Source organism: Streptomyces sp. NPDC050164 (genome assembly GCF_044459945.1).
Lineage (GTDB): Bacteria > Actinomycetota > Actinomycetes > Streptomycetales > Streptomycetaceae > Streptomyces > Streptomyces coeruleorubidus_A.
Map to the genome: position 1 here is coordinate 75635 of NZ_JBITJK010000014.1, position 55365 is coordinate 130999.

53 protein-coding genes and 6 pseudogenes (1 of these 59 running past the window's edge) are annotated in these 55365 nt (G+C 72.3%); 17 read left to right on the forward strand and 42 right to left on the reverse strand.

From position 1 onward, the window contains the following. The 6 genes and pseudogenes from ACIBNA_RS20320 to ACIBNA_RS20345 form a co-directional block, all read right to left on the reverse strand. Positions 1-642 (reverse strand): annotated as a pseudogene (locus ACIBNA_RS20320) (hypothetical protein); the annotation flags it as partial. A 164-nt stretch (positions 643-806) separates the two neighbouring features. After that, the gene (locus ACIBNA_RS20325) at positions 807-1235 is read right to left on the reverse strand and encodes an OsmC family peroxiredoxin (protein WP_399166557.1); all 429 of its coding nucleotides are present in this window, start codon (positions 1233-1235) and stop codon (positions 807-809) included. 69 nt (positions 1236-1304) lie between these two features. After that, complete coding sequence (locus ACIBNA_RS20330) at positions 1305-3035, reverse strand: hypothetical protein (protein ID WP_399166636.1); 1731 nt, start codon at positions 3033-3035, stop codon at positions 1305-1307. Between the two features lie 68 nt (positions 3036-3103). Next, positions 3104-4165, reverse strand: coding sequence for an ATP-binding protein (locus tag ACIBNA_RS20335; RefSeq protein WP_399166558.1), 1062 nt, complete (start codon positions 4163-4165; stop codon positions 3104-3106). A gap of 79 nt (positions 4166-4244) precedes the next feature. Then, complete coding sequence (locus tag ACIBNA_RS20340) at positions 4245-6317, reverse strand: phage holin family protein (RefSeq protein WP_399166559.1); 2073 nt, start codon at positions 6315-6317, stop codon at positions 4245-4247. A gap of 97 nt (positions 6318-6414) precedes the next feature. Further along, positions 6415-6816, reverse strand: a complete 402-nt coding sequence (locus ACIBNA_RS20345) for a hypothetical protein (protein ID WP_399166560.1) — start codon at positions 6814-6816, stop codon at positions 6415-6417. 82 nt (positions 6817-6898) lie between these two features. On the opposite strand from ACIBNA_RS20345, the gene ACIBNA_RS20350 reads away from it, so the two are divergent. Further along, positions 6899-7672, forward strand: coding sequence for an MBL fold metallo-hydrolase (locus ACIBNA_RS20350; protein WP_399166561.1), 774 nt, complete (start codon positions 6899-6901; stop codon positions 7670-7672). A gap of 29 nt (positions 7673-7701) precedes the next feature. Then, positions 7702-8322 carry a DedA family protein gene (locus ACIBNA_RS20355; protein ID WP_399166637.1) on the forward strand — a complete coding sequence of 207 codons (621 nt, stop codon included), beginning with the start codon at positions 7702-7704 and terminating at the stop codon, positions 8320-8322. 3 nt (positions 8323-8325) lie between these two features. On the opposite strand, the gene ACIBNA_RS20360 is transcribed toward ACIBNA_RS20355, so the two are convergent. The 4 genes from ACIBNA_RS20360 to ACIBNA_RS20375 form a co-directional block, all read right to left on the reverse strand. Beyond that, complete coding sequence (locus ACIBNA_RS20360; RefSeq protein ID WP_399166562.1) at positions 8326-9387, reverse strand: MBL fold metallo-hydrolase; 1062 nt, start codon at positions 9385-9387, stop codon at positions 8326-8328. Then, a complete protein-coding gene (locus ACIBNA_RS20365; RefSeq protein ID WP_399166563.1) occupies positions 9384-10631 on the reverse strand; it encodes an aminotransferase class I/II-fold pyridoxal phosphate-dependent enzyme in 1248 nt (415 codons plus the stop codon). The genes ACIBNA_RS20360 and ACIBNA_RS20365 overlap by 4 nt, the downstream gene beginning before the upstream one ends. 175 nt (positions 10632-10806) lie before the next feature. Beyond that, positions 10807-11520: a hypothetical protein gene (locus ACIBNA_RS20370; protein ID WP_399166564.1), complete on the reverse strand. Its 714-nt coding sequence runs from the start codon at positions 11518-11520 to the stop codon at positions 10807-10809. A 133-nt stretch (positions 11521-11653) separates the two neighbouring features. Further along, positions 11654-12448: an RNA polymerase sigma factor SigF gene (locus ACIBNA_RS20375; RefSeq protein WP_399166565.1), complete on the reverse strand. Its 795-nt coding sequence runs from the start codon at positions 12446-12448 to the stop codon at positions 11654-11656. A 244-nt stretch (positions 12449-12692) separates the two neighbouring features. Here ACIBNA_RS20375 and ACIBNA_RS20380 point away from each other — a divergent pair, with 244 nt between their 5' ends. Further along, on the forward strand, positions 12693-14486 hold the full coding sequence (locus tag ACIBNA_RS20380) for a thiamine pyrophosphate-requiring protein (protein WP_399166566.1): 1794 nt from the start codon (positions 12693-12695) through the stop codon (positions 14484-14486). Here ACIBNA_RS20380 and ACIBNA_RS20385 read toward each other — a convergent pair. After that, the gene (locus ACIBNA_RS20385) at positions 14440-14625 is read right to left on the reverse strand and encodes a hypothetical protein (RefSeq protein WP_399166567.1); all 186 of its coding nucleotides are present in this window, start codon (positions 14623-14625) and stop codon (positions 14440-14442) included. The genes ACIBNA_RS20380 and ACIBNA_RS20385 overlap by 47 nt on opposite strands. A gap of 159 nt (positions 14626-14784) precedes the next feature. On the opposite strand from ACIBNA_RS20385, the gene ACIBNA_RS20390 reads away from it, so the two are divergent. From ACIBNA_RS20390 to ACIBNA_RS20410, 5 genes and pseudogenes are all read left to right on the forward strand, one after another. Then, positions 14785-15186, forward strand: coding sequence for a DUF2795 domain-containing protein (locus tag ACIBNA_RS20390; RefSeq protein ID WP_399166568.1), 402 nt, complete (start codon positions 14785-14787; stop codon positions 15184-15186). Positions 15187-15269: 83 nt separating this feature from the next. Beyond that, on the forward strand, positions 15270-15701 hold the full coding sequence (locus ACIBNA_RS20395; protein WP_399166569.1) for a CBS domain-containing protein: 432 nt from the start codon (positions 15270-15272) through the stop codon (positions 15699-15701). A gap of 2 nt (positions 15702-15703) precedes the next feature. Next, positions 15704-16404, forward strand: a pseudogene (locus ACIBNA_RS20400) (diguanylate cyclase). A 5-nt stretch (positions 16405-16409) separates the two neighbouring features. After that, entirely contained in the window at positions 16410-16952 is a 543-nt protein-coding gene (locus ACIBNA_RS20405) for a type 1 glutamine amidotransferase domain-containing protein (RefSeq protein WP_399166570.1), read from the forward strand. After that, positions 16952-19054 carry a catalase gene (locus ACIBNA_RS20410; RefSeq protein ID WP_399166571.1) on the forward strand — a complete coding sequence of 701 codons (2103 nt, stop codon included), beginning with the start codon at positions 16952-16954 and terminating at the stop codon, positions 19052-19054. The genes ACIBNA_RS20405 and ACIBNA_RS20410 overlap by 1 nt, the downstream gene beginning before the upstream one ends. A 314-nt stretch (positions 19055-19368) precedes the next feature. Here ACIBNA_RS20410 and ACIBNA_RS20415 read toward each other — a convergent pair whose 3' ends face one another. Further along, positions 19369-19656, reverse strand: coding sequence for a DUF6158 family protein (locus ACIBNA_RS20415; protein ID WP_184990696.1), 288 nt, complete (start codon positions 19654-19656; stop codon positions 19369-19371). Positions 19657-19721: 65 nt separating this feature from the next. On the opposite strand from ACIBNA_RS20415, the gene ACIBNA_RS20420 reads away from it, so the two are divergent. Beyond that, positions 19722-20822 (forward strand): Vms1/Ankzf1 family peptidyl-tRNA hydrolase, encoded by a 1101-nt coding sequence (locus ACIBNA_RS20420; protein ID WP_399166572.1) that lies wholly within the window; start codon positions 19722-19724, stop codon positions 20820-20822. A gap of 28 nt (positions 20823-20850) precedes the next feature. Here ACIBNA_RS20420 and ACIBNA_RS20425 read toward each other — a convergent pair whose 3' ends face one another. Beyond that, complete coding sequence (locus ACIBNA_RS20425; RefSeq protein ID WP_399166573.1) at positions 20851-22470, reverse strand: ATP-binding cassette domain-containing protein; 1620 nt, start codon at positions 22468-22470, stop codon at positions 20851-20853. 219 nt (positions 22471-22689) lie between these two features. Then, positions 22690-23232, reverse strand: a complete 543-nt coding sequence (locus ACIBNA_RS20430) for an MOSC domain-containing protein (RefSeq protein ID WP_399166574.1) — start codon at positions 23230-23232, stop codon at positions 22690-22692. A gap of 91 nt (positions 23233-23323) precedes the next feature. On the opposite strand from ACIBNA_RS20430, the gene ACIBNA_RS20435 reads away from it, so the two are divergent. The 3 genes from ACIBNA_RS20435 to ACIBNA_RS20445 all read left to right on the forward strand — a co-directional run bounded on the left by ACIBNA_RS20435 (position 23324) and on the right by ACIBNA_RS20445 (position 25855). Then, entirely contained in the window at positions 23324-24721 is a 1398-nt protein-coding gene (locus ACIBNA_RS20435) for a diacylglycerol kinase family protein (protein WP_399166575.1), read from the forward strand. A 99-nt stretch (positions 24722-24820) separates the two neighbouring features. After that, positions 24821-25642 (forward strand): class I SAM-dependent methyltransferase, encoded by an 822-nt coding sequence (locus ACIBNA_RS20440; protein WP_399166638.1) that lies wholly within the window; start codon positions 24821-24823, stop codon positions 25640-25642. Between the two features lie 42 nt (positions 25643-25684). Beyond that, complete coding sequence (locus ACIBNA_RS20445) at positions 25685-25855, forward strand: hydrophobic protein (RefSeq protein WP_399166576.1); 171 nt, start codon at positions 25685-25687, stop codon at positions 25853-25855. 1 nt (position 25856) lies between these two features. On the opposite strand, the gene ACIBNA_RS20450 is transcribed toward ACIBNA_RS20445, so the two are convergent. From ACIBNA_RS20450 to ACIBNA_RS20510, 13 genes are all read right to left on the reverse strand, one after another. Further along, on the reverse strand, positions 25857-26177 hold the full coding sequence (locus tag ACIBNA_RS20450) for a gas vesicle protein K (protein ID WP_274820897.1): 321 nt from the start codon (positions 26175-26177) through the stop codon (positions 25857-25859). Beyond that, complete coding sequence (locus ACIBNA_RS20455; protein ID WP_003994122.1) at positions 26174-26362, reverse strand: gas vesicle protein; 189 nt, start codon at positions 26360-26362, stop codon at positions 26174-26176. The genes ACIBNA_RS20450 and ACIBNA_RS20455 overlap by 4 nt, the downstream gene beginning before the upstream one ends. A gap of 16 nt (positions 26363-26378) precedes the next feature. Continuing rightward, positions 26379-27134 (reverse strand): GvpL/GvpF family gas vesicle protein, encoded by a 756-nt coding sequence (locus tag ACIBNA_RS20460; RefSeq protein WP_399166577.1) that lies wholly within the window; start codon positions 27132-27134, stop codon positions 26379-26381. Beyond that, positions 27131-27469 (reverse strand): gas vesicle protein, encoded by a 339-nt coding sequence (locus tag ACIBNA_RS20465; RefSeq protein ID WP_399166578.1) that lies wholly within the window; start codon positions 27467-27469, stop codon positions 27131-27133. Before ACIBNA_RS20465 ends, ACIBNA_RS20460 begins: the two co-directional genes overlap by 4 nt. Next, positions 27466-28611, reverse strand: a complete 1146-nt coding sequence (locus ACIBNA_RS20470) for an SRPBCC family protein (RefSeq protein WP_399166579.1) — start codon at positions 28609-28611, stop codon at positions 27466-27468. The genes ACIBNA_RS20465 and ACIBNA_RS20470 overlap by 4 nt, the downstream gene beginning before the upstream one ends. Beyond that, a complete protein-coding gene (locus tag ACIBNA_RS20475; protein ID WP_399166580.1) occupies positions 28608-29243 on the reverse strand; it encodes a DNA primase in 636 nt (211 codons plus the stop codon). Before ACIBNA_RS20475 ends, ACIBNA_RS20470 begins: the two co-directional genes overlap by 4 nt. Beyond that, entirely contained in the window at positions 29240-29503 is a 264-nt protein-coding gene (locus ACIBNA_RS20480) for a gas vesicle protein GvpG (protein WP_399166581.1), read from the reverse strand. Before ACIBNA_RS20480 ends, ACIBNA_RS20475 begins: the two co-directional genes overlap by 4 nt. 4 nt (positions 29504-29507) lie before the next feature. Then, entirely contained in the window at positions 29508-30281 is a 774-nt protein-coding gene (locus ACIBNA_RS20485) for a GvpL/GvpF family gas vesicle protein (RefSeq protein WP_399166582.1), read from the reverse strand. Then, positions 30278-30712, reverse strand: coding sequence for a gas vesicle structural protein GvpA (locus tag ACIBNA_RS20490; RefSeq protein WP_399166583.1), 435 nt, complete (start codon positions 30710-30712; stop codon positions 30278-30280). The genes ACIBNA_RS20485 and ACIBNA_RS20490 overlap by 4 nt, the downstream gene beginning before the upstream one ends. Before the next feature lie 46 nt (positions 30713-30758). Next, on the reverse strand, positions 30759-31127 hold the full coding sequence (locus ACIBNA_RS20495; protein ID WP_399166639.1) for a gas vesicle protein: 369 nt from the start codon (positions 31125-31127) through the stop codon (positions 30759-30761). Between the two features lie 93 nt (positions 31128-31220). Next, positions 31221-32150: a non-homologous end-joining DNA ligase gene (ligD, locus tag ACIBNA_RS20500; protein WP_399166584.1), complete on the reverse strand. Its 930-nt coding sequence runs from the start codon at positions 32148-32150 to the stop codon at positions 31221-31223. Then, a complete protein-coding gene (locus ACIBNA_RS20505) occupies positions 32147-33994 on the reverse strand; it encodes a transketolase (protein ID WP_399166585.1) in 1848 nt (615 codons plus the stop codon). Before ACIBNA_RS20505 ends, ligD begins: the two co-directional genes overlap by 4 nt. Beyond that, complete coding sequence (locus tag ACIBNA_RS20510; RefSeq protein ID WP_399166586.1) at positions 33991-35946, reverse strand: FAD-dependent oxidoreductase; 1956 nt, start codon at positions 35944-35946, stop codon at positions 33991-33993. The genes ACIBNA_RS20505 and ACIBNA_RS20510 overlap by 4 nt, the downstream gene beginning before the upstream one ends. Before the next feature lie 168 nt (positions 35947-36114). On the opposite strand from ACIBNA_RS20510, the gene ACIBNA_RS20515 reads away from it, so the two are divergent. The 3 genes and pseudogenes from ACIBNA_RS20515 (at position 36115) to ACIBNA_RS20525 (ending at position 38512) form a co-directional block, all read left to right on the forward strand. Next, positions 36115-37077, forward strand: a complete 963-nt coding sequence (locus tag ACIBNA_RS20515; RefSeq protein ID WP_399166587.1) for an LLM class F420-dependent oxidoreductase — start codon at positions 36115-36117, stop codon at positions 37075-37077. A gap of 19 nt (positions 37078-37096) precedes the next feature. Further along, positions 37097-38044, forward strand: a pseudogene (locus ACIBNA_RS20520) (enolase C-terminal domain-like protein). Positions 38045-38188: 144 nt separating this feature from the next. Continuing rightward, positions 38189-38512, forward strand: a complete 324-nt coding sequence (locus ACIBNA_RS20525) for a hypothetical protein (protein WP_399166640.1) — start codon at positions 38189-38191, stop codon at positions 38510-38512. A gap of 11 nt (positions 38513-38523) precedes the next feature. Here the strand turns inward: ACIBNA_RS20525 and ACIBNA_RS20530 are convergent, their stop codons facing one another. Together ACIBNA_RS20530 and ACIBNA_RS20535 are read right to left on the reverse strand one after the other, a co-directional pair. After that, positions 38524-39552 (reverse strand): SDR family oxidoreductase, encoded by a 1029-nt coding sequence (locus ACIBNA_RS20530; protein ID WP_399166588.1) that lies wholly within the window; start codon positions 39550-39552, stop codon positions 38524-38526. A gap of 6 nt (positions 39553-39558) precedes the next feature. Then, positions 39559-40044 carry a phage holin family protein gene (locus ACIBNA_RS20535; RefSeq protein ID WP_399166589.1) on the reverse strand — a complete coding sequence of 162 codons (486 nt, stop codon included), beginning with the start codon at positions 40042-40044 and terminating at the stop codon, positions 39559-39561. 48 nt (positions 40045-40092) lie between these two features. Here ACIBNA_RS20535 and ACIBNA_RS20540 point away from each other — a divergent pair, with 48 nt between their 5' ends. Next, positions 40093-40440, forward strand: coding sequence for a VOC family protein (locus ACIBNA_RS20540; protein WP_059420053.1), 348 nt, complete (start codon positions 40093-40095; stop codon positions 40438-40440). Positions 40441-40458: 18 nt separating this feature from the next. Here ACIBNA_RS20540 and ACIBNA_RS20545 read toward each other — a convergent pair whose 3' ends face one another. Then, positions 40459-41019 (reverse strand): GNAT family N-acetyltransferase, encoded by a 561-nt coding sequence (locus tag ACIBNA_RS20545; RefSeq protein ID WP_399166590.1) that lies wholly within the window; start codon positions 41017-41019, stop codon positions 40459-40461. Between the two features lie 193 nt (positions 41020-41212). Continuing rightward, entirely contained in the window at positions 41213-42025 is an 813-nt protein-coding gene (locus ACIBNA_RS20550; RefSeq protein ID WP_399166591.1) for an MBL fold metallo-hydrolase, read from the reverse strand. 196 nt (positions 42026-42221) lie between these two features. Here ACIBNA_RS20550 and ACIBNA_RS20555 point away from each other — a divergent pair, with 196 nt between their 5' ends. Then, positions 42222-42674 carry a MerR family transcriptional regulator gene (locus ACIBNA_RS20555; RefSeq protein ID WP_399166592.1) on the forward strand — a complete coding sequence of 151 codons (453 nt, stop codon included), beginning with the start codon at positions 42222-42224 and terminating at the stop codon, positions 42672-42674. A 648-nt stretch (positions 42675-43322) separates the two neighbouring features. Here ACIBNA_RS20555 and ACIBNA_RS20560 read toward each other — a convergent pair. The 11 genes and pseudogenes from ACIBNA_RS20560 to ACIBNA_RS20610 all read right to left on the reverse strand — a co-directional run. Then, a pseudogene (locus tag ACIBNA_RS20560) lies at positions 43323-43546 on the reverse strand (hypothetical protein). 462 nt (positions 43547-44008) lie between these two features. Beyond that, positions 44009-45787 (reverse strand): CocE/NonD family hydrolase, encoded by a 1779-nt coding sequence (locus tag ACIBNA_RS20565; RefSeq protein ID WP_399166641.1) that lies wholly within the window; start codon positions 45785-45787, stop codon positions 44009-44011. Positions 45788-45934: 147 nt separating this feature from the next. After that, positions 45935-46867: an LD-carboxypeptidase gene (locus tag ACIBNA_RS20570; protein ID WP_399166593.1), complete on the reverse strand. Its 933-nt coding sequence runs from the start codon at positions 46865-46867 to the stop codon at positions 45935-45937. Next, positions 46864-48855 carry a prolyl oligopeptidase family serine peptidase gene (locus ACIBNA_RS20575; protein WP_399166594.1) on the reverse strand — a complete coding sequence of 664 codons (1992 nt, stop codon included), beginning with the start codon at positions 48853-48855 and terminating at the stop codon, positions 46864-46866. Before ACIBNA_RS20575 ends, ACIBNA_RS20570 begins: the two co-directional genes overlap by 4 nt. 17 nt (positions 48856-48872) lie before the next feature. Beyond that, the gene (locus tag ACIBNA_RS20580) at positions 48873-50186 is read right to left on the reverse strand and encodes a M20/M25/M40 family metallo-hydrolase (protein WP_399166595.1); all 1314 of its coding nucleotides are present in this window, start codon (positions 50184-50186) and stop codon (positions 48873-48875) included. Continuing rightward, positions 50179-51012, reverse strand: a complete 834-nt coding sequence (locus ACIBNA_RS20585; protein WP_399166596.1) for a M55 family metallopeptidase — start codon at positions 51010-51012, stop codon at positions 50179-50181. Before ACIBNA_RS20585 ends, ACIBNA_RS20580 begins: the two co-directional genes overlap by 8 nt. A 76-nt stretch (positions 51013-51088) precedes the next feature. Continuing rightward, positions 51089-52180 carry an SGNH/GDSL hydrolase family protein gene (locus ACIBNA_RS20590; protein ID WP_399166597.1) on the reverse strand — a complete coding sequence of 364 codons (1092 nt, stop codon included), beginning with the start codon at positions 52178-52180 and terminating at the stop codon, positions 51089-51091. Positions 52181-52278: 98 nt separating this feature from the next. Next, positions 52279-53670 (reverse strand): NAD(P)/FAD-dependent oxidoreductase, encoded by a 1392-nt coding sequence (locus ACIBNA_RS20595; protein WP_399166598.1) that lies wholly within the window; start codon positions 53668-53670, stop codon positions 52279-52281. 97 nt (positions 53671-53767) lie between these two features. Beyond that, positions 53768-54007, reverse strand: a pseudogene (locus tag ACIBNA_RS20600) (ATP-binding cassette domain-containing protein); the annotation flags it as partial. A gap of 165 nt (positions 54008-54172) precedes the next feature. Beyond that, positions 54173-54402 (reverse strand): annotated as a pseudogene (locus tag ACIBNA_RS20605) (PAS domain-containing protein); the annotation flags it as partial. Positions 54403-54547: 145 nt separating this feature from the next. Continuing rightward, a protein-coding gene (locus ACIBNA_RS20610) for an MFS transporter (protein WP_399166599.1) crosses the window boundary here: on the reverse strand, positions 54548-55365 show its 3' portion. Its footprint extends 1573 nt past the window's final position; the window shows 818 of its 2391 coding nt (coding positions 1574-2391); its start codon lies off the right edge, out of view — the gene reads right to left on this strand; its stop codon occupies positions 54548-54550.

Sequence of the window (55365 nt, forward strand, 5' to 3'; positions counted from 1 at the left end):
GGGGCGCCCCCGGCCGGGGGGTTTCCCCCCCCCCCCGGGGCGCCCCCCACCCCCCCCCCCCCCGGGGGGGCCCCCCCCCGGGTGTCGGCCCACACCCCCTGGGGCGGACAGGGTGACGCCGTGGTTCCTGCGGTGCGGCGCCAGGCTCGCGTCGTAGGGCGTGGCGGGGTTCCAGGGCATCCGGCCGCGGTAGACGATCTCGTTCAGCAGGATCGCCTTGCGGGCCTCGTCGGCGCTGAGCAGGTCGCGCTGTAAGCGGCCGCCGGGGAAGACGAGTTGGTGCACGTTCTGGCCGAGGGCGAGCGGCCGGCCGCCGAGTTGCCCGGTCAGCAGCGGGCGGTCGTCGAGTTCGATCCGCTCCCGGTCGAAGCAGGTGGCGGCCGGCCGGGCGGCGAGGTCGCCGGCCGTGGTCTCGCCCGCGAAGGCGCAGTCCACGACGAGGGTGGCGTCGCCGCGCGGCGTGGTGACGACGAGGATCCGCAGGGACGCGAGGCCGAGGCCGTGGTCGCCGTGCGGCAGCCGCAGCCGGCGTGGCGCGACCTGTTCGTCGAGCAGCGCGGCGGGGAGCACGTCCTGGCTGGTCGTCCGGTCACGGGTGGCGGAGTCGGGCACCGTCGCGCTGGTGGACGTTCCCGGCAGCATCGCGTTCCTTCCGGACCGTCGGCGTCGGAGCGTCTGGTTCATACCCCGGGCGCGGATGGCGAACCGACGCGTCGGGGGGGGGGGGGCGGGGGGGGGGGGGCCCCCCCCCGGGGGGGGGGGGGCGGGGGGGGGGGGGGGGCCCCCCGCGACGTGGGTGGGGCCGGTCAGGCGAGCTTGGCGGTCAGGGTGATGGGCGTGGCCTTGAGGGCCTGGCTGACCGGGCAGCCGACCTTGGCCTCCTCGGCGGCGGCGAGGAAGGCCGCCTCGTCCATGCCGGGGACGGTGCCCTCGACGGTGAGGTGGATGCCGGTGATGCCCTCGCCGGGCTGGAAGGTGACGTCGGCGGAGGTCACCAGCTTGGTCGGCGGGGTGCCGGCCTTGTCGAGGATGTTGGAGAAGGCCATCGAGAAGCAGCTGGAGTGGGCGGCGGCGATCAGCTCCTCCGGGCTGGTCTTCCCGCCCGGCTCCTCGGTGCGGGCCGCCCAGGTCACCGGCTGCTCGGCGAGGATGGCGGAGGAGTCGAAGGTGACGACGCCGTTGCCCTTGAAGAGGTTGCCTTCCCAAACGGTGTGTGCGGAGCGCGTGGCTGCCATGTCGCATCCTTTCGATGAGTATCCGGAAACCGTGACCGGTTCCCGGCCACCATCCGATCACACTCCGGTTCAACTCACGCGGAAGACCGGCCCTCTGGCGCTGAACGGCAGCCGCGCCCCTCGCGGGATCAGGTACGCGTGCTCGCGCCGCACGCGCAGGACGTCGCACCAGCCGTCGGTGATGATCAGGACGGGCGCGCCGGGCGGGAAGTCGTCGGCACGGTGCAGCAGGTCGATGCCGGGTTGCAGGACGGTGCCGCCCCGGCCGTGCACGCGCACCCGGCCGGCGATCTCGGTGACCGGCAGATAGCCGGCGTCGTGCGGGGCAGCGTCGCAGAACACGACCCGGGCTGCCGGTACGTCCCGGGCCTCGGCGTAGGAGGCGATGGCGCCCAGTGCCTTGCCGAGCAGGACGCGGTCCATGGAGCCGGAGGTGTCCAGGACCACGCCGAAGGTGCAGCGGGCGATCTCCTCGGGCGGGAAGTACCGCCCCGCGCGGGGGATCCCGGGGGTGGCCGCCTGGCGGCGCGAGGGGCGGGCGAAGGACCGTACGGGCTCGGGGCGGGGCACGAACTCGTCGAACCAGCGGGCGAGCCGCGCGTCCCACGGCAGCGGCGGGTGGCTGAGCGCGCGGATCTCGTCGACCAGGCCGCCGGGCAGGAAGCCGCGCTCCTGCCGCTGGTGCAGGTCGAGTCCCTGGGCGAGGCCGCGGCGGTAGAACCCGTCCAGGTCGACGTAGTCGCGGGGCGGGCCGAGCGGCGCGCCGAGGACGTCGCCGGCGCCCTTGCCGCGCGGGGTGGCCAGCCGGCGCATGCGGCGCAGGTCGCCGGCGATCCGGTCGTAGACCTCCTCCGCGGACAGGCCCGCGAGCTGCGGGTCGTGCAGCAGCCCCTCGGGCATGGTGCCGACCTGCATCTCGGTCAGCCAGCCGTTGATCACGTAGTCGCAGGCGATGTTGAACAGGTAGGGGTCGCGGGTGCCGCAGCGGTCGCCGTGGCGCAGGGCGGCGTGCAGCATCTCGTGGGCGAGGACGAACCGCCACTCCTCGTCCTCGAACTGGCGCAGCGGGTTGACGTAGATCTCGCCGGCCTCGGCGTTGACGGCGGCGATCGCGATGCCGTGCGCGCGGGCGAGTTCGGCGTCGGCGACCAGCTTGATGCCGGAGGCGATACCGCCGAGCAGCGGGTAGGAGGAGATGAACCAGCTCAGCGCCCGCTGCCAGGGCCGCAGCCGGGGCGCCTCGCCGTCCAGGCTGTCGCGGCGGCCGCCCGCCATGTCCATCGCGGCGGACACGGTCCGAGTCAGGGAGGTGGCGAAGGCCAGCTGCCAGTCGGTCGGCCGGGACCAGCCCAGCCACGGCACCAGCACCTGGTCGGGCTCGTCGCCGGCCGTACCGCAGCGCTCGTACACGGCGGGCAGTCCGTCGCGTCGCCAGCGGGCGGCGAGCTGCTCCTCGTCGCCGTCCGGGTAGGAGGCGGGCAGGTGCTCCGGGGTCTCGCCGACGGTGAAGCCGAGCAGGAAGCGGTTGACGACGACGCAGCGGGCGGCGAGGTCGTGGCGGTCGGGCTGGACGCGGTCGCCCTTGACCGCCGGGACGTGCCCGAAGCCGAGGTGGAGGACGGCGTGCGCGAGTGCCCACGCCCAGGCGGCGGGCTCGGCGAGCCGGTCCGGGTGGACGTGCAGATCGCCGTCGGAGTCGACGACCACGAGTCCGTGGCGGGGCGCGAGGCGGCACTCCTCCTGGCGGCAGACGTCGAACTCCACGGCGGCGAGGGCGGGGTTGGTCCGCATCAGCCGCATTCCCTCGGCGAAGGCCTCGCCCGCGAGGTCCCGCTTCTTCTTCCGCCGGTCCTTGCCGTGGCCACGGCTCACCGGCGTGCCTCCACCAGCCGGGGCATGTCGCGCGCCGCCTCGACGAGGAACCAGGAGGGCAGCACGGGGTTGCCGTCGCTGTCGGAGGCGATGACGGTCTGGGCGACCTCGACGGATATCTCCGCGAGCTGCACCAGGAGCGACTTGGCGCGGTAGGCGGTCTGGCGGCCGTTCGCCGACATGTGCTCCTTGCTCGCGGGCAGTTCCTTGATCAGGCGGCCGCGGAAGGAGTCGGCGAGGTAGAAGAGCAGGTCGCGGTCCTCCGGACGGTTCGGCCAGCGGGCGTCGCCCTTGAGGATCGCCTCGATGCCGAACCGGCTGCGCACGATCTTGACGTAGCCGCAGAAGGCCTGCGCGTGCGCGGGCGTCAGCGTGCCGTGCGCGAGCACCCGCAGCGTCTCCTCGTCGAGGTCGCGACCGAAGGAGTGCAGGGCGTCGGAGAGCATGTGCCAGGAACGGGGCGTGGAGAACGGCTCCTCCGTCTTCGGCGGCTTGGACCACAGGTGGTCGCGCCGGTCGGTGAGGTGGTCCACGATCCAGGGGTGGATGCCGTGCCCTGCGGCCCAGACGAGCCAGTCCGTCGCGGACGCCTCCAGGTGCACGTGGGTGAGGCGGTTGACGAGCGCGGAGGCGATGGGCCGGGCGAGCGCGTTGTCGGTGGCGCGGTTTCCGGCGCCGATGACGATCGAGCCCTTGGGCAGTTCGTAGGTGCCGATACGGCGGTCGAGGATCAGCGAGTAGAACGCCTTCTGCACGTCCGGCGTGGCCGCGTTGAGCTCGTCCAGGAACAGGCAGTACGGCTCGTCCCGGGCGATCGCCTCCGGCGGGCAGAACACCGAGCGCCCCTCGCGGATCTGCGGTACGCCGATGAGGTCCTCGGGCGCCAGCTGGGTGCCCAGCAGGCTCACGCACTCCAGGCCGAGCGACTCGGCGAACGCCCGTACCAGGGAGGACTTCCCGATGCCGGGAGCGCCCCAGATGAAGACCGGCCGGACGGTGGCGAGACCGAGCAGCAGCTCCGGGATGCGGGCGGGAGTGACGGTGACGGCGGCCTGCAACGCAGGTTCTCCTCGAAAGGGGTGTGGGAAGACGAACCGCACCAGTGTGTGCGTACGGCTTTCCGGGCGCAGCCCAATTTCAGGCGGCGCGTTCCTCGCTGCTCACCATCGGCACCTGGGGGCCGTCCGACTCACGCATCCAGCGGCGCAGTACGCGGTGGACGTGTTCGGCGCCGACAAGTTCCTCCCCCTCGTCGACCGGCGCGGAGAAGCCGAGCGGCGACAGCAGGAAGGGTCTGCCCTGTTCACCGCCGAGTCCGCCGTGGGAGCCGATCTGCTCCTCGAAGGCGAGGACTTCGCCGTCGGCCGGGTCGTGGAAGGAGTTGACCATGATGTCGGCGGTGTGCGGGAAGGAGTGCGTGCGGCGTACCGCGTCTGCGGCGCCCGGCCCGAACGCGGCGAGCGGGCCCGGGTTGTCTTCGAGGTCGGCGAGCGGTATCTCGGCGCCGTACGCGCCGAGGACGACCCCGCCGTGCTCGTCGCTGCGCACCAGCAGGAAGCCGATGCCGGGGTGGTTGGCGAGGGTCGGCAGCAGCGCGGGGTGGCGGGCGTCGATCTCCTCCTTGCTCATGCGGTGCGTGACGTCCGGGAAGGAGACCAGGCCGAGGTTGCCGGAGGCCAGCACGATCGGCTCCGAGCGGCGTGTGGGGCGGTGCTGCTCGCCGTGCTCCTCGACGGGGATGCGCAGGGCGGCGCGCACGGCGGCGCGGGCCTCGGTCCCGCTGCGGGTGCGCTCCGCGCGGCGCGGCACGGGCAGTCCGCAGCCGGCCCGCACCAGGTCGCCGAGGGTGAGCCCGTAGCGGGAGCGGAAGGTCTCGCCGGGGCTCTGGCCGTGGTCGGACAGCACGACGATCCGGTACGGGCGCGGGGCGTGCTCGGCGACCTTCTCGATCAGTGCGAGGGAGCGGTCGAGGCTTTCGAGGACCTTCTGCGCGTCGCGGCTCGCCGGGCCGGAGTGGTGGGCGACCTCGTCGTAGGCCACGAGGTCGGCGTAGACGGCGGTGCGGCCGACGAGCATGTCGCCCGTCACGGCGGCCACGACGACGTCCCGCTCGACGACGGTCGCGAAGGCCCTCACGAGCGGGTAGAGGCCGCCGCGGGAGACGCGCGGGCGCTGCTTGGCGAGGCGGGCCCGGGTGGACTGGCCGATCTCCCGGCCCACCTCGGCGGCGAAGGACAGGGCCGTGCGCACGGCGTTGGCCGGGTCGGAGAAGTAGGCGAAGTAGCCCGCCCGGGAGCGGTTCTCCCGGCTGCGGCGGCCGGCGATGGACAGCACGAGGGCCTGTTGTCCGGCGCCGCCGCTGAAGAGGTTGCCGCGGCTGGCGCCGTCGACGGCGAGCAGGCCGCCGTGCCCCGCGTATCCGGCGGCGCGGCGCTGGAGTTCGGCGGCGCTGGTCGGGCGGTTGCAGACGACCACCTCGCGGGTGTCCTTCTCGTACCAGCGGAACGCCGGGACGTCGTGGTTGCTGCCGTGCAGGATGCCGAGCTGGCTGGCGCCGGTCTGGCTGGACCAGTCGGTGCGCCAGGGGATGAGCCGGTGGGTGGGGCGCGCGCCGTCGCCGATGTCGAGCCAGCGGGCGACGGTGGGCATCAGGCCCTTGCCGACCGCGTCCAGCAGGACGTCGTGGCCGACGCCGTCGAGTTGCAGGAAGACCGTGCCGGGGCTGGCCGGGCAGGGCGGTCCGGACCTGCGACGACGGCGGTCCGAGAGGCGGTACAGCCGGCGGCGGTAGGCGTCGTCGTCGCGCACGGCCAGGGCGGCGCCGGTGGCGGACGCCACGGCGGACATGACGGCGGCGACCACGACGGCGGTCTCCGGGGCGGCGGTGCCGCGCTCCCCGGGGTCGAGGCGCAGCGCGAGCAGCAGCAGCGCGCCGTTGAGGAAGAACACCAGCAGCCCGAGCACGAGCGCCGGTACGAGGAGCAGGAGCCGAACGAGCAACGGCCAGACCACGGCCGACAGCAGACCGAAGGCGCCGGCACCGAAGGCCGCCGTGACGGCGATGTCGGTCGCGCTGTCGCCGTCGGCCGAGCGGAGCCGGAAGTCCGGCAGGATCCCGGCGAGCACGAGCATGGTGAGGGTGGAGACCGCCCACACGGCGACGCTCCGCCCCACCTGACTGGCGACCCGCCGCCACCGCACGCCCCGCACGCCCAGCCACCTCACGTCCCGGCCCGTCCCGACCACGGGCCCTCACCCACAGTGCCACAACGCCCCGGGTACGCCCGGTGTCCCCCGAACCGTCGCGTCAGCGCCCGTCGTAGCCGGCGGTCGGCATCGACAGCCGGCGGTGCACACACGCCTTCATCGCCGCGTCGTACGCCGGCTCCGCGTGCCCCACCGTCTCGACCCGCACCCCGCGCCGCACGCACTCCTCGGTGAACTCCTCGACGGAGGCGAGCGCGCTCTCCAGCACTCTCCGGCTGGGCGCCACGAACAGGTCGAGGCCGGGCCGGACGCCGTCCCACAGCGCGCAGTGGTCGGGACGCAGCCCCCGGACCAGTAACTCGCGGCTGATCACATAGCCCCGCTCGGCGGCCCAGCGGGCGCACATCGCGTGCTGGCTGCGGGAGTCGACCAGGAACGGATCGTCGTCGAGCTCCTCCAGCGGCGTCAGACTCGCGATCGCCGTGACCCGGACCGGCACCATGGCGTCCCCCTCACCTCCGGTTTCGCCGCCGACCCTACTCCTGCACGTAGGCTTCGGGGAGTCGCGCGAAGGAGGCAAAGAAGTGCCGGTGGAGATCACCTGGTGGGGTCACGCCACTTGCACGGTCGAGGACTCGAACGTACGCGTGCTCACCGATCCGCTGTTCGCACGCCGGCTCGCGCACCTGCGCCGCCGGCGCGGGGACCTGCCGCCTCCCGGCGCCCACCAGGCGGATGTCGCGCTGGTCTCGCATCTGCACGCCGACCACCTGCACGTGCCGTCGCTGATGCGGCTCGCTCCGGGCACGCACCTGCTCGTGCCCCGAGACGCGCGCCGGGCGGTGCCGGGCCTGCGCCGGCTCGCGCACCTGCGGGTCAGCGAGGTGGCACCCGGGGACGAGATCCCGGTCGGTGACATCGTCGTACGGGCCGTGCCCGCCCGGCACGACGGGCGGCGGCTGCCGCTCGGACCGCACCGCTCCCCCGCGCTCGGCTACGTCATCGCCGGCGAGGCCCGGACGTACTTCGCCGGGGACACCGGGCTGTTCGACGACATGGCCGAGGAGGTCGGGCCGGTCGAGGTGGCACTGCTGCCGGTGGGCGGCTGGGGGCCGTACCTGGGCGAGGGACACCTGGACGCGGGGCGGGCGGCACAGGCGCTGGCGCGGCTGGCACCGCGCAGTGCGGTGCCGGTGCACTACGGCACGTACTGGCCGATCGGGATGGACGCCGTGCGCCCCCACGAGTTCCATGCGCCGGGTGATGAGTTCGTGCGGCTCGCGGCGCGGCACGCGCCGGGCGTGGCGGTGCACCGGCTCGGGCACGGGGAGAGCGTGCGCCTGGAGGTCGCGCGGTGATCTCGACCGCGCCCGTGGCGCAGGCCGCGATACCTCTGCTCGCGGCGTCGGCCGTCACCCCGGCGACCGTCGTGCCGGAGTCCACGCAGCAGGCGATCGGCTATCCCTCGCTCTTCCTGCTGGTGCTGATCGGGGCGCTGGTGCCGGTGATCCCGACGGGTGCGCTGGTGAGTTCGGCGGCCGTGGTCGCCTTCCACCAGACGGCGCCGTTCTCGCTGGCGATGGTGTTCGTGACGGCGTCGCTGGCGGCGTTCCTCGGGGACACGGCGCTGTACTGGCTGGGGCGGCGCGGGATGAAGTCGAAGAACGGCTCGCGCTGGCTGGCGGCGATCCGGGCGCGGGCGCCGGAGGACCGGCTGGAGCAGGCGCAGACGAAACTCGCCGAGCACGGCGTGGCGGTGCTGGTGCTGTCCCGGTTGGTGCCGGCGGGCCGTATCCCGGTGATGCTGGCCTGCCTGATGGCGAAGTGGCCGATGCGGCGCTTCTGGCGCGGGAACCTGCCGGCCTGCCTGGCCTGGGCCGTGACGTACCAGTTGATCGGGATCCTCGGCGGGTCGCTGTTCGACGAGCCGTGGGAGGGCGTGGTCGCGGCGATCGCGCTGACCTTGGTGATCAGCGCGGTGCCGAGTGTGGTGCGGCGGGTGCGATAGAGGTCAGTCCCCGGACAGCACCCTTGAAGCGCCGACCGGCATGTCCCACAGGTTCTCCCGGGGCAGGCCTGCCTTCTGCCAGGCCGCCCGTACCCGCGTGAGGGGCTCCAGGACCGGCTCCGCCGACAGGACGAAGGCGGCCCAGTGCATGGGGGCCATCCTGGTCGCTCCCAGGTCCTGGGCGGCGCGGACCGCCTCCTCCGGGTCGCAGTGGACGTCGCTGAGCCACCAGCGCGGGTCGTAGGCGCCGATGGGGAGGAGGGCGAGGTCGATGCCCGGATAGCGGCGGCCGATGCGGGAGAACCAGTGGCCGTAGCCGGTGTCGCCCGCGAAGTAGAGGCGCTGCCCGTGCCGGTCGGTCAGGACCCAGCCGCCCCACAGGCTGCGGCAGGTGTCGGTGAGGGTGCGCTTGGACCAGTGGTGGGACGGGACGAAGTCGAAGCGGACGCCGTCGAGTTCGGCCGCCTCCCACCAGTCGAGCTCCGTGACGTGGGTGAAGCGGCGGCGGTGGAACCAGCGGGCGAGGCCGGCCGGGACGAACACGGGGGTGTCGCGCGGGAGCCTGCGCAGCGTGGGGGCGTCCAGGTGGTCGTAGTGGTTGTGGCTGATGACGACCGCGTCGACGCGCGGCAGCTCCTCCCAGGGGACGCCCACGGGGGTGATGCGGGCCGGGGTGCCGAGGATCCGGCGGGACCAGACCGGGTCGGTGAGGACCGTGAGCCCGCCGATGCGCAGGACCCAACTGGCGTGTCCCGCCCAGGTGACGGCGACCGTGCGGGCGTCGACGCGGGGCAGCGGGCCGGGGGCGTAAGGGAGCCGGGGGATGTCGGCGAGGCCTTCCGGGCTCGGTCTCAGGGTGCCCTCGCGGGCGAAGCGGGCCACGGCCCGCAAACCGGGGAGCGGGGCGGTCAGCCGGTCGTGGAACGTGCGCGGCCACACCCGGCGTTCGGCCAGTGGTCTCGGTTCGGCCAGCGGCGGGTACGGGGGCGCGAGGGGGGACGGGAGGGCCGCGTCATCGGTTTCCCCGGTGGTCGTGCTCGCGGTCGACTCGGACTGCTGCGTCATCGAGGAGGCTCCCATCGCTGAGCGTCGTCGCGGAGATCGTCGAAGGCCGACCTCAGTTGGATCAACGAGCGTTGCACGTGCGGCAGTTCCAACGGCGTGGGTGAGGTGAGGCATTCCGCGCGTTCCGTGTCGGAGCCGGCCAGCAGTGCGCCGGTCGAAAGGCGCACGCGCGGGGCTTCGAGCTCGTCGCCGAAGCGGTGCCCGCCCGGCGCGGGCATGCCGAGGCGGGCGGCTAGGAAGTCCTCCAGTTCCTGTGCGTCGCCGACGTCGTGCGCGGTCAGCGCGGGGCTCAGCGGAGCGAGGTCGACGTACAGATGGCGGCCGGCCTGCGGGGGCCGGGCGAGGGCGCCGGCGGCGACGACGGCGGCGTGCGCCTCGGCGGCCAGGCGCGCGTGCAGGCGCACGGCGGTGGCGACGCGCGCGGTGACTGCTTCCGGTTCCCGCAGGGCGTAGGCGGCCGCCGAGGCGATGGGAGCGGCGACCTGGGCATCGAGCGCGGTGAGGACGTCGAGCACGCGCGCGTGGAGGGCGTCGGCGTCCTCGCCGGCCGGGAAGCGGGCCACGGCGGCCGGCCAGCCGGGCGGGAGCAGGGCACCGGCCAGGTCGGTCACGACGGTGACCCGGTCGGGCAGCATCTCGGCGGGGCTGAGCAGCACGGTGTCGTGCGGGTCGTGCAGGGTGTCGCGCCAGGTCTCGTCGCTGACCAGGTGCAGGCCCTCCCCCTGGGCGGCCTCCACGGTCTCGTGCAGCAGCTCGGGAGGGGCGACGGTGGCCGTGGGATCGTCGGCGACCGACAGCACGAGCAGGCGCGGATCACCGCCCTCGGCGCGGAGCCGGCGCACGGTCTCCAGCAGGGCGTACGGGTCGGGCACACCGCCGCTCTCCGGCGGGATCGGCACGTGGAAGGCGGGGCGCCCCAGCAGGCGCGCGTACGGCGCCCACCAGGCGGCGCAGGGTCTCGGCACGAGGACGTCACCGCCGAGGGCCGCGGTCAGGGCGAGCAGCAGCGCGGGCGCGCCGGGCCCGGCGGCCACCCGGCCGGGGTCGCAGTGCAGTCCGCGCCGGTCCCAGTAGCCGCAGGCGGCCTCCCGCAGGGCCGCTCCCCCGCCGACCGGCTCGTGGTCCCCTCGGGACGCCGCGGCGGCGAGCACGGCGGACAGCTCCGGCAGCACGGGCAGTCCGTCCTCGGGGAGCGGCGGCCCGAAGCGGACGGGGCCGTGGCCTTCCGGGTCCGTCCGCCGCATTCGTACCTCCGCAGTGCCTGGTGCCGTGTCCTGTCGCCCTCGCCCGTGCCCTCGGCCACTGAGTACCCACGGCGCCGCCGCACCATGGGCGCCCGGCCGGGTCGTGACGGTCACAGCATGAGCGGGCCGGGCCGGGGAAGCGGGGGGCGTGCGGGGCGGTGGTGCGCGCCGTGCGTCAGCGGTACGGGTCGGTCTCCCGGTTGCGCAGCCGGTGCACGGCGGCGCCGAACGCGCCCGCGATCAGCACCCCGCCCGCGACCAGGGCGGGCAGGGAGTCGGTGAAGGCACCGCCGTCGCCGGCGCGTACCCCGCGCGGGACGACCACTCCTGCGCACTCGGTGTGGTGGTGCCGCGGTTCGCCGTGTGATGCGTCGTGCGGTTCGTCGGGGCAGGGCTTGTGGGTGGGCCGGTGAGAGGGCTTGTGAGTCGGCTTGTGAGAGGGCTGAGACGGCTTGTGGTGGCCACCGCCGTGGGCCACCGTGAACGTCGCGCTCCACTGTTTGCCCTCCCCGCCGGGAGCGGCCGGGCAGGCGCCGTCGACGGTCCACGCCGAGTCCTCGCCGAGGGCGTCCGGATCTCCCTCGAAGTTCTCCGCGGGAGCGATACGGGCCGTCCCCCGATAGACCGGGCCGGACACCTTGTCGTCGTTGCCGTTCACCTTGCGCAACGGGACCGTGCCCTCGTCGAAGGCCTGCGAGGTCGCGTCGATGCTGTCGGGCGGCGACCCCCCGGTCGGATCACAGCTGACCGAGATGGTGAGCGTCCCCCCGGGCTCCACGGTGGCCGGACTGACCTCGGCGGCGGGTTCGGCGGACACGACCGGCGCGAAGCCCACCAGGGCGGAGCCGGCCAGGACGGCGACGGAGAGTGCGTGGCGGGTGCGGCGCATGGAGCGAACTCCTTCGGGCGACGGCAGAAAAGCCCTTCTGCCATCACAGCCAGCCCCCTACTACGCCGCGCGCGGCCGGACCCCAATTGGCGGGACGGTGCCACTCAACCGGGTGAATCGGAGCACCTCAGCGCTACGCCACATCCCGCATGACCTGCTCCCGAACCCGCCCACAGCACCGACTGATCAGCCGGGACACGTGCATCTGCGAGATCCCCAGCTCCTCGGCGATCCGGCTCTGCGTCATGTCCCCGAAGAACCGCATGTACAGAATCGCCCGCTCCCGCTCCGGCAGCGCCGCCAGCCGCGACTTCACCGCCTCACGGTCCACGACCGTGTCCAGCGCCGGATCCGGCGACCCGAGCGCGTCGCTCAGGGAGTACCCGTCCTCGCTGCCGGGCAGCTCCGCGTCCAGGGACAGGGCGGTGAAGCTCTCCAGGGCCTCCAGGCCGACCTTGACGTCCTCCTCGCTCATCTTCGCGTGCTCGGCGATCTCCGCCACCGTGGGCCGCCGGCCCGAGATGGTCTGGGACAGGTCCTGGGAGGCGAACCGGACGCGGTTGCGCAGGTCCTGGACCCGGCGAGGTACGTGCAGGGTCCACATGTGGTCGCGGAAGTGCCGCTTGATCTCGCCGGTGATGGTGGGCACGGCGTAGCTCTCGAAGGCGTTGCCGAGCTCGGGGTCGTACCGGTCGACGGCCTTGACCAGACCGAGGGCCGCGACCTGGCGCAGGTCCTCGAAGCTCTCGCCGCGGCTGCGGAAGCGTCCGGCGAGGCGGTCGGCCATGGGCAGCCAGGCCTCGACGATCTCGTCGCGGAGCGCGTCGCGCTCGGGTCCGTCGGGCAGTGTGGCGAGCTTGCGGAAGGCGTCGGCGGTGTCGGGGGCGTCGTCGTGGGGGTGCTGCTTCGCGCTGGTGTGGATCGGCATGATGCGTCGCAATTCCCTTGCTGGTGCTCTGGGTTGGACGGTCACCGTGGGAGCGCGTCGACTGGGTGCGGACCAGGAGCGCCGGTGGCGGCGCGATTCGCCGCTCCCACGGACGTGCCTCCTGTCCGAAGCACTGAGATGCGCCTGCCCCCGGGTCCCACCCGCAAACCCGGAGAGGTTTTCCACCGTCGCGCAGGGTGACTCGTACAGCTGGCTCTGTCCCCATACGTCCGGGAGGTCGTACATGAGCACCAAGGTCTCCGACCACGTCCTTGAGCGGCTGCGCGAGTGGGGGGTCGAGCAGGTCTTCGGCTACCCGGGCGACGGCATCAACGGCCTGCTCGCCGCATGGGGCCGGGCCGAGAACGAGCCCCGTTTCGTGCAGTCGCGGCACGAGGAGATGTCCGCGTTCCAGGCGGTCGGATACGCCAAGTTCAGCGGCCGTCTCGGGGTGTGCACGGCGACGTCCGGGCCGGGCGCGATCCATCTCCTGAACGGCCTGTACGACGCCAAGCTGGACCATGTTCCGGTACTGGCGATCGTCGGCCAGACGCACCGCACCGCGATGGGCGGCTCCTACCAGCAGGAAGTGGATCTGCACACGCTGTACAAGGACGTCGCCTCCGAGTTCGTGGAGACGGTGACGGTGCCGGAGCAGCTGCCCAACGTGCTGGACCGGGCGATCCGCACCGCGTACGCGCGCCGCTGCCCCACCGCGATCCTCATCCCCGGTGATGTGCAGGAGCTCGACTACTCGCCGCCGACGCACGAGTTCAAGATGGTGCCCTCCAGCCTGGACCGCAGTTCGTGGACGGCGGTTCCCTCCGACGACTCGGTGCGGCGGGCCGCCGAGATCCTCAACTCCGGTGACAAGGTGGCCATCCTGGTCGGCCAGGGCGCGGCCGGCGCGCGGGCCGAGGTGGAGCGGATCGCCGAGCTGCTCGGCGCCGGTGTCGCCAAGGCGCTGCTCGGAAAGGACGTCCTCAGCGACGAACTGCCGTACGTCACCGGCTCGATCGGCCTGCTGGGCACGCGCCCGTCGTACGAGCTGATGCGGGACTGCGACACGCTGCTGACCATCGGGTCGTCGTTCCCGTACACCCAGTTCCTGCCGGAGTTCGGCAAGGCGCGGGGTGTGCAGATCGACATCGATCCGCACATGGTCGGGATGCGCTACCCGTACGAGGTGAACCTGGTCGGCGACGCGAAGGCCACGCTGGAGCGGCTGATCCCGCTGATCGAGGAGGGGCGCGGGCGCGAGTGGTACGACACGGTGTGCGCCAATGTGACGCGCTGGCGTGACGTCATGGAGCGCCGGGCGGGGCTCGACGCCGACCCGATCAATCCGGAGTACGTGGCCCGCGCCCTGGACCCGCTGCTGCCGGACAACGCGATCGTCGCCTCCGACTCGGGCTCGACGGCGAACTGGTACGCGCGGCACCTGACCATGCGGCCGGGCATGCGGGGCTCGCTCTCCGGCACGCTGGCGACGATGGGCTGCGGGGTGCCGTACGTGATCGGCGCGAAGTTCGCGCACCCGGACCGGCCGGCGATCGCGCTGGTGGGCGACGGGGCGATGCAGATGAACGGGATGGCGGAGCTGATCACGGCGGCGAAGTACCGCCACCAGTGGGAGGACCCGCGGCTGGTGGTCGCCGTGTGGAACAACCAGGATCTGAATCAGGTCACGTGGGAGATGCGGGCCATGGAGGGCGCGCCGCAGTTCCTGCCGTCGCAAGCGATCCCGGACGTGCAGTACGCCGCGTTCGCGCGTTCCCTGGGGCTGACCGGCATCCGGGTGGAGAAGCCGGAGGACGTCGAGGCGGGCTGGCGTGCCGCGCTGGAGGCGGACGGTCCCGCGGTGGTCGAGTTCCTGACCGATCCGGCCGTCCCACCGATCCCGCCGCACGCCACCTGGGAGCAGATGGAGGCGACCGCCGCGTCGATCCTGAAGGGCGACTCGGACCGGGGGTCGGTGGTCAAGCAGGGCTTCAAGGCGAAGATGCAGGAGTTCCTGCCGGGGCGTGAGAAGAAGTAGCGGTCGCGGCCGCGGGGGGCACGCCGGCCGGTTCGCGCCGGTCGGCGTCGTCCTGCGGCAGCAGCAGTTCCTCGTAACGGCCCAGCACCAGCACCACTCCGAGCATGAACAGCGGAATGAGCACAGCGAGCATCGCCATGACGTGTCCTTCCCCAGAGATGAGTGGGGGGTGTGATCCGGGTCTCCCGCAGGCCGTGGCGCAAACCAGTGCGGACGGCATCGATCCAGGGTGACGAGCCTGTGTCGGCTCGCGGTGTACGGGTACGCGGTGCGGACCCCCGAACGTCTGGAGGGAGACATGCAGCGAGGCAGCGACCGGCTGAGCGTCCACCGTGACGACGAGATGAAGCATGAACTCCAGGGGCTGCTCAGGTCCGGGCACCCCACCCGCAGCGAGGAGTGGCACGACCCGGAGCCGGCCGCAGAGGACGACCCCGAGGTCGCGTACGGGCCGGTGACGCCGAGCCGTGCGCCGACGTCCCTGGAGTCGGTGCGTCTGGAGCTGGCCCGGATCCTGGGCCGCCGGGTGTTCCCCGCGAGCGCGCGCGACCTGGCCCGCGAGCTGCGCGGCCACCAGGCGCCCGACGCCCTCGTGGAGGCCCTGGAGCGGCTGCCGCGCCAGCAGCGCTACGGCAATGTGCAGGAGCTGGCCCAGGCCCTGATCCGGGCCCGGGAGACCGGACCGGAGGAGTACGCGTAGGGACCGCACCGGGCGCACCGCGGGCGGGCCGGCCCGCCCGCGGTGCGCCCGCCGGACGGGGGACGGAGGGAGGGCCTTCAGTGATGGCCGAGTTGGTGAAGGACGTGATGACCCCGGGTGTGGTCGCCGTACGCCCGGACGCCTCGCTCGTCGAGGCGGCGCAGTTGATGCGCACCCAGAACATCGGCGACGTGGTGGTGGCCGAGGGGCAGGACGTGATCGGCGTGCTCACCGACCGTGACATCACGGTGCGGGCGGTGGCCGACGGTGCCGACCCGATGACGGTGAGCGTGCAGGCGGTGTGCACGCCGGATCCGGTGACGGTGACGCCGGACGATCCGGTGACGACCGCGGTCACGCTGATGCGCGAGAACGCCGTGCGCCGGCTGCCGGTGGTGGAGAACGGGCTGCCGGTGGGGATGGTGAGCCTCGGCGACCTGGCCGAGGCCGAGGACCCCGCGTCGGCGCTCGCGGACATCAGCCGCGCCGAGCCGGACGCCCAGGGAGGTGCGTAAGCATCGATCAGGCGAAGGAGATCAGTGCCACCGGCGTCACAGTAGATGTCGGTGACGCCACGACCCGCTACCTGCTGTACGGGCTGCTGCCCAGCTGGTTCGTGCCCAGGGTGGCCGACTGGGTGATGCACCGGCGGACTCGCATCGAGGACACGGCGGGCACCAAGGAGTCGTTGATCCTCCCCCACTGCCTTAAAGGCGTGGGAGGTGCCCCCAGCTGATGATGGCCGAGGTCGGCATCCCGATCGCGCTGACGCTGCGCTACGAGGTCAAACCGCTGCTGCTGAGCGTGCAGCTGGGCGGGGCCGCGGTGCACGAGGCGACGGCGCTGTGGGACGTCCGTACGGCCGTCGACAGCGAGCGGGAGGTCAAGCCGGTCGAGCAGCACATCCACAGCTTTCTGGAGTCGCTGCCGTTCGGGGCGCTGGCCTCCCTGATGTGCCTGCACGCCGACCAGGTGAAGTCGCTGCTGCGCGGCGGCCGCGGGGACCCCGACGCGTGGCGGCTGGTGCCGCGCCGGCGGCCGCTGTCGCGCGGCTATCTGGCGGGCATCGCCGCGGCGATCGGCACCTGTGTGCTGCTGCCGTACGGCGAGGAGTTGCTGCGGTGCGTGCGCACGGGCCGCAGGAACCGCAAGAACGAGAAGAACGCGAGGAGCGACGCGGCGCACTGGACTGCCGCACGCTCCGGGAAAGGACGTTGAGCATCATGCGTATCGCATTTCTGGTGGCACCCGAAGGCGTCGAGCAGGTCGAACTGACCGATCCGTGGCAGGCCGCGAAGGACGCCGGTCACGAGCCCGTGCTGGTGTCGACGAAGCAGGGGGAGATCCAGGCGTTCAACCACCTCGACAAGGCGGACACCTTCCCCGTGGACGAGGTCGTGGGCGAGGCCGCGCCGGGCTCGTTCGGTGCGCTGGTGCTGCCGGGCGGCGTGGCCAACCCGGACTTCCTGCGGATGGACGACAAGGCCGTCGCGTTCGTCCGGGACTTCTTCGAGCAGGGCCGCCCCGTGGCCGCGATCTGCCACGCGCCGTGGACGCTGGTCGAGGCGGACGTCGTACGCGGCCGGTCGCTGACCTCCTGGCCGAGCCTGCGGACCGACATCCGCAACGCGGGCGGCACCTGGGTCGACGAGCAGGTGAAGGTCTGTGACCACGGTGCCAACAAGCTGGTCACCAGCCGTAAGCCGGACGATCTGAAGGCGTTCTGCGAGACCTTCCTCGACGTCTTCGCCAAGGAGGCCGCCTGATGGCTTCTCCCGCCGACCGGAAACAGGAGCAGCGCGAGGCGCTCAGGGCGGACGATCCGGCCGGCGGGCCGCTCACCACCGACCAGGGCGTCGAGGTCGACCACACCGACGACTCCCTGGCGGCGGGCGAGCGCGGTCCGACGCTGATGGAGGACTTCCACTTCCGGGAGAAGCTCACCCGCTTCGACCACGAGCGGATCCCGGAGCGGGTGGTGCACGCGCGGGGCGCGGGCGCGTACGGCTATTTCGAACCGTACGAGTCCTGCGCGGAGTTCACCCGCGCGGCGTTCCTCCAGGACCCGGCCGTGCGGACGCCCGTGTTCGTACGGTTCTCGACCGTGCAGGGCCCGAAGGGCTCGGCGGACACCGTGCGGGACGTGCGCGGCTTCGCGACCAAGTTCTACACGTCGGAGGGGAACTACGACCTGGTCGGGAACAACTTCCCGGTCTTCTTCATCCAGGACGGCATCAAGTTCCCCGACTTCGTGCACGCGGTGAAGCCCGAGCCGCACAACGACATCCCGACGGGCGCGTCCGCGCACGACACCCTGTGGGACTTCGTGTCGCTCCAGCCCGAGACGCTGCACGCGATCATGTGGCTGATGTCGGACCGGGCGATCCCGCGCAGCTACCGCATGATGCAGGGCTTCGGCGTGCACACCTTCCGGTTCGTCAACTCGGACGGCAAGGGCACGTTCGTGAAGTTCCACTGGAAGCCGCGGCTCGGCGTGCACTCGCTGGTGTGGGACGAGGCGCAGGAGTGCCAGGGCCGCGATCCGGACTTCAACCGGCGTGATCTGTGGGACGCGATCGAGGCGGGCGAGTACCCCGAGTGGGAGCTGGGCGTGCAACTCGTGCCGGAGGAGGACGAGTTCGCGTTCGACTTCGATCTGCTCGACCCGACGAAGATCATCCCGGAGGAGCAGGTGCCGGTACGACCGATCGGTCGGATGGTGCTGGACCGCAACCCGGAGAACTTCTTCGCCGAGACCGAGCAGGTCGCCTTCCACACGGCGAACGTCGTCCCCGGCATCGACTTCACCAACGACCCGCTGCTCCAGGCGCGGAACTTCTCCTACCTGGACACCCAGCTGATCCGGCTCGGCGGGCCCAACTTCTCGCAGCTGCCGGTGAACCGGCCGGTCGCGCCGGTGCGCAACAACCAGCGTGACGGCTATCACCAGAGCGCGATCCACTCCGGCACGAACTACTTCCCGAACTCGCTCGGCGGGGGCTGCCCGGCCCACGCGGGCGCCGGGGGGAGTGCCTACACGCATTACGCCGAACGGGTGGACGGCCACAAGATCCGGCGCCGCAGCCCCAGTTTCCAGGACCACTACAGCCAGCCGGCGATGTTCTGGAACAGCATGGCGGACTGGGAGAAGCAGCACATCGTCGAGGCGTTCCGGTTCGAGCTCGGCAAGGTGGGCGCGATGACCGTGCGGGCGCGTACGGTCGAGCACCTGGCCAAGGTCGACGGGGAGCTGGCGGTGCAGGTGGCGCGGGGTGTCGGGGTGCCGGCGCCCTCCGGTGCGCAGGCTCCGAACAAGCAGGCCTCCCCCGCGCTCAGTCTCGAGTCACTGCGCGGGGACGGTTCGATCCGGACCCGGCAGATCGCGGTGCTCGTCAGCGACGGGGTGGACGCCGAGCAGATCGCCTCCGTGCGGGAGCGGCTGGCCGCCGAGGGGGCGATCGTCGAGGCGCTGGCCGCGACGGACGGGACGCTCACCGGTTCCGACGGTGAGACGTACGCGGTCGACCGTGCGCTGCCGACCGTGGCGTCCGTGCTGTACGACGCCGTGCTGCTGCCCGGCGGGCCCGTCGGCACCCCGCCGACGGCGGCCGACCCGGACGTGGTGCGCTTCGTGCGGGACGCCTACCGGCACGGCAAGCCGGTGGGCGCGCTCGGCTCGGGCGTGGGCGTCCTGTCGGCACTGGAGCCCGAGGGACTCAGGGTGTCCACGGAGTTCCAGCGCGTGGTCGCGGACCAGGGCGTGGTGACGGACACGTCGCCGGGTCCGGCGAGCGAGGAGTTCCTGAACGCGTTCGTGGCGGCGATCGCGGCGCATCGGCATTGGGGTCGGGGGCCGGTGCGGGGCTGAGGCCGGGAGGCGGGCTGCGGTCGTGCCGGTGCGGCGCCCTGGGGGGCTGGGCCGCGGTTGTGCCCGTGCGGCCGGGAGCCGGGCCACGGTTGTGCCCGTGCGGTCCGGCTCGCGTTGTTCTGCTGGGACCCCGTCCGCCTTGTCCGGTGCTGTCTGGTTCGCGTGGTGCCGGGCCTGACCGGCTCGCGTCGTGCCGGTACGGTCCGCTCGCGTCGCGCCGGTGTCGTCCGGCTCGCGTGGTGCCGGGCCTGACCGGCTCGCGTCGTGCCGGTGGCGTCCGGTTCTGTTTGTTCCGGTGCTGTCCTGTGCGGGGCTCAGGTGCCGGGGGTCGTGGGAGTCGTCGACTCCCCGCTGCCCCGCTCCCGGGCCCCTTCGCGTGTGCGGCCCGCGGCCACCGGGCGGCGTGGGTTGCGGCGCAGGTACTCGCCCTCGAGCTGCGCCATGCGCTCGTTGTGGGCCCGCAGCGCGTCGTTCGAGCCGTAGAGCAGCGTGTCGTGGCGCGTGCGGTGGATGGTCTCCAGCTCCTTCATCAGCTGCTGGTCGTCCAGCCGATCAGGGTCCACTCCGGTCATGGTGTTGCCCCGCTCGTCGTGTTCGTTCATGCGGTCCGGGTACCCGCCCGGGGAGCAACTGAGCACTACCCCCGAGCGGCATCCGGGAGGGAGCCATGGATCTCGCCTTTCTGCACCCACTGTACGAACACCCCGGGCCTTGGGCCTCGGTGTACGTCGACACCTCCCGGCATACGGAGGACACCCCCCACGAGCGGCAGCTCACGGCCCAGGCGATGGCCAGGCAGCTGGCCGCCCAGGGCGCGGACGAGGCGACCTGCCGGGCCGTACAGAGCGCGATCGAGGACCTGCGGCACTCCTCCGAACCGCACGGCCGGGCCCTGTTCGCCCGCGCCGGCGAGGTGGTCCTCGACCCGCCGCTGGCCCGTCCCCCACAGGGGGGCGACTGGGCCGAATGTGCCCCGCTGCCGCGTGTCACGCCGCTGCTGGAGCTGGCCGGCGAGGACCCGGTGTGCGTGGTGGCGTACGTCGACCGCAAGGGCGCGGACTTCGAGCTGCGCAGCGCACTGGGCAGCGAGGGCGCCGGAAGCGTCACCGGGCGTCAGTGGCCGGTGCACCGGACGAGCTCCGTGGACTGGTCCGAGCGGCATTTCCAGCTGCGGGTGGAGAACACCTGGGAGCACAACGCCGCGGAGATCGCCGACGCGCTGGCCGTGTGCCAGGAGGAGACCCGCGCCGACCTGCTGATCCTCGTCGGTGACGACCGTGAGCGACGGTCCGTGCACGAGCGGCTGCCCAAGCGGCTGCACGACCTCGTCGTCGAGGCGCCGCACGGCAGCGGCAGCCGGCTCCTCGACGAGGACGTGGAGCGCGCCCGCGCCGAGCATGTGGCGCGGCAGGCCCAGGCGGAGCTGGAGCGGTTCCGGGCGGCCCGGAATCCGGACGACGAGGGCCGGGCCGGGGCCGTGGAGGGCGTGCCCGCGCTGGTCGAGGCGGCGCGTGAGCACCGCATCGACGAGCTGCTGATCAGGCCGGACGGGCCGGACGCGCACCGCGAGGTGTGGATCGGCGAGGACCCGGACCAGCTGGCCGTGCGGCGTACGGACCTGAAGATCCTCGGCGAGCAGCACTCCTGGCCGGCCCGGGCGGACGATGCGTTGATCCGGTCGGCCGTGGCGACGGACGCGGCGGCACTGGCCGTTGCGGAGCGAGAGGTTCCGGCCGGCGGGCTCGGGGCGTTGCTCCGCTGGAAGTGATCAGCTGGGCGGGCTTCTGTCCGCCCGTTCACCTCGCCCGTTCCACCCGGCGTTCGTCCCAGACCGGTTCCGGGGTCTCCCGGACCCGGCCGTCACTGCCGAAGACCAGGTAGCGGTCGAAGGAGCGGGCGAACCAGCGGTCGTGCGTGACCGCGAGTACCGTGCCCTCGAAGGCCTCCAGGCCCTCCTGGAGCGCCTCCGCGGACTCCAGGTCCAGGTTGTCGGTCGGCTCGTCGAGCAGGAGCGCCGTCACGCCCTGGAGCTCCAGGAGGAGGATCTGGAAGCGGGCCTGCTGGCCCCCGGACAGGCGGTCGAACGTCTGCTCGGCCTGGTTCGTCAGCTCGTAGCGGCGCAGCCGTGACATGGCCGCGCCGCGGTCCTGTGCGTACTCCTTCCACAGGATGTCGAGCAGCGTGCGGCCCTCCAGCTCCGGGTGCGCGTGCGTCTGCGCGAAGTGGCCGGGTACGACCCGGGCTCCCAGCTTCCAGTTGCCGGTGTGCGCCACGTCGTCGCCGGCGAGGAGGCGCAGGAAGTGGGACTTGCCGGAGCCGTTGGAGCCGAGGACGGCGACGCGTTCGCCGTAGAAGACCTCCAGGTCGAAGGGCTTCATCAGGCCGGTCAGCTCCAAGCCCTCGCAGGTGACGGCCCGGACGCCGGTGCGGCCGCCCTTGAGCCGCATCCTGATGTCCTGCTCGCGGGGCGGCTCGGGCGGCGGCCCGGCCTCCTCGAACTTGCGCAGCCGGGTCTGGGCGGCCTGGTAGCGGGAGGCCAGCTCGTGGCTGATGGTCGCCGCCTGACGCAGGTTCAGCACCAGCTTCTTCAGCTGGGCGTGTTTCTCGTCCCAGCGCCTGCGCAACTCCTCGAAACGGGCGAAGCGTTCGCGGCGGGCTTCGTGGTACGTGCCGAAGCCGCCGCCGTGCACCCAGGCGTCGGCGCCGGTCGGGCTCGGCTCCAGGGAGATGATGCGCTGGGCCGCGCGGGCGAGGAGTTCGCGGTCGTGGGAGACGAAGAGGACGGTCTTGCGGGTCTCGTTGAGCCGTTCCTCCAGCCAGCGTTTGCCGGGGACGTCGAGGTAGTTGTCGGGCTCGTCGAGGAGGAGCACCTCGTCCGTGCCGCGGAGCAGGGCCTCCAGGACGAGCCGCTTCTGCTCACCGCCGGAGAGCGTGCGGACCTGTCGCCACTGCGCCTTCTCGTACGGGATGCCCAGGGCGGCCGTGGTGCACATGTCCCACAGCGTCTCGGCCTCGTAGCCGCGGGCCTCGGCCCAGTCGGCGAGGGCCTGGGCGTACTTCAGCTGGGCGGCCTCGTCGTCGACGGTCATGATGGCGTGCTCGGCGGTGTCCACGGCGTGGGCCGCCTCGCGGATGCGGGGCGTGGCGACGGACACGAGCAGGTCCCGTACGGTCGTCTCGTCGCGTACGGACCCGACGAACTGCCGCATCACGCCGAGTCCGCCGCCGACGGTGACGGTTCCGCCGTGCGGCTTGATCTCACCGGCGAGCATGCGGAGCAGGGTCGTCTTCCCGGCCCCGTTGGGCCCCACGAGGGCGACGACGGCGCCCTCCCCGACCCGGAACGACACATCACCGAGCAGCGCCCTTCCGTCGGGTAGGTAGTACTCCAGATGCGCGGCTTCGAGGTGACCCATGGGCGCGATTCTGTGCGGCGACGGCGCGCTGGGCAAACGCATTTCCGGTAGGGGTGCGCGCCTTCGCCTGCCGGTGGTGGGTCGGGGCCGCGCACCTGGCTGCGGGCAATCGTGCCGCTGGGGCGGCACGGGTGGGCGCAGCGGGACCCCGCTCCGCCGGGCTGCGGACCCACCCGGCCTGAGCGGCGACGCCGAGTACCGGGAGGCGCGGGGAACGTGTCAGACCGGGTCCAGGGGCCGGTGCTGACCCGTGGGGAGTTCCGCCGCGATCGTGTCGCCGGGACGCACCACGCCCCCTTCCCGCACCACGCTCATGATCCCGGCCTTGCGCACGACGTTCCCCGCCTCGTCACGCCCGACGACCCGCTTCAGCAACCCGTCCTGGAAGTTGTCGATCTGCAGGCAGGGATTGCGCAGGCCGGTCACCTCCAGCACCGCGTTGTCGCCGACGCGCAGCAACGTGCCGACCGGCAGACCGAGCAGATCGATGCCCTGCGTGGTGATGTTTTCGCCGAGTTCGCCTGGCGCCACCTTGAACCCTTCCTCACCGACCTCGGCGAAGAGCTCCTCGTGCATGAGGTGTACCTGGCGCAGGTTCGGCCGAGTGGGATCCTGCGCGACGCGCGAACGGTGCTTGACCGTCACACCGGCGTGCACGTCCCCCTCCACCCCGAGACCGGCGAGCAGCCTGATGCTGTCCCGGTTCGGCTTCGTGAACGAGTACTCCCCGTTGCTGCTGACCGCCGTCACTCGCCCGTTCATACCTCGGATCCCCCTCTTCGGACACGATGATCACCGCGAGCCTGCCCGTGGACGGTCGGTGTGTCCACCCCCCTCCGGGTACCCGCATCCCATGACGCCCGCCGCCTTGGACCCCGTCCTGCCCCGCCTGAGTCGCAGTGCGAACCACGGCACCCTGTGGTTCGCGACCGCCGCCGCTCTCGCGGCGACCCGCACCCCCCGCGCCCGCCGCGCTGCGACCCGCGGACTGGCGTCACTCGGCCTCGCCTCCCTCACCGTCACCGCCCTTGGCAAGCGCACGGCCCGCCATCCCCGTCCGGCACCGGCCCCCATCCCGCTCCCGCTGATCAGGCAGCCGACGCGGCGGTCGATCACCAGCGCGTTCCCCTCCGGGCACGCCGCGTCCGCCGCCGCCTTCGCGACCGGTGTCGCCCTGGAGTCCCCCGGCTGGGGCACGGTCGTCGCCCCGGTGGCCGCCTCCGTCGCCCTCTCCCGCGTCCGCAGCGGCGCGCACTTCCCGAGCGACGTCCTGACGGGCGTCGCCCTCGGCGTGGGTGCAGCGTTCGCCGTGCGGGGCCTGGTGCCGACGCGCGGCCAGGTCGCCCCGCCGGCCCGTCCCCGCGCCGAGGTCCCGGCGCTGCCGGACGGCGAGGGACTCGTGCTGGTGGCGAACACCGCCGCGGGGAGCGCCGAGCGCGCCCGTGCCCTGCGGGACGCCCTTCCCCGGGCCGAGATCGTCGAGTGCGAGCCGTCAGACGTGCCCGCCGAGTTGGAGAAGGCGGCCACCCGCGCCCGGGTCCTCGGCGTGTGCGGTGGGGACGGCACGGTGAACGCCGCCGCCGGCGTCGCGCTCCGCTTCCGCCTGCCCCTCGCGGTGCTGCCGGGCGGGACCCTCAACCACTTCGCCTACGACCTGGGCATCGAGGACGTACGCGATCTCGCCGGCGCGCTGCGTGCGGGCGAGGCCGTGCGCGTGGACGTGGGCCGGTACTCCTGCGGCGGGAAGCACGGTGTCTTCCTCAACACGTGCAGTGTCGGCGTCTACCCGGAACTCGTGCGCGAGCGGGAGCGCTGGTCGCACCGGATCGGCGGCTGGCCCGCCGGCGTGGTCGCGGCCCTGCGCGTGCTGCGGGCCGACCGGCACCCGCTGGAGGCCGAGTTCCAGGGCCGTACGCGTCCCTTGTGGCTGCTGTTCGCCGGGAACGGCACCTACCACCGCATGGGGCTGGCCTCCGGACGCCGGAGGGACCTGGCGGACGGGCAGCTCGACGTGCGGGTCGTGCACGGCGGGCGCCGGCCGGCGGTCCGGCTGCTGGCCGCCGCCCTCGCGGGGCCGCTGACCCGCTCCCCCGCCCACGCCGCCGTGCAGGTGGGACGGCTGCGGCTGGATCACGTGGCGCCCGGCACGCTCCTCGCCTACGACGGCGAAGTCATCGAAGTGGAGGGCCGCGTCACCCTGGAGAAGCTGCCCGAGGCGCTGACCGTCTACCGGCCGATCCCTCCTGACTGACACACCGTCAGTCCATATGACGGGAATTGAGTCTCAACATACGGCCTAACTGCGTACGGTGATCCCATGCCGACCCGAAACGAAGGGGTGGGATCCGCCATGCCGGAACCACGGGAGACCGCCGTCTACACGCACGGGCACCACGAATCGGTGCTGCGTTCGCACACCTGGCGGACCGCCGCCAACTCGGCCGCGTATCTGGCGCCTTCGCTCCGCCCCCACATGAAGATCCTGGACGTCGGGTGCGGGCCGGGCACCATCACCGCCGACCTGGCCGGGCTCGTACCCGACGGGCATGTCACCGGCGTCGACCGGGAGCCGGAGATCCTTCAGCGGGCGCGTGCCACGGCTGCCGGGCGCGGGCTGGCCAACGTCGACTTCGCGGTCGCCGACGTGCACGCCCTGGACTACCCGGACGACACCTTCTGTGTGGTGCACGCCCACCAGGTGCTTCAGCACGTGGGGGATCCGGTGCGGGCGCTGCGCGAGATGAGGCGGGTGGTGAAGCCCGGGGGCCTCGTCGCCGTGCGGGACGCGGATTACGAGGCCATGACCTGGTTTCCGGCGTCCGAGGGGCTCGACTGCTGGCTGGACCTCTACCGCCGGGTCGCCCGGGCCAACGGCGGTGAGCCGGATGCCGGGCGCCGGCTGAAGGCGTGGGCGCTGCGAGCCGGGTTCACGGACGTCACGGCGACCTCCGGCACCTGGACCTTCGCCACGCGTCAGGAGCGGGCCTGGTGGAGCGGGCTGTGGGCCGACCGGACGCTGGCGTCGGCATACGCGGACCGGGCCCGGCTGGGCGGGCACGCGAGCGTGGCGCAGTTGCGGGCCGTGGCCGACGCCTGGCGGGAGTGGGGGGAGCGGGAGGACGGCTGGTTCAGCGTGCTGCACGGAGAAATTCTCTGCCGGAAAGACGCCTGAAACACCGATTCGGGGACACCCGAAAAGCAGGAGGTTCGAATTATGGTTCCCATCCTGCTGGTGCTGCTTCTGGCCTTGGTTCTGTTCGGTGCCGGATTCGCAGTAGAGATGCTCTGGTGGATCGCGTTGGCGGTTCTCGTTCTGTGGCTGCTGGGATTCTTCGTCCGTGGTACGTCGGCGACCGGAGGCAGGGGCCGGTGGTACAGGTGGTGAATTAGCCCCCGTCCCGGGGAAGCAGCGGTCCGAGCGGCCCGAGGTCCAGATTGAGGTCCTCGGGCCGCAGTCCGTAGCGGTCGCGCAGCTCCGTCATCCGCTCCTCGAGCAGCATCAGCGTGAGCCCGATCCGCTCCTCCTGCTCCTCGGTCAGGTCCCCCACGTCGAACCGGCGCAGCGCCTGGCGCTCCATGAGCTGGCGCAGCAGTTCCACCACCGTGAGCACGAGTTTGACCAGGTCACGCTCTACGGTGTCGGGTTCCAGGTCCAGCCGGTTGCGGCGCGGCCGCGGATTTCGCGCGGGCTGGTCGGACGACGTCACAGCAACTCCTCGAACGGGGAAGGCACCTGGGCGTTCACCGAGCTGATGAGCGCGTTGAGGTCGATACGGACGAGGTCGACGTCGGCGATGCGCAGCGTGATGTCCCCCGTGATCACGACACCGCCGGCGAGCAGCCGGTCGAGCAGGTCCACGAGGGCGACCTCACGGCGTTCCACTACGGTCACGGCTTCTCCCCGTCGGTCATGTGGCCTCCCCGGCGAACGAATAGGCCGCCCAGGGGCCGGTGAGTTCGACGCGCATTCCGGGCACCTCGCCCTTCGTACGGTCTACCATTTCCACGAATTCCTCGGAATGCGCGCGTGGTACGAGATAGGCGGCGTTCAGCACGTTCCGCCCGGTCGCTTTGGAAAGCGCGGGGTTCTGCGGGGGATGCAGCCGGGAATCCTCCGCGAATGCGGAAAGCTTCTCGTGCAGTCGACTCGCAAAGCTTTCCGCCTTCTGCCACATCTCCTCGTGCGACCTGGTCTGCATACGCCGCTGCCGCAGGTAGTCGCGGCCCGACGCGGCTTTCTGCGCGGGCCGGGCCCTCTCCTGCGGTTCGGACTCCGCGTACACCTTCACGCCCCACTCGACCCGGCCCTCCAGCCGGTCGAGGGTGCGCCGGAAGTCCTCTTCGCGGGCCTCGATCATCGTCCGTACGCCGCTGTCGTCCCGGAAGACGGTGCCGAGCCGCAGCGGCAGCGGGGTCGTGACGGTGGTGAGCGCGTCGATCACGCCCTGGTGGGCACGGGCGGTCTCGGTGAGCCAGTCGAGGTCCTCCAGATGGGCGCGGAGCGGTTCCTCCGCGAAGTCCCGCTCCGGTACGTGGCTGACCACGGCGACGAGGCCGTGGTGGTTCAGCGCTCTGGGCGGATCGCCCGCCACCCCCGTCAGCTGGGACTGGAGCGGCGTGCCGAAGGGGCGGCAGACGGCGTAGACGTACCGCAGTCCGGTCACGGTGCCTCCTTCTTCTGCGCACGGCCGGGCTCCAGTTCCTCCAGCCGGGCCAGCCTCTCGCGCAACTCGGCGTTCTCACGGGTCAGTTCATCACGACGGGCCCGCGAGCTCAGTGCCGGGTCGGTCTCCCACCAGTCGATTCCCATCTCCTTCGCCTTGTCCACCGAGGCGACGATCAAACGCAGCTTGATGGTGAGGAGTTCGATGTCGAGCAGGTTGATGCGGATGTCGCCCGCGATGACGATGCCCTTGTCGAGCACCCGTTCCAGGATGTCGGCGAGGTTGGAGCCGCTCCCCTGGCCATAGGGCTCGGGCATCCTGCTGGGCATCGTCATCGCCGGCTCCCGCCTACGGCGTGCTCTTTCTCGTCCTCGTCGGCCTCGTCTTCCTCGTACTCCCCTTCAGCCTCTTCCTCGGGCTCCTCCTCGCCTTCGGCCTCCTCGTCGTACTCGGCCTCGGCTTCGTCCTCGCCCTCGGGTTCCTCCTCGCCTTCTTCTTCCTCCTCGTCGGCGTACTCGTCCTCGGGCTGCTCGTCCTCGGGCTGCTCGTCCTCGGGCTCCTCGTCCTCGGGGCGCTCCTCCTCGGACTCCTCCTCGGACTCCTCCTCGGCGAGCGCGTCCTCGTGGCTGCGGACTACCTCGCCGTCGCGGATCTCGCCGCGCCAGCCGTCCTCCGCCTCGCCCTTGATCGTGATGAAGCGGACGAAGTTCTTCAGGTCGAGCCGGGCGCGGCGGCCCTGGGCCCGCCAGATGTTGCCGGTCTTCTCGAAGAGGCCGGACGGGTAGTACTCGATGACCAGCAGGACGCGCGTGAGGTCGTCGGTGAGCCGGTGGAAGGAGACGACGCCCTTCGTGGTGCCCTTGGCGCCTTCCGAGGTCCACGCGATGCGGTCGTCGGGCAGCTGCTCCGTCGTCTTCGCCTTCCAGCTGCGGTTGGACCAGAAGACCTTCAACTGCCAGTCCGAGGTGGTGTCGTCGGCCTTGTTCGCGGCCTTGACACCCTTCGCGAAGGTGCTGAAGTCCTGGTACTGGGTCCACTGGTCGTACGCCGTGCGCAGCGGCACGCCGACATCGATGTGCTCAATGATGACGGTGGGCTTCTTGCCCGCCGAGCGCTTGCGTTTGCCCTTGCCCCCGCCCAGGTTCTTGAAGGCACCCGTGACCTTGTCCTTGAGGTGCGAGCCGCCGGTCTCCAGTGCGGCGCGCAGCGGGCCCTTGCCCTCGGCGAGCTTGCGGCCGCCGTCGAGGGCTAGCTTGGCGAAGCCGGGGCTGTTGCCCTCGGCGATGTCGTTCAGCTTGCCGGTGGTCTCGCCGAGCTTGCGGCCCACGCCGGTCAGCATGCGGGTGGCCTGGGCGGCGACGTACTCCTGCAACTCGGCCTTCAGCCGGTCGGCGGCCTCGCTGTGGGCCACGTCGGTGAGCGGGTTCTTCGTCGCTCCGCTTGCGGCGGAGGTCGCTGATCCGAGAGTGTCGGTCATCGCTCACCGCCTCCCTTCGGCAGCCGGGTCCGGGAGCTGCCGCCCCTGCTCCCGGCCGTGGTCTTCTTCGCCGCCGCCTTCTTGCCTGCGGTCTTCTTGGCGGGGGCCTTCTTCGCCGGGGCCTTCCGCGTCATCTTCTGCGCGGGCGCCTTCTTGGCCGGGGCCTTCTTCGCCGCCGCCTTCGGGGCCGGCTCCGGCTCCTCGTCCTCCTCCGGCCCGGAGTCCTCGGGCTCCTCGGCCTCACCCTCGGGCTCCTCGGCCTCACCCTCGGGCTCCTCGGCCTCGGCGTCCTCGGCCTCAGGCCCGCCGGGAACCACGCCCGACAGCTGGTCGCGCACCTGGGCCGTACGGCCGTGCAACCGGTCGGCGACAGCGTCGAGCTGCCGCTCGACCATGGCACCGGAGGCCGCCTTGCCGACACCGCGCAGATCCTGCCGCAGCTGGTCGCCGATCTCCTTGACCTGCGGATTGTTCCGCAGCTGCCGCTGGACCAGGTCCGCGACCATGCGCGGGCTCAGGTTCATCTTCTTCCCGGCCACCAGGCTGCCGACGGCCACCGCCATCTTCAGTTTCTTGGTCCGTCCCAGGAGGTATCCGGCCCCCACGGCGAGACCCAGTCCCACTCGGTTCATTGTGTTGTCCCGTTGCCCGTTCCCGCGCTCCCGCGCGAAGCGATCTCCAACCGGTCGAGAAGTTCGTCCTCGCGGCGGTCGAACTCCTCCTCGGTGATCTCACCGGCCTCCAGCTGCTCCTCCAGGCGGGACAGTTCGGCCCGGACCGTGGCGGGGTCGTAGTAGATCCGCTCGGCCTCCTGGAGAACCTGTCTGATGGCCCAGGCGCTGCCGCGCACCGGTGCGAACGGCAGCAGCAGCACCTCCGAGATCAGACCCATGTCGTCACCCCACTCCGGTGTCCGTACCGCTCGATACGGTGCCCGCCGGCTCGGTCGGGCCGGGCTCGACGAAGCTGTACGGCGGCAGCGGTCCGTTGACCCGCACCTCCAGGTGCGGCAGTTCCTTGCGGGCCTGTTCCACGGCCGCCAGGAAGGTCTCGGCCGACTCCCGGTCCACCAGGAACGACACGTTGGCCAGCCAGCCGGTGGACTCGGGGCCCACGCTCACGGCCTCGGCGGCCGGCTCCAGGACACGCTGAACTGCGCCGCCGTCCTCGGCCTCCCGGGCCTTGACCGCGGCCGCGACCATCTCGCCGAGCCGGATCTTGTCGTCGTAACTGCCGCCGCCGACCTGCCGATTGGCCTCCGCGAGACCCCGGATGTCCGGGTTCTCGGCCATCACCTGGTGCAGTACGGCCTCTTCGACGTGGTTGGCCTTGACGTTGTACTCGACCCGGCCGTCCAGGGCCCGCAGGCGCTCCTTGTAGTGCTCGGCGCGCTCGGCGAGGACCCCGGTGATCGAGTTGTCGTCCGGGGCGACACTGCCGAACCGCATGGGCAGCACACAGCCGACCGCGCCCGCCTCGCTGAGCACGTTCTGGTGGGCGAGCAGGTCCTTGCGCTTGGGCCTCAGCCCTTCGGGCGCCTCGCTGACGACGGCCGCCAGGTCGCCCTCACGCAGGATGCGCACCGGACGGGGCGGGTCACCGACGCCGCCCATGCCCTCGGGAAGCCCGGGGTGCGAGCTCGCCGCGATGCCGTAGACGTAGGTGCTCACTCCTGCTCCTCCTTCCGGCGGGCGGACGTGCTCTTGCGGGCCCGCGGACGGGACTCGGCCTCAGGCTCGGAGCCCTCGGAACGTGCCTGCTTGAAGGCGTCGGAAATGGTTTCGGCGGCGCCGGACAGCGCCCCCTTGGACTTCCCGCGCGCGCCGGACTCGGTCATCTCCCCGACCAGGTCGGGCAGGCCCGGGTCCTTGCGCGGCCCAGCCTCCAAGTCGAGCCGGTTGCACGCCTCGGCGAAGCGCAGATAGGTATCGACGCTGGCGACGACGACACGAACGTCGATCTTGAGGATCTCGATGCCGACCAGGGAGACTCGCACGAATGCGTCGATGACGAGCCCCCTGTCCAGAACGAGTTCAAGCACGTCGTAGAGACCGCTGCTGCCGCCTCCGCCGCCGGTCTGCTGTGCCGGTACGACTGTCATGCCGGATGTCCCTCCTTGTCTGTGGGTGTGGGTCCGGTCGGGCGGCCTAGTGACCGCCGCCCCTTCGCGGGTCGGATCGCCCCCGCTCGTAGCGGCGGACCCGGCGATAACCCGTGAGCTGCCCCTGGGCGTCAAGCTCGACCTGATAGCTCGCCATCAGGCTCATCGTGTCGGGCACCCGCTCGAGTTCGAGGACCTCGACCTCCAGTGCCCAGCCCTGCTCGTTCTGCTCGAAGGACGACACGGACTCGGCGGTCATGCCGGTGAGCTCCGCGAGCTGGCCGCGCGCCTGGCGCAGCACCTCCATGGGGCTCGGCCGGTCGTCGATCGTGTTGTCAGTCGGTTTGCGTGAATTCTGAGAGTTCTGAGATTCCTGTGAACTCTGTGACTCTTGCGTGTTTTTTGTGTTCGACATGGCCACCTCCCCCTCCGTGTGGCCGCAAGAGTGTTCGCCAAACCTCTACGGGCGCGTGCATCTGCCACCCGCCGACAGAGACACGGGGGTGGCTCAGCCTCGTAAGGCGTTCAGCCGCCGCCGGGCCGGTCCCAGCGCCCGGCCGCGGTTCAGCAGGGCCGACCAGGGATTGGTGCGGGCCTGTTCCACCGCGTCGGCGATGGTCCAGCGGCGGGCGTGCAGCTCCGGGTCGTCCAGCTGGTCCCAGGTGATGGGGGTCGCCACGGGCGCGCCCGGCCGGGGCCGGACCGTGAAGGGCGCGACGGCGGTCTGCGCGTAGGCGTTGCGCTGCACGTCGAGGTAGAGCCGCTCCCCGCGGTCCTTCTTGCGGGCGGCGGTGGTGAGCCGGTCGGGGTGGGCGCCGGCGAGGGTGTCGGCGACGTCCCGGGCGAAGGAGCGCACCTCGTCGAAGTCGTGCCGGCCGTTCAACGGCACGATCACGTGCAGCCCCCGCGACCCGGTCGTCATCAGCGCCGAGGGCAGCTGAAGCTCGTCCAGCAGCTCCCCCAGCAGCCGGGCGGCCTCCCGTACGGCGTCGAAGTCGTCCCCCGCGGGGTCGAGGTCGAAGACCAGCCGGTCGGGGTGGTCGACGCTGTCGGCGCGGGAAAGCCAGCGGTGCAGGGTGATGCTGGCCTGGTCGGCCAGGTAGAGGAGGGTGGCGGTGTCGTCGCAGAGGACGTGGCGGACGGTGCCGCCCTCCTTGGCCACCTCGACACGGGTGATCCACTCCGGGTAGTTCTCCGGGGTGTTCTTCTGCATGAACCGCGGGCCGTCGAGCCCGTCCGGGTGCCGCTCCAGCATCAGCGGACGGCCGCGCAGGTGCGGCAGCATGAAGGGCGCGACGGCCCGGTGGTAGTCCACCAGGTCGCCCTTGGTGTACTCCTTGGCGTCGCCGCCGCCGGGGAAGAGCACCTTGTCCGGCCGGTGTACCTCCACCGTGCGGCGGCCCGCCCGCACCCTGCGCGTGCCGTCGCCGCCGCTCACGGCACGACCGCCTCCTCCACCAGCAGCCGCCCGGCCGCCGCGATCGACTCGGCGTCGATACCCGCGGCGTGCAGCTGCTCCTTGGGGGACGCCGAGCCCGGCATGCTGCGCACGGCGAGCCGTACCAGGCGCGGTACGGGGCGTCCGTCGGCGAAGGCCTCCAGGACCGCGTCGCCGATGCCGCCCTCCGGGTGGTGGTCCTCCACGGTCACCAGGCAGCCGGTCTCCTCGGCGGCCCGGCGCAGGGCGGCCCGGTCGACGGGCTTCACCGAGTACAGGTCGATCACCCGCGCCTGGATGCCCTCTCCCTCCAGGGCGTCGGCGGCGGCCAGCGCCTCGTGCACGGTGACGCCCGCCGCGACGAGGGTCAGCCGGTCGCGGTCGGAGGAGCGCAGCACCTTGCTGCCGCCGACCGGGAACTCCTCGTCCGGGCCGTAGATCACCGGGCTCTCGCCGCGCGAGGTGCGCAGGTAGCGGACGCCCTCCAGGCCGGCCATCGCGCCGACGAGCCGCGCGGTCTGGTTGGCGTCACAGGGGTACAGCACGGTCGAGCCGTGTACCGCCCGCATCATCGCCAGGTCCTCCAGACCCATCTGGCTGGGCCCGTCCTGGCCGATGGCGACGCCCGCGTGCGAGCCGACGAGGTTGATGCCGGAGCCGCTGATGGACGCCATCCTGATGAAGTCGTACGCCCGGGTCAGGAAGGCCGCGAAGGTGGCGGCGTACGGCACCCAGCCGCGGGCCGCGAGCCCGACCGCCGAGGCGACCAGCTGCTGCTCGGCGATGTAGCACTCGAAGTAGCGGTCGGGGTGCTCCTTGGCGAAGAACTCGGCGCGGGTGGAGTCGCCGACCTCGCCGTCCAGGGCGACGATGTCGCCGCGGCCGGTGCCGAGCGCGGTCAGCGCCTGCCCGAAGGCGTTGCGGGTGGCGACCTCCTCGCCCTTGTCCCACGTCGGCAGTTCGAAGTTCCCGGTGTGGACGGAGTGCAGCATGCGGGCGGCGGGCGGCTCCTGCACCCGGACGCGGATGTCGCGCGGGCCGCCGAGTGCGGCGATCGCCTCGTCGGCCTCGGGCAGCGGCTTGCCGTGCAGGCCCTCGCGGTCCTGGACGGCCTCGACGCCCTTGCCCTTGAGAGTGCGGGCCAGGATCGCGGTGGGCTGGCCCTTGGTGGACGCGGCCTCGCCGTAGGCGCGGTCGACGGCGTCCAGGTCGTGCCCGTCGATCTCTACGGTGTGCCAGTCGAAGGCCTGGAAGCGGCGGGCGTAGGCGTCCAGGTCGTGGCCGTGCCGGGTCGGGCCGCGCTGGCCGAGCCGGTTGACGTCGACGATCAAGGTGAGGTTGTCCAGGTGCTCGTACCCGGCGTGCTCGGCGGCCTCCCACACGGATCCCTCGGCCAGTTCGCTGTCGCCGCACAGCACCCACACGCGGTAGCCGGTGCGGTCGAGCCGCTTGCCGGCCAGCGCGATACCGACACCGACCGGCAGGCCCTGCCCGAGCGAGCCGGTGGCCGTCTCGACCCACGGCAGGCGCTGGGGTGTGGGGTGACCTTCGAGACGGCTGCCCAGCTTGCGGAAGGTGAGCAGTTCCTCGTCGTCGATGGCGCCGGCCGCCTTGTACGCGGAGTACAGCAGCGGCGAGGCGTGTCCCTTGGAGAGGACGAAGCGGTCGTTGCCGGGGTGGGCGGGGCGGTCGAAGTCGTAGCGGAAGTGGCGGGCGAGCAGGACGGCCATCAGGTCGGCGGCTGACATGGATGACGTCGGGTGCCCGGAGCCCGCGGCGGCGGCAGCGCGGACACTGTCCACGCGCAGCTGCTGTCCGAGGTCGGTGAGTTCACCGGTGTTCATGAGTCTCCTTTCGCGGAGTCGTCCGGGGCGTCGGATCGCTTGACGGGGCCGGGGGCGGTGTCGGGGCCGGGGGGTGGCTGGTCGGGCGGGGGTTGTGGGGTGGGCTCGGGCTGGTTCTTGGCGGGTTCGCGGCCGGGCTGGTTCTTGGCGGGCTCGCCACCGGGCTGCCCCTTCGCGGGCTCACCCCCGGGCTGGTTCTTGGCGGACTCACCACCCGGCTGCCCCATCGCGGGCTCACCGCCAGGCTGGTTCCTGGCCGACTCACCACCGGAACGCCCCTTCGCGGGCTCACCCCCGGCCTGGCTCCCGGCCGGCTCACCACCGAGCCGCCCCTTCGTCGGCTCACCACCCGGCTGCCCCTTCGCCGACCCGCTCCCGAGCGGCCCCTTGGCAGGCTCGTCGGCGGGCCAGTTCCTGGTCGGCTCGCCGCCCGGTCGGCCCTTGGCGAGTTCCGTCTCCGATCGGCGCTGCGCGGACCCGGACCCGGGCTGGTCCTGCGTCGCCCTGGATCCGGGCTGCCCCTTCGCGGGTTCGTCTCCGGCCCGGCCCTGCCCGGGCCCGGCGCCGGTCCCCCCGCCGTGTGTGTCGGCCTCGATCGCCGCCCCCGGCCCCGACCGGGCGCTCGCGTCCTGCCGCCGTTCCGGCCCGCCCGGCACCCGGGCCAGCTCCGGCGAGGACGTGTCCAGCGGCACGGACCAGGACCGGACGAGCCCCAACTGCACAGCCTGACGCGGCAGTACCGCGTCCAGCAGCCAGTCGGCGGCGACCCGGACGCGGTTGCCGGGCATCGCGGCGAGGTGGTAGCCCCGCGTCACCGCACCCGCCGGCACCCCGGACAGGGACACGCCGAGCGGGTTGGCGGCAGCCTTCGCACCGCCCAGGTCCACGACGAAGCCCAGGTCACGATGGCGGTAGGGCTTGCGCGCCCCGCCGAGGCCGAGCGAGGCGGCGACGTTCTCCGCCGCGACCTTGCCGTGCCGCCAGGCGTGCTGCGCGGTCATCGGCGTGTAGCTCCCCGGCTTCTCCAGATCCGGCACCGCGGCCACGTCACCGCAGGCGAACAGCTCGGGCCGGCCCGGCACCTGCAGGTGCGGGTCGACGAGCAGCCGCCCCTTCTCCATCGGCAGCCCGAGGGACTCGACCAGCGGGTCGGGCCGTACGCCCACGCACCACACCAGCGTCCGGGTCTCGACGAACTCGCCGTCGGTCAGCACCACCCCGTCGGGCGTGGCCTCCTTCACGGAGGTGCCCATCCGCACGTCCACGCCCCGCTGCCGCAGCACCCGGTCGGCGGTGGTGGACAGCTTCTCGTCCATCTCGGGCAGCACCCGCGGCGCCACGTCCAGCAGCATCCAGCGCGGCCGCATGCCCTGCCGCAGCGGGTGCTTGCGGACCTGCGCGTCGGTGAACATCTGCCCGTGCGCGGCGACCTCGGTGCCGGTGTAGCCGGCCCCGACCACGACGAAGGTGCACCGCGCGGCGCAGCTCTTGGGATCGTCGGCGGCGGCCGCCAGCTCCACCTGCCGGGTCACGTGGTCGCGCAGGTACAGGGCCTCCGGCAGCCCCCGGAAGCCGTGCGCGTACTCGGCGACGCCGGGGATCGGCAACAGCTTGTTGACGCTGCCGGCGGCGAGCACCAGCCGGTCGTAGGCGAGCGTGCCGCCGTCGCCCTCGGGGCCGGTGTAGTGCAGGGTCTGTCCGTCGAGGTCGATCCGGTCGGCCTCGCCCAGCACGAGCCGTACGTCCGGCAGCGTGTCGGAGAGGGAGACCGTGACCCGGCGCGGCTCCAGGACCCCGGCGGCGACCTGGGGCAGCAGGGGCAGATACAGGAAGTAGTCGGTCGGGTTCAGCAGGGTGACGTGCGCCCGGCCCCGGGTCATCCGGGACAGGGTGCGGGCCGTGCGGTACCCGGCGAAGCCGGCACCGACGATCACGATGCGGGGTCGACTCACGGTTCGCCTCCGGCGCTGTCGCGTAGCTCGGGAGCCTTCCGCGTCCCCCTGGCCAGGGCACTCAAACGTCCGCCGGGGCCCTCTCGCCCGGACGCCGCCGGTTTCCGGACCGGCGCCCGGGTACCCGGTGCGGGATACGAACCGCCCACGTCGCGGAGGCACTCCCCCATGCCCGAGTACGGCTATTTCCTCTCGTGCGAGCAGTACGGACCCGCCGAGCTGATCGAGCAGGCGCGGATGGCCGAGCAGGCCGGATTCCAGGCGCTGTGGATCTCGGACCACTACCACCCGTGGAACGACGAGCAGGGCCAGAGCCCGTTCGTGTGGTCGGTGATCGGCGCGCTGTCCGAGGCGGTGTCCCTGCCGGTCGAGACTGCCGTGACCTGCCCGACCGTGCGGATGCACCCGGCGGTGGTGGCGCAGGCCGCGGCGACCAGCGCGGTGATGACGGACAACCGCTTCCGGCTCGGCGTCGGCTCCGGCGAGGCGCTCAACGAGCACATCCTGGGTGACCACTGGCCGCCGGCCCACGTCCGTCTGGACATGCTGGAGGAGGCCATCCAGGTGATGCGCCGGCTGTTCACCGGCGAGGAGGTCAACCACCACGGCCCGCACTACACGGTGGAGAACGCCCGCCTCTACACGGTCCCGGACGAGCCGATCCCGATCGACATCTCCGGCTTCGGCCCGGCGGCCACGCAGCTCGCGTCCCGCGTCGGCGACGGCTACATCACCATCGAGCCGGACGAGACGATGGTGGAGCAGTACCGCAAGGGCGGAGGCGGCGGAAAACTCGTCAGCGGCGGCACCAAGGTCTGCTACGACACCGACCAGGACGAGGCCGTGAAGACCGTCCACCGGCTCTGGGCGAACGAGCAGCTGCCGGGCGAACTCGGCCAGGTGCTGCCTTCCCCGAAGCACTTCGAGCAGGCGCAGCAGCTGGTCACCGAGGACATGGTGCGCGAGAACCGGGTGTGCGGCGACGACGTGGACGAGCACGTGGCCGAGCTGAAGCAGTTCGCCGACGCGGGCTTCGACCGGGTCTACGTCAACCAGATCGGCCCGGACCTGCGCGGCTTCTTCGACTTCTACCGCACGAAGGTGCTGCCGCAGCTCCACCAGGCCGTCTGACGGAAGGCCGGGCGACCCGATGGAACTCCACCGCCCCGTCGCGTCCGTGTACACGGTGCCGACGGACGCTCCCGAGGCGGACGGGCACGCTGGCCTGGGACTCCACGACCGGCACGGGCTGGACGTACGGCCCGGAGTCGGTCGGTGACGTCCTCACCGCCGAACTCGCCCCGCTGGTCGAGGGCATGAGCGCCCTGGACATCGCGGCCGTGCACGACGCGATGTGCCGCTCGGTGCGCAACGCGGGCCGCCCGGGCATCGCGTCCTGCGCGATCTCGGCACTGGACATCGCCCTGTGGGCGGGTGCCGGTGTACGGCAGCGGGGGCTTCACGACGTACCACGACACGCTCCCCCACTGCCTTAAGGGCGTGGGAGGGGCCCCCATGGCCGCGCAACTCAACGGCTGGGTGCACGGGCAGCACATCCCGCGCGTGAAGATCAAGAGGCCGCGAGGTGGCCCGCCGCACCGCGTCCGCGCGGCACGCCAGATCATCGGCCCGGAGGCGGAGTTGTACGTCGACGCAGGCGGCGCCTACACCCGCAAGGGCGGTGCGCGTCGGCCACGCCCTCGCCGAGCACGGCGTGGGCTGGTTCGAGGAGCCGGTGCCCTCGGACGACCTGACGGGCCTCAGGCTGGTCCGGGACGCGGTGGTGTGCGACGTGACGGCCGGGGAGTACTGCTTCGACCTGCCCTGTTTCGCCCGGATGATCATGGCCGGGGCGGTCGTGGCCCACGCCCACGGCCTGGAGGTCTCCGCGCACTGCGCCCCGCACGCCCACGCGGCGGCGGCCGCCTCGCTCCCCAACCTCCGGCACATCGAGTGGTTCCACGACCACGTCCGCATCGAGGACATGTTCTTCGACGGTGCCCTGGACCCCACGGGCGGCACGATCCGCCCGACCCGGGGCGTGGGCCACGGGCTCACCCTGCGGACGCAGGGGGTGGCGGAGTTCCGGGTCGCCTAGGGTCTGTCGTTCAGATCAGGTCGCAGGGAAGCGACTGTTCTGCTCGGTGCCAGACCCCGCGTCTGCGGCGTGATCCAAACGACAGACCCTAGAGTCGTCGCCATGTCTTTGCGCCTTCGTATGCGTGATGCCCTGCCGGAAGCGATGCGTGCCCGCGACAAGGCCGCGGTGAGCGCCTTGCGCGCAACGCTGGCCGCGCTGGACAACGCCGAGGCGGTACCCGTGGACGAAACCGCCCACCGCGCCGCGGCACTTGAGGCGTCGCCGGCCGGTGCCTACGCCACCGAGGCGGTGCGGCGTGAGCTGAGCGAACGTGACGTGGTGGACGTGGTGCGCGCCGAGGCCTCCGAACGGCTGGAGGCGGCGGCGCGATTGACCGGACCCGCGCACGCCGACCGAGCCGCCCGGCTCCGGGCGGAGGCGGCGGTCCTGCTCGGGTTCCTCGACGGCGCCCCGGAACCCGACTGAGCCCTGACCGCCTACCGGCGAGCCTGCCCGGCCAGTTTGCGTGCGGCCAGGACTCCCGCCGCCCCCACGGTCAGGGCCGCGCCCATCCGCCGCCGGTTCCGTGAGACCCACTGCTGCGGGCTGTCGTGCACGGCCTCGTCGTCGAACCGCCCGTGCGCGCCGAAGTCGTGACCCTGCGGCCCGTCCGCCGGGGCCCACAGGTTGTCCGTCCCGTCGTGCCGGTCCCCCTCCTGCTGCGACGAGAAGCCCGTGCGCGCCAGATAGCGCTCCAGCAGCCCGGGGACGACGGCGTTGGCGACGAGGGTGGCGGCCGTGGAGGCGCCCACCCAGTACTCCCGGCGCCCCGCGTGCGACGCCGCGTACACGATCGCCCTGGCCGCGATCTCCGGCTGGTACACGGGCGCGACCGGCCGGGCCCGGCCGCGCATGCGGTTCAGCACCCAGTCGAACTGCGGGGTGTTGAGGCCCGGCAGTTGCACCATCGTCGTACGCACCCCGCTGCGCCAGTGCAGCAGCTCGCAGCGCAGGGACTCGTTGAACCCCTGGATCGCGTGCTTGGCCCCGCAGTACGCCGACTGGAGCGGGATACCCCGGTAGGCGAGCGCGGAGCCCACCTGCACGATCGTGCCGCGGTCGCGCGGCAGCATGTGGCGCAGGGCCGCCCGGGTGCCGAACACATAGCCCAGATAGGTCACTTCGGTCACGCGGCGGAACTCGTCCGGTCCGATCTCCGTGACGGGCGCGAAGACACCGGTGAAGGCGTTGTTGACCCAGACGTCGATGGGGCCGAAGGTGTCGACGACCTGCTGGGCCGCGTCGTCGACGGCCTTGGCGTCGGAGACGTCCACGCCGATGACGAGGGCCTCGCCCCCGGCGCGCCTCACCTCGTCGGCCGCGGCGGCGAGCCCCTCACTGCCCCGGGCCAGCAGGGCGACCCGGTCGCCCCCGGCGGCGAAGGCCCGGGCCGTGGCCCGTCCCACGCCGCCGCTGGCCCCGGTCACCACGACGACGCGGCCGTGCGGTGTCTCTGTCGTGCTCACCTCTGATCACGCCCTGCGGCCAGGCACGTCGGGGTCGTCCGTCGGCCGCGGCGGCACCAAGCCCGGGGCGGGCCCGCCGGCGGCTCCGGCGACCGGTCCGGCGGCGGGCGGGGCCGGCGGCACGGGCGGCACACCGCCGGGCACCCCGGTGCCCGGGCCGGTGCTCTCGTGTCCCGGCGTCATGCCGGCCGCGTGCGCCGGGCCCGGCCGGGCCATGCCGCGCAGCACGTACGCCACGGCACCCAGGATCGCGGCGGTGATCAGCGCGGCGGCCCAGTCGGGCAGGCCGAGGGCGAGGGCCAGTCCCACGGCGAGCGCGAGGGCCGCGCCCGCGTACAGGGCGAGGGCACCGGACGCGGCGTACAGCGCGGCCTTGCGGCGCTGCTTGCGCGTCTGCTCGCGCAGTTCGTCCCGGACGGTCTCGCGCGCCACCTGTGCCAGCTCGTCGACCAGATGCTTGTCCAGATGCTCCAGGTGATCCAGCGGCTTCATACCCGACCGGGTACCCTCGCCCCCTCGCGCGTAACTAGGCTCGTCCCCATGGAGATTCTGGGTGCCACACTGCGCGTCTGCGTCGACGACCTCGAGACCGCGATCCCCTTCTACGAACGGCTGGCGGGCGGCAGAGCCCAGCGCTTCGAACGAGGCGGTGTCCAGGTGGCGGCGATCGGCTGCTTCCTGCTGATGAGCGGGCCGCCGGCGGAACTGGAGGTGCTGCGCAAGGTGGCCGCGACGATCGCCGTGACGGACGTCGAGGAGACCCACAAGGTGCTGACCGAGGTGGGCGCCCACATCATCGCGGGCCCCATCGCCTCACCGGCGGGCCGCAACCTGATCGCCCTGCATCCGGACGGGTCGGTCTACGAGTACGTGGACCGTCAGGCGTGATCCCGGCCGGGGTCCGGCTCAGCGCCGCCCCGGCTCCCTGATCATCTCGGCGGTGATCGCCCAGCGCTCGTGGTCCCGCCAGGCCCCGTCGACGAAGAGCATCTTCGGCGAGAAGCCCTCCAGGCGGAATCCGCAGCCGCGGGCCAGGGCGATCGACGCCGCGTTCACGGGCTGGACGTTGATCTCCAGCCGGTGCAGCCGCATCGGGCCGAACGCGTACCGCACGACGAGGCCCAGCCCTTCGCGCATCAGTCCGCGCCCGGCGGCGTGCGCGAAGGCGCCGTAGCCCAGCGTCCCGGACTGGAAGCCGCCCTCGACGATGTTGTTGATGTTGATGAACCCGGCGATGGACCCGTCGCCCTTCTCGCAGACCAGGAAGCCGGCCTTGGACGGGTCCTCGATCAGCCGGGCCGCGTACGCGGTGTACGCCGTGGCGGTGTCGGGCGGGAAGAGCCACGGCTGGTGCAGGTCCTTGCTCTCCCGGGCGCGTGCGGTGAACTCGGCACCGTCCTCGTAGGTGAAGTGGCGTATGCCCACCCGGGGGCCTTCGGCGAGGTAGCGGGATGCGTTGTGCGGCACCCCGCCACAGTAACCGCGCCGGCCGTGTGTCCCCAGCCGTGCCGTCAGGGCCCTGCGGTATTCCGCTCCCGGTGGCACTGGACAGGGGCTCGGGAGAGGGCAGACTCAGGCGCTTCACGCACGATCCGGACCGCGTCTCGGCAGGTAACGCATTGTCTGAGGCACGGTGCTCACGAAGCGTTCAGCGGCATGATCACGCCGGCAGCTGCTGGGCCGCGTGGTGGTCGTGTGTCGGGATGATCGCGACTCGGTCCTTGACGGCGTGTAAGCGGTGAAGCGTCCGGAAGGTCTCGTCCCGGTCTTCGTCGGCGAGCTCGCCGGGGTAGCCGGCCTTTTGCCGGATGAGGTCGATCTGGTCGGTGTGCCAGGCGGCGTCGCCGGCGAGCAGTACCCAGCCCGTTGCCGTGTGCGCCAGAACTCCGACGCTGCCAGGGGTGTGTCCGGCGAGGTCGACGAGCACGACGGAGCCATCGCCGAAGAGGTCGTGGCTGGCGGCAAACGTGAGTATCGGCGGGCCGTCCAGTTCGTACTGGACGATGCCGCGGCCGCGCAGGGACTCGCGGACGCCACCCACGGGTGCGACAGGGCCTGACATGACCCAGTCGTGTTCGCGGCGGTGCAGATGTACCGGCAGTTCGGGAAGATCGAGCAGCCCGCACACGTGGTCCCAGTGCGTGTGCGTCGGCAGCGCGAAATCCAGGTCGGAACTCTGCCGCTCACGCAGCGCGGTAACGGTGGCGACGGTGTCGGCCGGGGGACGCACCGCGACCCGCAGGAATGCCGGCAATTCGGCAATGGCGCGGCTGCCGACATCCAGGCAGACACTCGGATCCACGATGAACGTCGCTTCCGGGTGGGTGATCACGAACGACAGCAGCGAATTCGCGATTCGCCGTGGCTGCCGCCGCCCCTCCACGACCATCGCGGTGGGCACCGACCGTGGCACCTGCCGCAGTGCGGACACAGTGACCGATACCGCCGTGTCCGGCAGCCCCGCGTCGGTCAAGCCGCGTAGAAACCGCTGGTCGGGGCGTCGGGGACGGACAAGGCCCGTTGCCAGGCTTGCGACCGCGCCGCAGCACGCGGCCGGCGTCGGTGATCTCACAGCGTCAGACACGGCGACGTTGCCCCTCTCGCGATCGGCTGGTGCCTTCGATGACCGGACGGTATAACTTCAGGCCGACCTGAAGTAAAGGAGTGTGATGTCCGCACCGGAAATGAAGATCGGCGATGCGGCCGCCCTGCTCGGGGTGGCCACCCATGTCCTCCGACACTGGGAAGACATCGGACTGCTCAGCCCGCGCAGGCTGCCCTCCGGGCATCGCGTCTACGACGACCAGACCATCGGCCAGGCCCGCCTCATCCAAATCGGCCAGCGGGCCGGGCTGTCACTTGCCGAAATCGGCGAACTTGCCACCGGGGAGCGGGTCGACCGCATCGGCCTGGTCAACGCGAAGCGCACCCGGATCGCCCAACACATCGCGAACCTCGAACTGGCTGACCGGTTCCTGGCCCACCTGGTGCGCTGCGTACACCCGGTCATCTCCGACTGTCCGGAGTGCTCCGCCCTGGTGGAGCGGGGCGCGCGGTCAACGACGCCCGCAGGCCAGCCCCCTGGGCCAATGACGCCCACGCCTCACCAGCCGCTATCGTGAGCGTCAACGGAGCAGTCCGATTCCCGCGTTCGGTCGGGTGGTTGATGCCTTAGAGGGCGACGATGCGCATACCGTCGCCAGTTCGCATCTGTTGCACTTGGCGGCGGATGGATCAATCGAACCGTGGTTGGCGCTGAGATTGCTCACGGTCCGGCTGTAGTCGTCAGGAGGGCGCTGACGCGGCGAATTCCGAAAGAATGCGGGCGGCTCGTCCTCCTGACGTTTCGGAGCCAGGGGGCCCGCGCCGTTCCTACCGAGCCGTCGGCAGGCCGGAACGGATACCGACCGCCGCAGGACTGATGGTCCGGTGCACCCGGCGAGTCCCGTACACGGGCGCCGGCGGTCGTACCGGCAGAGTCGCCTTGGCGATCAGCTCGTGTAACTCGCGCTTCGCCTGCGCCTCCAGCGAAACCATTTTCCGCTTGATGTACTCGCGTGCGGCGGACTCCCCCCAGAAGGACGTTGCCGATCACATCTACAAGGCTCAGAACACCCCGGACAGTGCCTATCCGACGAGTTCGACAGCGAAGAAGATTCCCGGCAAGTACATCGAGGGAAGCTAACGCTCTCCCTTCGCCCGGACACAGCCAATGGAGAGGGCGGCGCAGGCCCAGGAGCAGACGCCCTGCCGTTTGAGGAAGAGCCCGCTCACGGTTTGCCAGGGCGCCGGACCGCGGTGCGGCGTGGACTGATCGGCGTCGGGGTCTCGGTCCCCTCCGCCGTCTTGCGGACCTGGGCGTTGACCACCTCCGGCTTGATCAGGGCGGAGACTGCGTCACCAGCCGGTGGACCTGTTCGCGCGACAGCTTGATTCCGCGCTCAGCAAGCAGGGGCACCAGGTCCGAGGTCTGGAACATCCCGTGCTCGGCCATCAGCTGCCGCAGCGTCGCCCGGATCTTGCCTGACCTCGCGTCCGCCGCGTCGAACAGGGCCTGTATTTCGCCGTAGGCCAGCGGACGCCGACTCGGGTTGGCCTCGAACTCCACCCTGTGCGCAACCGAGTTGCCCTCATGGAACACCTCGCGGGGCACCTCGCCGAACCGCTCCATGCACGCGGGCACCCAGCCGTAGCGGGGATCGAGCCCTCCTCCGGAGTCCACTGCCACGGATACAACCCGCTGAACTCCTCCAGGCGCCGCACCAGCCGCAGTCTCGGATTGATCGTCTCCGACCTCAGCAACTGGGCCGCCTGTTGGCGGGCCCATCCTTCGGCATGGCATCGGACACCGCCGGCTGGGTCCAGATGGACCGCGTTCCGGGCCAGTACGAGGCGTGCCCGATCCTGGCGCTTCACCACTCACGCCCCGCGCTGCCGCTCAGCGGAAATCACCGCATCAACCGACTGTCGGAAGTTGCAGCAGATGCAATTCATCCTCATCGCTGACCACCGTCACCGGCTTGATCCCCTTGTTGCCGAAGTACGCGTCGTCGCTCGCCGCGATCACGAACCGCAGCCGGTGCCCGGTCTCGTACCGGTGCACGATGCCGGGCAGGGTGACGGTGAAGCTCCTGGTCACGTCCGGTACCCGGACCGGTGCGACCAGGCGGCGCACGAGGGTGCGGGTGCCGTCGGGGGCGACGTCGTAGATCTTGGCGAAGAGGACGAGCTTGTCGGCCGCGTCGGAGGAGTTCTGTGTGCGCTCGGCCTTCGGGGAGTGCACCCTGAGCGTGGCCCGGGGCGCGCCCACGACGTCCAGGGGGCGTTCCAGCGGTGTGCTCGTCCAGTCGAGGTAGGTGCCCTTGGTGTCGCGCGGTGCCGTGTCCGGCACTCCGATGAGCCCGGCCAGGGAGCTCTCCGAATGGCTCGTGGGGATCGCCCAGTTGGTGTAGCTCCGGCTGCCGTGGGCCACTTTGCGGCGGTTGTCGACGAGTTTGCCGTCGCCGGAGAGGTACAGCGTGCGGTTGAGGGCGGGGAGGCGGTCGGCGGTGGCGTAGGTGCGGTCCGGGTCGGTCACCCAGTCGCGGTAGTAGGCGAAGGCCGGGCCCGTGTCGACGTGCGCCTGCTTGCGCAGGTGGCGCTCGAACCAGGCGAGGACGCGCCGGCCGACGTAGCTGGTCTCCAGGTTGCCCTTGGACAGGTCGAGTTCACCGGTGGCCGGGCCGGTGAGCCCGCCGCTGTGGCCCCAGGACTGCCAGATCATCTTCACGGGGGTGCCCTGGGCCCGGAGCTTCCGGTACGTCGCCGTGGCCTCGTTGAGGTTGAAGAGGGTGTCGGCCTGCCCCTGGACCAGCAGGGTGGGCGTCTTGACGCGGTGCAGGTAGGACGACGGGGAGACGCGGTGGGCGAAGGCGAGCAGCTCGGCGGTCCGGTCGGCGGGGTAGCTGCCGGAGTTGAGGGTGCGGATGGTCCGGCAGGCCTGGGTGACGAAGTGCAGGCAGGTCAGGGAGTTGATGCGGGAGGGGTCGAGGCTGGGCTGGAGCAGCGGCTGGCCTTCGCCGATGAGGTAGAAGCCGTTGGTCCACTGCCACTTGAAGACGCCGGGGACGCCGGTGCTGCCGACGGCGTTGTTGGGGTCCAGCGAGTAGGCCAGGTCGTGCCAGGTGATCATGGGGACGAGCGCGTCGAGGCGGTGGTCGGCGGCGGCCGTGGCGAGCTGGACGGCGCCGCCGTAGGAGCCGCCGATCATGCCGACACGTGGGTCGCCGGGGGCGTCGAGGGTGACGAAGTCGGCGGTGGTGCCGTCGTCGGCGGCGCGTTTGCCGCCCAGGAAGTCGACGAGCTGCGCGGCGGCGGCGCCGTCGATGTCCGGATCGTCGAGGGAGATGAGGCAGCCGCTGCGGCCGAAGCCGAGCCCGGAGTAGACGAGGGAGACGTAGCCGCGCTGGGCGAAGGCCTTGCCGATGGTGTCCGTCGAGCCGTCCGACTTGCTGCCGCCGAAGCCGTTCGTGCCGAGCACGGCGGGCGCCGGGTGTTCGCGGTCCACGCCCGCGGGACGGTACAGGTCGGCGTCGATCGTGCAGGAGCGGCCGCCGGTCTGGACGGTGAACTTCAGCGGGGTGACGGTGTAGGGGTCGGCCGCGGCGGCGGGTGGGGTGAGGGCGAGGGGGGCGGCCAGGGCGGCGCCCAGAGCGAGAGCGAGGGGTGCGCGGGATCTGGGCACGCGTCGGGACACACGGACCTCCACGGTGAGGGCGACGACAACCTGGGCAACCCGGATACCGACCAGTAGGTACTGGCCAGTAGTCATGGTGTGACACGTGTCAGAGGGCGTCAATCACCGGAACGAGGGTTTCTTGACAGGATTTCAGTAGCGGCGTGCTCAACTCAGAGCCGGCGCCTCGAACGTCAACGTGCCCGTGGAGGCGTCCAGTTCGGCCGCGATCCCGAGCGGCATCGTCAGCGCGCCCTCGCCGTGCCCGAACCCGAACTCCTCCACGACCGGGACGCCGAGGCCGCCGAGCCGGTCGGCGAGCACCGCGCGCAGTTCCTCGTACGGGCCGCATGCCGCCCAGGACCCGAGCACGATCCCGGCGACGCCGTCCAGCCAGCCGGTGCGCAGGAGTTGGGTCAGATACCGGTCGATGCGGTACGGGCTCTCGCCCACGTCCTCGATCAACAGCAGCCCGCCCCGGGCGCCGGCGAGGGCGTGCGGGGTGCCGAGGTCGCTCGCGAGCAGGCTGAGGCAGCCGCCCAGCGTGACGCCCCGGGCCCGTCCGGGCACCAGCGCGGTGCCGCCCGGGGGTACGGCGGTGACGGTCCGCACGGACTCGGGGTCGAAGAGGGTCGCCCGCAGATGCTCCTGCGCCCGGGCGTTCTTGAGGAAGTCGACGCCGGCCGCCGCCGGGCCGTACAGGGTGACCAGTCCCAGGCGGGTGGCGAACGCCTGGTGCAGGACGGTGATGTCGCTGAACCCGGCGAACACCTTCGGGCCCGCCGCCCGCATCGCCTCCCAGTCGAGCAGGTCCACCATGCGCTGCGCCCCGTAGCCGCCCCGGGCGCACAGCACCGCGGCGACGGCCGGGTCGCACCAGGCGTTCTGGAGGTCGGCGGCCCGCTGGGCGTCCGTACCGGCCAGGTAGTCGAACTCCCGGTGGCGGCCGAGCACATGGGGCGCCACCACGGGGTCGAGGTCCCAGCCGCGCAGGACGTCGAGCCCGGCCTCGAGCCGCTCCTCGGGCACGGGCCCGCTGGGCGCGACGACGGCCACGCGGGCGCCGGGGGCGAGTCGGGGCGGTCGCAGCAGTTGTCTCACTTGGCGAGCTCCAGGGTCGGGATGCCGGGTGGATCCAGCCCGAACACCTGGGCATACAGGGACAGTTCGGCCTCCAGGGCGCGCACCATGGTCTCGGCCCGCCGGAACCCGTGCCCCTCCCCCTCGAAGGCGAGGTAGGCGTGCGGCACCGGCCGGTCCCCGAGCCGGGCCAGGAACCGCTCGCACTGGACGGGCGGGCAGATCACGTCGTCCAGGCCCTGGAGCAGCAGGAACGGCACGTCCAGGCGGTCGGCGTGGGTGGCGGGCGAGCGCTCCGTGTAGCGGGCGGGCACTTCGGCGAGCGGCCCGATCAGGCTCTCCAGGTACCGCGACTCGAAGTCGTGGGTCTCGCCCGTGCCCCAGCCGGTGAGGTCCAGGATGGGGTACTTGATCGTGCCGCAGGCGTAGACGTCGGTCGTGGTGAGCGAGGCGGCCGCGGTCCATCCGCCCGCGCTGCCGCCCCGGACGGCGAGCCGGTCGCGGTCGGCGGTGCCCTCGTCGGCGAGGGCCAGGGCGACGGCGGCGCAGTCCTCGACGTCGACCGCGCCCCACTGCTCGCGCAGCCGTTCGCGGTAGGCGCGGCCGTATCCGGTGGAGCCGCCGTAGTTGACTTCTGCGACGCCGATGCCGCGCGAGGTGAAGTAGGCGATCTCCAGGTCGAGCACGAGCGGCGCGCGTCCGGTGGGCCCGCCGTGCGCCCAGACGACGTACGGCGGCAGTTCGTCGCCGGGCGCGACGCAGCCGGGGTGGTGCGGCGGGTAGATGTGGGCGTGGATGTCGCGGCCGTCGGGGCCGGTGAAGGTGCGGATCCGCGGCTCGGGGTAGTAGGCGGGGTCCACGGCGTCGTCGTGCTCGGCGCCGATGACCCGGGCATGGCCGATGGGGGTGCCCCCGCGCGAGTTTGTCCGAGCGTGGGGGAGGGCGTCCAGCTCGACGACCTCGTAGGCGCTGCGCGGGCTGGCGCCGACGGCGACGACCCGTTCGCCGTGCGCCGCGAGGGTGGCGGCGAACTCGGTCCAGGGCCCGGCCGCGTCGACGACCTCACTGCTCGCGGGGTCCAGGATGCCGAGGGCGGTGGCGCCCCGGCCGTGCACGACGGCGATCAGGCCGCTGTCGAGCGGCGCGAACCAGCGCATGCCCAGTTTCCACAGCGCCCCGCCGAACTCCTCCTCGCGCGGGCACAGCGGCTCCCCGTCGAGGTAGAGGTTCCACCACCCTGTGCGGTCGCTCGCGTGCAGCAGTCGGCCGTCGTGGGTCCAGTCGGCCTGGGCGATGGACTCGCCGGGCCCGCCGGCGACGGTCCGGGCGCCGTGCAGGGTGCCGTCGGGGCCGACGTCGGCGAGGAGCAGTTCGGTGCCGTCCCACGGCATGCGGGGATGGTCCCAGGCGAGCCAGGCCGCCCGCCGCCCGTCGGGCGACAGCTTCGGCCCGGTGACGAACCGGCGCCGGTCGTCGGTGAGTTCCCGTACGGCGTCCCGGTCGCGGGCGGCGGAGCCGTCCAGCGGTACGGCGGCCAGGACACGGCGCACATCGGTGGGTCCGGCGCCGGTGAACTCCTCCAGCACGCACCACACCTCGCCTCGCTCGGGCCGCAGTTGCGGCTCGGCCCAGCGCAGGCCCGCGCCCACGCCGGACACGGGCGTGAGCGGACGCGGCTCGCCGCCCGGCTCGTACCGGTACAGCCGCTGGTCGGCGAAGTTCACGAACACCACCAGCGGGCGGCCGTCCTCCTGCGCGAGGGCCGCCCACGGGTGTCCGCCGTACTCGATGACCCGGCTGCGCACGTTCCACGGCGCGGGCAGCAGCGACTCCTCCCGGCCGTCGGCGTGCCGCCGCACCAGGGTGCGCCTGCCCGCCTCGGCGGGGCGCGGTTCGGTCCACCACACCTCGTCGCCGACGAACCCGAGGTACTCCGGGTGCCCGTCGTGCGCGGCGGCCAGGGCCGCGTCGATGGGCGAGGGCCACGCCCCGTACGCCAGCGTCCGCACCGTCTCCCGCACCTTTCCTAAGCCGTCCTCAGGAACCGGTCGAGCACGCGGACGCCGAAGTGCAGCGCCTCTACGGGGACCCGCTCGTCGACGCCGTGGAACATGGCCCAGTAGTCGTAGCCCTCCGGCAGCTTCAGCGGTGTGAAGCCGTAGCCGGTGATGCCGAGGCGGGAGAACTGCTTGGCGTCCGTGCCGCCGGGCATGCAGAACGGCACCACGTGCCCCTCCGGGGCGAACTCCTCGACGGCGGCCCGCATCCGGGCGAACGTCGCCGAGTCCACCGGCGCCTGGAGGGCCACCTCGCGGTGGTGGAACTCCCACTCCACGTCCGGCCCCGTGAGCCGGTCGAGGGTGTCGCGGAACTCGTCCTCCCCGCCGGGCAGATACCGGCCGTCCACGTGCGCCACGGCCTCACCGGGAATCACGTTGATCTTGTAACCGGCGTCCAGCATGGTCGGGTTGGCGCTGTTGCGGATGGTCGACTCGACGAGCGCGGCGGCCGGGCCGAGCTTGTCGAGCAGCCGGTCCACGTCGGTCAGGTCGGGCTCGACGCCGTACAGCGCGGCGAGTTCGGTGAGCGCGGCGCGCACGGTCGGGGTCAGCCGCAGCGGCCACTCGTGCTCGCCGATCCGGGTGATCGCGGCCGCGAGCCGGGTGACCGCGTTGGCCTTGTTCGCCTTGGAGCCGTGCCCGGCCCGGCCGCGCGCGGTGAGCTTCAGCCAGGCGGTGCCCCGCTCACCGGCCGATAGGGGGTAGATCTGCCGCCCGGCGCCGTCGTGGAAGGTGAAGGCGCCCGCCTCGCTGACACCCTCGGTGCAACCCTCGAACAGCGCGGCGTGTTCGTCGGCGAGGAACCCGGAGCCGTCCTCGGCGCTGGCCTCCTCGTCCGCGGTGAACGCGATGACGATGTCCCGCCGGGGCCGGACGCCCTGGCGTGCCCAGGCGCGGAGCACGGCGAGGATCATCGCGTCCATGTTCTTCATGTCGACGGCGCCGCGCCCCCAGACGACCCCGTCGCGGATCTCCCCGGAGAACGGGTACACGCTCCAGTCGGCGGCCGCGGCGGGTACGACGTCGAGATGGCCGTGGAGCAGCAGCGCGTCGGCCGACGGGTCGGTGCCCTCGACGCGGGCGACGACGTTGGTGCGGCCCTTGGTGCGCTCCAGGAGCGTCGGCTCGATCCCGGCCTCGGCCAGCCTCGCGGCGGCGTACTCGGCGGCGGGCCGCTCCTGACAGTCGCCGCCGCCCCGGTTGGTGGTGTCGATCCGGATCAGGTCGGACGTGAACGTCACGACCTCGTCCAGCGCCTGCTCGTCCGCCTGCTCAGCCATACTGTTCCTCCACCGCGGCCGAGACGATCGTGGTGACCGCCTTGAAGGCGCGGATGCCCTCGTACATGGTCTCGCTCGTGTAAGCCACCTTCCGCGCCCCGATCCGCTCCACACCCGGCACGACGGTGGCGGCCATGGCCAGGTGCTCGGCGTCGAACTCCACGGCGACGGTGAACGGGCCGCCGCGCACGGGTTCGTGACGCACCGCCAGCGAAGCCGCCTCCTTGGCCGCCGCCCGGATGTCGGCCGCGGTCCTGGCGGGCGTGCGGCACACGGCCGCGTACCGCGAGACGTGGTCCTTCACGGCGACCTTCAGCGCCTCGGGCGCGTATCCGAGCGCGTCCTCGCAGGCGACGTCGTCCCCGGTGACCAGCACGACCGGCACGCCGAACTCGGCGACGACATGGGCGTTGAGCAGTCCCTCGCTCGCCGGTACGTCGTTCAGCCACACGCCCGTGATCTGGTTCGCGAGGTAGGTGTGCGCGAGGACGCCCTCCATGCCGGCGCCCGCGTGGTAGCCGACGAACGCGATGCCGTCCACGTCGCCGTGCTGCACGCCCTCCACCATGGACAGCGCCTTGTGCCGCCCGGTGAGCAGCTGAGCCCGTTCGTCCAGTTGCTCCAGCAGCAGATTGCGCATGGTCGAGTGGGCCTCGTTGATGATCACCTCGTCGGCGCCGCCGTCGTGGAAGCCGAGCACGGCGGCGTTGACGTCCGAGGTGAAGAGCGAGCGGCAGCGCTCCCACTGCGACGCGCCGGGCATCACGTCGTCCGGCCAGGTGACGCCGGTGGCGCCCTCCATGTCGGCGCTGATGAGGATTCTCATGACGAGCCGTGCCCCCGGGTGGAGATCTTCATGGTTCGTCACGTTACGCGCTGCGGGCGGAACCGGCTACGACATGTCACCACCGTATCGGCAGGTCGGTGATGAACGAGGTGAGCCGGTCGGCGAGCAGCCGGTTGTCGCGGGCCGAGTAGTGCCAGTGGCAGCCCGTGTGGTCCAGGCCCGTGTCGTCGAGGCGCCAGTAGCGGACCCGGTGGTCGCCCGCGCCCCTGCGTTCCTCGACCACCTGCTCGACGTGTCCGGCGAACGGTCCGGTGCCGACGGCCAGGACGGTGGTCCCGGGCCCGTAGCGCGTCCGCAGCTTCTGGAGGAAGCCGCTGTAGGCACTCCGGTAGGCGGCGGCGAGGCTCTCGTCCGTCCATGGCTCGCCCGGGTTGACGGGGGTCGAGAAGTCGTTGGTGCCGAGGTGGACCACGACGAGCTGCGGCCGCCAGGTGCCGGGGTTCTGCCAGACGTCGCCGGGCACGTTCAGCAGCGCACGGTCGTAGAAGGTGCGGTAGTTCACCTCCGGCGACCCGCCGTTGTAGTTGCGCACCATGCCCAGGCCCGAATACGCGTTGATCTGGTAGTCGGCGCGCAGCCGCCGGGCGGTGAGGGCGCCGTAGCTCACGTCGGCGTTGGTGGTGCGCTTGAGCTGCTCGTCGGTGCAGTCGCGGGAGGTCGAGAGGTTGCCGTAGCCCGCCGTGAGGGAGTCGCCGACAAACTCGATCTGGCGGCTGCGCGCGGCCGGTCTACTGAGGACGGTGCCGCCCGGCGCGGCGACGAAGCCGCCGAAGGAGCTGGTGCTCCAGGGGGTGTCGTTGCGCTTGACGAGCCGGACGGTGTGCACGCCGTCGCGCAGGCCGTTGATCCAGTGGGTGGTGCGGCCCGGCGTGACGAGGGTCGCGACGGTGGCTCCGTCGACCTGGACGTCGTAGTCGGCGGCCGGGTCGTCGAGCACGACGCCCACGCCGGTGCCGCGGAACCGGCCCTCGAAGTACACGCCGGGCCAGCTGTACTGGAGCACGTCGCCGGCGTCCTTGACCCGCCCGGCCGTGTGCACGCTCGCCCGCACTCCGTCCTTGTCCGGCGTGGCGGCGGTGGCGGTGGCGGACGGGCAGGCCAGCACCAGCGCCGCCGTCGACGCGACCAGGATCCGTAACCAGGGCATCGGCATGACTGTCCTCCGGGGGACGAGGCAGGTGCACGGGACCGGGGCAGCATGACCGTACACCGACAAAATCCTCGCCCGCCAGGCCGCGTCCGCGCTCAGCTCCGCAGCCGGTCGAAGCGGAAGGGCACGAGGGCCTCGGGCCGCCGCCCGGTGACGACGTACTCGGCGAGCCGGTGCCCGGTGACCGGGCCCAGGGTGACCCCGAGCATGCCGTGGCCGGTTGCCGCGAAGGCGTTGTCGTGTCCCGGGACGCGGTCGATCACCGGGAGCCCGTCGGGGAGGAACGGCCGCCCACCCAGGGGTCCCGGATCAGGCCGACCAGGTCGTCCGGGTCGTCGAACCAGCGGCCCAGGTAGTGCCGGCCGGCGAGGGCGACCGCGACGACACGGCGCCAGTCGAGACGGTTTGTTGTTGCCGCTGAGCTCCATCGTGCCGCCGATCCGCGTGGTGCCGCCGATCGGTGAGGCGACCGCCCGGCGCTCGCCGAAGTACAGCGTGTGCCGCGGCGCCGGATCCAGGTCCACGGAGAAGCTGTAGCCCTTGCCGGCCTGGAGGGGCAGATGGCGGCCCAGCACCCCGAGCAGATCCGGCGAGCGCATGCCGGCGGCGACGACCGCCGCGCAGGGCAGTTCCCTGTCGGCGGTGCGCAGGGCGGTGACCCGGCCGCCCGCCGTCCGGAACCCGGTGACCTCGGCGTTCTCGTGGATCTTCACACCCGAGGCGGCCAGCGCCTCCCCCAGGGCACGCGCGAACGCCTCCAGATCGACCACCCCCTCCCCCGCCACGAGGTAGGCCGCGCGCACGGCCGGTGACAGCGCCTCGTCCAGCAGGTGCGCCCCGGCGCCCGTGACGATGTCGTCGGGCACGGGGTAGTGCCCGTCCGCCATCTCCCGCTGGATCGCGAGGTGGTGGCGGGCCTCGGCCGGCGACAGGAAGGCGTGCACCGTCCCGGGCCGGGTCAGCGTCGTGTCGACCCCGGCCTCGCGCAATCCGTCGAACAGGCCGAAGGTCTCGCGGTTCAGCTCGGCGATCGCCGCGTAGCCGCGCCGGAAGACGGCCGGTGTGCTGCTGCGCCTGAACCGCCACAGCCACCGTACGAACGCCGGGTCCGGAAGCGGCCGCAGATAGAGCGGGGAGTCGGGGCGGCCCAGCGAGCGCAGGGCGTAGCGCACCACGCCCGGGGCCGGTACCGGCGTCGAGTGGCTGAGGCAGACCCAGCCGGCGTTGCCCCGGGACGCCCCGGACCCGAGCCGGCGCCGCTCGACCACCTCCACCTGCAGCCCCGCGGCGGCCAGGTAGTCGGCCGTGCACAGCCCGACCACGCCGCCGCCCACCACGACGACGGGGCCCGGCACGGCGCTCATGACGCGTTCCCGTACGACGCGAGGAACTCCCTGGTGCGGGCCTCGGCGGGGTGTCCAGACGTCCTCGGGCCGGTCCTCCTCGACGATGCGGCCGCCGTCGACGAACACGACGTGGTCGGACACCTCCCGGGCGAAGGGCAGTTCGTGGGTGACGAGCCACCCCGACCCGCCGCAGCAGCGCCACGGCCCGCTCCATGGCCTGCTGTTCGGGCACCCCGGCCTTGCGCTGCGCGAGCACCACGTTCTCCACGGCGGTCAGGTGCGGGAACAGATGGAACCGCTGGAAGACCATGCCGACCGTGCGGCGCAGCCGGGGCAGGTCGCGGCAGACCATGCGGCCGCCCTGGTGGACGACCTCCCCGGCTGCATCTACGGTGCCTCGGTCCGGGCTTTCCAGCAGGTTGACGCAGCGCATCAGGGTCGTCTTGCCGCCCCCGCTCTGCCCGATGACGCTGACGATGCTGCCCCGGCCGACCTCGCAGCAGTTGGGACAGCGGGTAGCACAGGGCGAAGTAGATCGCCGCGATGACCAGGTACACCTCCAGGGCCCGGAAGGTGGCCGAGGTGATGAGCCGTCCCTCGGACATCAGCTCGGCGGCGGAGACGGTGACCAGCAGCGAGGTGTGGGGAGTGCGCCGGAGACCGGGAGCAGGTCGAGGGCCGCACGGCCGATCGCCTCGTCCTTGGGGACGCCGAACAGGCGCCGTGCGCCCCGGCTCCAGTGGGACACGAGGCCTTCGCGGTCGACGACGACCACGGCCAGGGGGGGACACGGCCGGGTTCGGTGGCTTGTGTCACCGAGCCGTGCCCGGCCCCGGGGCCGGCGGGTGTGTCCCTCGCGGTGCCACGGTCCATGGCCCAGGCCCTCTCTCCCCACGGATCCGCAAGATCTGTGCCAGCGTCACCACCGTAGGGCGACCGCCGGTTGCCATGTGCGGCAATGCGGGAAATCCTCGCGCGGGGTACGCACCTGCGTACGACCCCGCGCGCCGGTGCGGGTTCAGTCCTCGTGCCCCAGCTGGAGGTCCCGCTCGGTGCGGCCGCCGCCGGCCACCTGGAGCACGGTGGCGACGGGCGGGTAACCGGCGGCGATGACGGTGTACTCGCCGGAGGACAGGTCGACGAACCGGAACGTGCCGTCGGGGCCGGTGGTGAGCGTGTCGACGACGTTGCCGGCCACGTCCAGCAGGGTCACGCGCGCGTCCTCGACGGGCCGGCCGCCGCCCGCCCGGACGGTGCCGCGCAGGACGGCGCCGCCGGCCAGTTCGATGTCCCGGCGGGTCTCGCGGGCGGCCTGGACGGTGACGGGGAGCGCGGCCGGGCGGAAGGCGGGGGCGCTGGCGGCGAGGGTGTACTCGCCGGCCACGAGGTCGGTGATGACGTAGCCGCCCTCGCGGCCGCTGCGGGTGGTGGCCACGACCTCGCCGTGCACATTGGTGAGGGTGACGCTGGCGTCCCGTACGGGTGTGCCGTCGGCGGTGACCACGCTGCCGACGAGGTTCCCCGCGCCGCCCAGGACGATGTCCAGTTCGACGGGGCGCTCGCCGACGGTCACGGAGACCGCCTGCGGCTGGTGGCCGCCCGCGGCGGCGATCAGCACGTACGCGCCGGGGCCGGGGGTGGCCAGCGCGTAGCGCCCGTCCTCGCCGCTGGCGCCGCGCCCGGTCTGCTGTCCGGTGACGTCGATGAGCGTGAGCGCCGCGCGCGGTACGACGGTCCCGTCGTGGTGCTGCACCGAGCCGCAGACGGGGATCCCGGCGGTGTGGGGAGCGCGCGCCTGCGGGATCGGGGTGCTCCCCGGCGCCGTGTCCGGGTCGG

Bases quoted from the DNA above. Each gene is read 5' to 3' on its own strand.
- ACIBNA_RS20445 (WP_399166576.1), top strand. From the start codon at position 25,685: ATGGTTCCCATCCTGCTGGTGCTGCTTCTGGCCTTGGTTCTGTTCGGT.
- ACIBNA_RS20505 (WP_399166585.1), bottom strand. From the start codon at position 33,994: ATGAACACCGGTGAACTCACCGACCTCGGACAGCAGCTGCGCGTGGAC.
- ACIBNA_RS20590 (WP_399166597.1), bottom strand. From the start codon at position 52,180: ATGCCCTGGTTACGGATCCTGGTCGCGTCGACGGCGGCGCTGGTGCTG.
- ACIBNA_RS20555 (WP_399166592.1), top strand. From the start codon at position 42,222: ATGTCCGCACCGGAAATGAAGATCGGCGATGCGGCCGCCCTGCTCGGG.
- ACIBNA_RS20410 (WP_399166571.1), top strand. From the start codon at position 16,952: ATGGCTTCTCCCGCCGACCGGAAACAGGAGCAGCGCGAGGCGCTCAGG.
- ACIBNA_RS20490 (WP_399166583.1), bottom strand. From the start codon at position 30,712: ATGACAGTCGTACCGGCACAGCAGACCGGCGGCGGAGGCGGCAGCAGC.
- ACIBNA_RS20360 (WP_399166562.1), bottom strand. From the start codon at position 9,387: ATGACGCAGCAGTCCGAGTCGACCGCGAGCACGACCACCGGGGAAACC.
- ACIBNA_RS20420 (WP_399166572.1), top strand. From the start codon at position 19,722: ATGGATCTCGCCTTTCTGCACCCACTGTACGAACACCCCGGGCCTTGG.
- ACIBNA_RS20475 (WP_399166580.1), bottom strand. From the start codon at position 29,243: ATGAACCGAGTGGGACTGGGTCTCGCCGTGGGGGCCGGATACCTCCTG.
- ACIBNA_RS20495 (WP_399166639.1), bottom strand. From the start codon at position 31,127: ATGTCGAACACAAAAAACACGCAAGAGTCACAGAGTTCACAGGAATCT.
- ACIBNA_RS20330 (WP_399166636.1), bottom strand. From the start codon at position 3,035: ATGCGGCTGATGCGGACCAACCCCGCCCTCGCCGCCGTGGAGTTCGAC.
- ACIBNA_RS20380 (WP_399166566.1), top strand. From the start codon at position 12,693: ATGAGCACCAAGGTCTCCGACCACGTCCTTGAGCGGCTGCGCGAGTGG.
- ACIBNA_RS20345 (WP_399166560.1), bottom strand. From the start codon at position 6,816: ATGGTGCCGGTCCGGGTCACGGCGATCGCGAGTCTGACGCCGCTGGAG.
- ACIBNA_RS20435 (WP_399166575.1), top strand. From the start codon at position 23,324: ATGACGCCCGCCGCCTTGGACCCCGTCCTGCCCCGCCTGAGTCGCAGT.
- ACIBNA_RS20405 (WP_399166570.1), top strand. From the start codon at position 16,410: ATGCGTATCGCATTTCTGGTGGCACCCGAAGGCGTCGAGCAGGTCGAA.
- ACIBNA_RS20415 (WP_184990696.1), bottom strand. From the start codon at position 19,656: ATGAACGAACACGACGAGCGGGGCAACACCATGACCGGAGTGGACCCT.
- ACIBNA_RS20585 (WP_399166596.1), bottom strand. From the start codon at position 51,012: ATGAGAATCCTCATCAGCGCCGACATGGAGGGCGCCACCGGCGTCACC.
- ACIBNA_RS20480 (WP_399166581.1), bottom strand. From the start codon at position 29,503: ATGGGTCTGATCTCGGAGGTGCTGCTGCTGCCGTTCGCACCGGTGCGC.
- ACIBNA_RS20370 (WP_399166564.1), bottom strand. From the start codon at position 11,520: ATGCGCCGCACCCGCCACGCACTCTCCGTCGCCGTCCTGGCCGGCTCC.
- ACIBNA_RS20540 (WP_059420053.1), top strand. From the start codon at position 40,093: ATGGAGATTCTGGGTGCCACACTGCGCGTCTGCGTCGACGACCTCGAG.
- ACIBNA_RS20425 (WP_399166573.1), bottom strand. From the start codon at position 22,470: ATGGGTCACCTCGAAGCCGCGCATCTGGAGTACTACCTACCCGACGGA.
- ACIBNA_RS20440 (WP_399166638.1), top strand. From the start codon at position 24,821: ATGCCGGAACCACGGGAGACCGCCGTCTACACGCACGGGCACCACGAA.
- ACIBNA_RS20385 (WP_399166567.1), bottom strand. From the start codon at position 14,625: ATGGCGATGCTCGCTGTGCTCATTCCGCTGTTCATGCTCGGAGTGGTG.
- ACIBNA_RS20515 (WP_399166587.1), top strand. From the start codon at position 36,115: ATGCCCGAGTACGGCTATTTCCTCTCGTGCGAGCAGTACGGACCCGCC.
- ACIBNA_RS20465 (WP_399166578.1), bottom strand. From the start codon at position 27,469: ATGACGATGCCCAGCAGGATGCCCGAGCCCTATGGCCAGGGGAGCGGC.
- ACIBNA_RS20395 (WP_399166569.1), top strand. From the start codon at position 15,270: ATGGCCGAGTTGGTGAAGGACGTGATGACCCCGGGTGTGGTCGCCGTA.
- ACIBNA_RS20375 (WP_399166565.1), bottom strand. From the start codon at position 12,448: ATGCCGATCCACACCAGCGCGAAGCAGCACCCCCACGACGACGCCCCC.
- ACIBNA_RS20580 (WP_399166595.1), bottom strand. From the start codon at position 50,186: ATGGCTGAGCAGGCGGACGAGCAGGCGCTGGACGAGGTCGTGACGTTC.
- ACIBNA_RS20430 (WP_399166574.1), bottom strand. From the start codon at position 23,232: ATGAACGGGCGAGTGACGGCGGTCAGCAGCAACGGGGAGTACTCGTTC.
- ACIBNA_RS20470 (WP_399166579.1), bottom strand. From the start codon at position 28,611: ATGACCGACACTCTCGGATCAGCGACCTCCGCCGCAAGCGGAGCGACG.
- ACIBNA_RS20325 (WP_399166557.1), bottom strand. From the start codon at position 1,235: ATGGCAGCCACGCGCTCCGCACACACCGTTTGGGAAGGCAACCTCTTC.
- ACIBNA_RS20525 (WP_399166640.1), top strand. From the start codon at position 38,189: ATGCGTGCCCGCGACAAGGCCGCGGTGAGCGCCTTGCGCGCAACGCTG.
- ACIBNA_RS20390 (WP_399166568.1), top strand. From the start codon at position 14,785: ATGCAGCGAGGCAGCGACCGGCTGAGCGTCCACCGTGACGACGAGATG.
- ACIBNA_RS20535 (WP_399166589.1), bottom strand. From the start codon at position 40,044: ATGAAGCCGCTGGATCACCTGGAGCATCTGGACAAGCATCTGGTCGAC.
- ACIBNA_RS20365 (WP_399166563.1), bottom strand. From the start codon at position 10,631: ATGCGGCGGACGGACCCGGAAGGCCACGGCCCCGTCCGCTTCGGGCCG.